The organism is Enterobacter hormaechei ATCC 49162 (assembly GCF_001875655.1).
GTDB classification, from domain to species: domain Bacteria; phylum Pseudomonadota; class Gammaproteobacteria; order Enterobacterales; family Enterobacteriaceae; genus Enterobacter; species Enterobacter hormaechei.
The window spans coordinates 740,801-797,918 of record NZ_MKEQ01000002.1; the positions used below are offsets into that span (position 1 = coordinate 740,801).

The following is a 57,118-nucleotide window of genomic DNA, read 5'->3' on the forward strand; positions in this document are numbered from 1 at the left end:
CGGTCGGCCATTCGGATTCTGAGGTAATGGCGTTATGACCACCCAGCACGTTAGCAATAAAGCCGGAGGCGCTGTTTTTGCCGCCGACATAGGCATCAGCCGACGGCGAGGAGCTTGAGAACCAGAACACAAAGGAGAGGTCTTTTTTGTTTTTGCCAAATTCCTGGCGCAGGTCGGCTTCACGTTTTTTGAAATCGGCGATAACGGCCTGACCGCGCGCTTCCACGTTGAAAATCTTCGCGAAATCTTCAATCTCTTTATAAAGGTAGGTCATGTCCCACAGCGCCTGGCGGCTGCCGTACATGTCCCCTGCGGCTTTTTTGGTGGCGCACATGCCCGGGGATAAATAGCTGTTTACGCCAACGGTGGCCAGGTCTTCGCGTTTTGCGACCTTACTTTCCGGTCCGAGCAGCAGCGGCAGCTGTGCAGGAACAAAATCAGGGTTTTGCGCAAGGATGGATTCAAGCGTCGGAATTTCGACGGTCAGGGTTTTGATTTTTGCATTCTGCTCAGCCAGCTGCGGCAATACTTTGGTCGGCCAGAAGGCGCTGGCTTTCACCTTATCTTCCAGACCCAGCAGAAGCAGGATCTCGACGGTATTCTGACCCAGGGCCACGACGCGTTCCGGCGCTTTGGTGAACGTCTCTTTATATCCGCAGTTTTCTATCGTGAGCGGATACGTGGTAGCCAGAGCTGTACTCATTGATGCCACCGCCAGGCCTAACGCGCAGAGAACCTTTTTCATTAAACGCTACCCTTCATTAAAATTATTTTGATGCAAATGAAACGCATTATTAAGGCGGAATTTTATACAGAGGAAAATATATTGTGTCAATGTGGGACAATTACGCAGGGTGATGAAAGGCGGCGCCATAAGCGGCGCCGGAATGACGGGTTAAAGCAGGCTCTCTTTATCGATTCCCAGACGCTTCATGCGCGAGAGCAAGGTGGTGCGTTTCAGCCCCAGCCGCTGGGCTGCGCCCTTAGGCCCGGCGACCACGCCGTTGGTCTCCTTCAGCACGCGCATAATGCGCTGATATTCATCTTCTCCCTCTTTCGCAAGCGCGGTTGCGGCCACGGGTGTTTCAGGGAGAGCAACCTCTGGCAGGGAGAGCTGGAGCACGTTCCCGCGCGTCAGCAGAACCGCGCGCTCAATGACGTTTTCCAGCTCGCGTACGTTCCCCGGCCACTCCATCGCCGAGAGGGTGCGTAGCGTTTCGGCAGGAATACTGTCGATATTCCGCCCCATCCGGCGGGCAATCTTCGCGGTAAAAGCTTTCACCAGCAGCGGAATATCTTCCGGGCGCTCGCGCAGCGGCGGCAGGCAGATCGGGAAGACGTTCAGGCGATAGTAAAGATCGCTGCGAAACTCGCGGTCGGCGACCATTTTTTTCAGATCGCGGTTGGTGGCGGCAATCAGACGCACGTCAGTCTGGATCAGCTTGTTGCTGCCGAGGCGCTCAAATTCCTGCTCCTGCAAAACGCGCAGCAGTTTAGGCTGTAGCTCCAGCGGCATATCGCCCACTTCGTCGAGGAACAACGAGCTTTTATCCGCCAGTTCAAAACGGCCCAGCCGCTGGCTACTGGCGCCGGTAAAGGCGCCGCGCTCGTGGCCGAACAGGTCGCTTTCCAGCAGTCCCGCAGGCATCGCCGCGCAGTTCATCTTCACCATCCGGCGGCTGTTGCGGTTGCTCAGGTTGTGAATGGCGCGGGCAATCAGCTCTTTTCCGGTGCCGGTTTCACCGAGGATCAGCACCGTGCTGTCGCTCTGCGCCACCATTTCCACCTGCTTGAGGACGCTGTACATGGCATCGCTGCGTCCGATGATTTCGCCAAACTCGCTGTCCACGTTGTTGAGCTGTTCGGTCAGGGCCAGGTTTTCGTCCACCAGCCGCTCCTTCAGGCGATGGATCTCCTGATAGGCGAGGGCGTTATCCAGCGCAATGGAGATACGCTCGGCGATCTGGCGCAGCAGCTTCAGGTTGGCGGTGGTAAATACGGCTTCATCGCACTGCGCCAGTTTAAGCACGCCCAGCATGGTGTTTCCGGACATCAGCGGCAGCAGGCACAGGGTCTGGATCTTGTTGCCCCAGGTGTTGAACAGCATGCGTTCGTAGGGGGCTACCGGATCCTGTTCGCTGAGATTCAGCAGCAAGATCTCTTTGCTTTTGAATACCCGCTCGGACAGCGTTCCGGCCTCGTCCACTTCACTCTGCTCGTGCGCCGGGTTAGCTTCATCGAGGTAGTGGGTGGAGTAGATGTTCAGCTTGCCTTTCCGGTTGCCGCGTAGCGCAATGCTGATGGCGTCGATTTTAAAATAGTGGTGGATCTCTTTTGACACTTCGCTGACCAGCTCATCCATATCGAGGCGGGAGAGCACGGCGTTGGTGATGGCGACCAGAATGCGGAAGTTATCGCGCTCGCGGCTCAGCAGGTCGTAATCCACGTTATTGGTGACGCGGCTTTGGATCTGCTCCGCGACAACGGCCACAATCTGGGTAAAGGTGTGCAGGCGTTCGTACTCCGCCTCGCTCCAGGGCTGGTCGGTATTGCGGATAAACTCGCAGCCGCCAAAAATTTGCCCTTCCACCGCCAGCGGTAGCATGCTGTAGTGGCCGAACGGGCGGTAAAGGTTGCTCTCTGCCAGCTTCGGCCAGGCCTGGCGAAACTGGTCATAATTGCAGTGCAGCGCTTCCGGGCGGGAGAGAATACGCCGCACCGGCCCGTGGGCCAGAAACGTTTCATCCTCATATTCGAAGATTTTGCCGTTATCACGCGTTGAGAAATAGCTCGCGCGGTGGGTTGCGCTATGCCAGAGCACAATGGCGGCGCTGTCCGCCAGCGCTGATTGCCTGACCAGCCGCGTCAGGGTATCGCTTAGCGCACCCAGGTCGGGCTGTTGTAAAAGTGTGCGCGTGATGTCAAACAGGCCCTGCTGTCCAAGATCGCTCATCGGTGTATACGGCATTATTGCTTTCCAATAGAAACTGGCAAAAAGAGAAATTCAGCGCTGACCGCTTTTGGCGCGGCCTAGCAAATTCGGGGTAACGGTTCAGCGTGCGGCAGATCCAGCGTGCGCTTCACGCCGTAAAGCCCGGTCAGGCGCACCCCTTTGCGCTCAACCACGTCGCCGATGATGGCCGCGTCTTTCCCTAAGGGATGCGCTCTTAACTGTGCAAGTACGGCTTCCGCCGCCGACCGTTCCACGCCGATCACCAGCTTGCCCTCGTTGGCAAAGTTAAGCGGGTCTAGCCCTAAGAGTTCGCACAGCCCGCGTACGGCAGGCTTAACGGGCAGGCCGCGCTCGGTCAGCTCAATCCCGCAGCCGCTGCTTGCGGCAAATTCGTGTACCACGGCATTCACGCCGCCTCGCGTGGCATCGCGCAGGGCTTTTACGCCCGGCATGTCGCGCAGCGCCTGGATCAGCGGCGTGAGTACTGCGCAGTCGCTGCGAAGCTCGCCATCCAGCCCTAAGCCTTCGCGCAGGTTAAGAATAGTCGCTCCGTGGCAGCCCAGCGTGCCGCTGACAATCAGCACGTCGCCTGCGCAAAGCTGCTGCGCGCCCCAGTGAATGCCGGCGGGGATCGCCCCCATGCCAGCGGTGTTGATGAAAAGCTTATCCGCCGCGCCGCGCTGTACCACCTTGGTATCCCCGGTCACGATGGCGATACCCGCCTCGCGGGCGGTGCGCGCCATGCTGTTGACCACCGCCGTGAGGGTCTCCATCGGTAGACCTTCTTCAAGGATAAACCCGCAGGAGAGGTAGCGCGGAAGGGCACCGCTGACGGCGACGTCGTTTGCCGTGCCGCAGACGGCGAGCTTGCCGATATCGCCGCCCGGGAAGAACAGCGGGTCAATCACATAGCTGTCGGTGGAGAAGGCCAGCCTGTCGCCGTGTGCGGTGAGCGTTGAGAGCGCGATGCGCGCCTGATCCTCCTGCTCGGCGAGCCAGGGGTTATCAAAGGCGTCCATGAACAGCCGGTTAATCAGCTGCTGCATCGCCTGTCCACCGCTTCCGTGCGCCATTTCCACCGTGTTCATGCTTCACACTCCTGGTTGCGATATTGATACCACGCGGCGCATGCCCCTTCGGAAGAGACCATCAGCGCGCCAAACGCGGTTTGCGGGTTACAGGCGTTGCCAAATAACGGGCAGTGATGAGGTTTACATTTGCCGGTGAGTACGTCGCCACAGCGGGCGCGGGGATCGTCGCACACCTGTTGCGGCTGCGGGCGGAAATGCGCTTCGGCGTCGAACGCGCGATACGCGGGCGTCAGGTGTACGCCGGATCCGGTAATCAGCCCCAGTCCGCGCCACTCGCTGTCGCCTTCGACGCTAAACACGTCGGCGATTGCCTGCTGTGCCCGTCTGTTTCCTGCATCGGGCACCACGCGACGATACTGATTTTCCACCGTACTCAGGGCCGCTATTTTCTGCTCAACCAGCATGGCCACGCCTTGCAGTAGATCAAGTGGCTCGAAACCAGCCACCACTAACGGACGATTGTACTGTTCAGCGATAAAACCGTAGGCTTCTGTGCCAATCACCATGCTGACGTGGCCTGGCGCCAGAAACGCATCGATACCGTTATCCGGCGCTTCAAGCAGGCTGCGCAGCGTGGGAATAAGCGTGATGTGCTGGCAGAAAAAGTAAAAGTTAGTGACGTTGCGGGCTTTCGCCTGCTGGATCGTGATGGCGGTGGCGGGCATGGTGGTCTCAAAACCCAGCCCGAAAAAGACGACCTTGCGCTCAGGGTTATCCATTGCCAGCGTCAGGGCATCCATCGGCGAGTAGACGATCCGCACGTCCGCGCCGCGCGCCTTCGCCTGGAGCAGCGAGCCATTTTTCCCCGGTACGCGCATGGCGTCGCCAAAGGTGCAAAAAATCACACCGGGGCGGCTGGCGATGTCGAGACAGCTGTCGATACGCCCCATCGGCAGCACGCACACCGGGCAGCCGGGGCCGTGGATAAACTCGATGTTCTCCGGCAGCAGCTGGTCGAGGCCAAATTTAAAGATGGCGTGGGTGTGTCCGCCGCACACCTCCATGATCCGCAACGGTTTTTCTTGCGTGTAGTCCAGCAGCGACGCGCGGGTTTTCAGGCGTTCGATAAGCTGTAACACCTGCTCAGGTGCGCGATATTCATCAACGTAACGCATGGGTTATCGCTCCTCGCCGTACAGGAGCGCACCCACGTCCGGCTCGACGTCAAACATATTCTGTAGCGCGTCCAGCGTGTCGCGGGCTTCCTCCTCATTAATTACGCTCATGGCAAACCCCACGTGGACCAGCACCCACTGGCCGAGTCGCGAGGCACCCGTTTCATCGGTGCTGCCCACCAGCGTCAGATCGACGTCGCGCAGGATGCCACAGACCTCCACTTTGGCCTGATTACCGTCGATGGAATGAATTTGTCCGGGGACGCCTATGCACATCGTTCGCTCTCCAGCCAGTTCAGCCAGCCGTCCATCCCGTCGCCGCGCGTGGCGGATACCAGCAGGATCTCAATATCCGGGTTCACTTCCCGGGCGTAAGCCAGGCACTTATCCACGTCGAAATTCAGGTACGGCAGCAGGTCGACCTTGTTCAGCAGCATAAGGGAGGCGGCGGCAAACATATGCGGGTACTTCAGCGGCTTGTCTTCCCCTTCGGTGACGGAGAGCACCGCCACTTTATGCCGCTCGCCGAGGTCGAAGCTTGCCGGACACACCAGGTTGCCGACGTTTTCAATAAACAGGATGCCGTTATCCGCCAGCGGCAGACGCGGAGCGGCGTCGGCGATCATCTGCGCGTCCAGGTGGCAGCCTTTTCCGGTGTTGACCTGAATCGCGGGCGTACCGGTTTCGCGGATGCGCGCCGCGTCGTTAACGGTTTGCTGGTCCCCTTCGATAACGGCGCAGGAGACGCGTTTATTCAGCCGTTTGAGCGTTTCGGTCAGCAGGGTGGTTTTGCCGGAGCCGGGGCTGGAAACCAGGTTCAGCACCAGCTGTTTGCGCGCGGCAAAGCGGGCGCGGTTGCGGGCGGCGAGCTGGTTATTTTTGTCCAGCACGTTGATCTCCACCTCCAGCATCTGGCGCTGGCTGATGCCCGGCGCGTGGGTACCCGCTTCGCCGTAACCGTAATGCAGGTCGCCCGCGTCGGAACGCTGCGGCGCAAAGGTGATGCCGGTCAGGGCCGCCGCGGGACGCGGGGCAGGGGAAAAGGGCGCGGAACGAAACGCGGAGTGGGGACGGTGTTCATCCCCTTCTATATACAGGTTGCCTTCGGCGCAACCGCAGGTACTACACATACTTTACTCCTTCTCGATTTCGAGGCGTTGGATCTGCATACCGTCATCTGCCACGATGCGTAGCCCGCTGCTCTGGCACTGCGGACAGCGCTGCACCTTCGATGACAGCAGCGTGACGTACTCCTGACACTGCTCGCACCAGCACTCTGCCTGCTGCTCTTCAATATGCAGCTCGCAGCCTTCCGCCAGCGTGCCGCGGCACACCAGCTCAAAACAGAAGGTGAGGGCGCTGGTCTCGACGCAGGAAAACGCCCCGACCTTCAGCCAGACGCCGGTCACGCGCTTCGCATGATTTTGCACTGCCTGCTGTTCGATAAGTTCCAGTGCCCGCTGGCAGAGGGTGATTTCGTGCATGACGCCTCCTCAATGATTTGCGCCAGTAAATGCAATAACGGTGCCAGCTTGATTTGTGTTACGGCGTGACGATGTCAATGCTGTCGAAATGACACGTCGACACCGCGGCGGTGACAGTGCCAGTCTCGATAAAAATCATTTAAATCAACGTATTAAAAACTGGCACGAAATCTGCTTAACAGCCGCTAACTCCATTAACCGGATACCTTTTATGACTATTTGGGAAATTAGCGAAAAAGCGGATTACATCGCGCAACGTCATCAGCAGCTTCAGGAGCAATGGCACCTGTACTGCAACTCACTGATTCAGGGGATCACGCTGTCGAAGGCCCATCTGCACCACGCCATGAGCTGTGCGGCACAGGGGGATATGCGTTTTGTTCTGTTTGGTCACTTTACGATTTACGTCACCCTGGCGGAGACCTTCAACAGCCACACGATTGAGTACTACGTCGAGACGAAAGAGGGCGACAGGTACTGTATCGCCCGGGCGCAGCTGATGGCGGACGGCATGGTGGACGGTCACGTCAGCAACCGCGATCGCCAGCAGGTGCTGGAGCACTATCTGGAGAAAATCGCGCCGGTTTACCACGGCCTCTACGCTGCCGTTGAGCACGATCGGCCAGTCAACCTGAAACAGCTGATCGACGGAAAATCCTCCGCGAACGTGGCCTGAAAAGCGAGTGTCGAGAAGTGTCGATAAGACAGTTTTTTTCGTCAAAAATGACCATCACCAGAGGATGACCCGGTGAACCGTTTTGTAATTGCTGACTCGACGGTCTGTATTGGCTGTCGAACCTGTGAGGCGGCGTGCTCGGAAACGCATCGCCTGCACGGGCTACAGTCCATGCCGCGCCTGCGCGTCATGCGTAATGAGAAAGAGTCTGCTCCGCAGCTCTGCCACCACTGTGAAGATGCCCCGTGCGCGGGCGTCTGTCCCGTCAATGCCATCACCCGCGTTGACGGCGCGGTACAGCTGAACGAAAGCCTGTGCGTGAGCTGCAAGCTGTGCGGCATCGCCTGTCCGTTCGGTGCCATTGAGTTTTCCGGTAGCCGTCCGCTGCATATTCCGGCGAATGCCAATACCCCGAAAGCGCCGCCTGCGCCACCGGCTCCGGCACGCGTGAGCACGCTGCTGGACTGGGTGCCCGGCATCCGCGCTATCGCGGTGAAGTGCGACCTGTGCAGCTTCGATGAGCAGGGTCCGGCCTGCGTGCGGACCTGTCCGACCCGGGCGCTGGTGCTGGTCAACATCCGCGACATTGCCCGCACCAGCAAACGCAAGCGCGAGCTGACCATTAATACCGACGTCGGCGATCTTTCGCTGTTGCAGGCGCTTAACGAGGGGGCGAAATGAACGCGATTGTGATGATGACCAGCGGCGTGGCCTGGTTTGCCGCCGCCGCTGTCCTGGCGCCGATGGTCTCCTTTAATAAAACGTTGAGCGGCTGGATCGCCGGTATCGGCGGGGCGGTCGGCAGCCTGATGACGCTGGCAGCGGGCGGCGTTGTCCTGATCGACGGCCAGTCCGTCGACACCATTATCCCGCTGATTCACCACGCCGTTGAGCTTACGCCGCTGAACGCCATCTGGCTGGTCACATTTGGCCTCTGCGGGCTGTTTATCAGCCTGTTTAATATCGACTGGCACCGCCATCCGCACACCAAAGTCAACGGCCTGCTGGTCAATCTGCTGATGGCCGCCGCGGTCTGTACGGTTATCGCCAGCAACCTTGGCGCGCTGGTGGTGATGGCTGAAATCATGGCCCTGTGCGGCGTGTTCCTGACCGGATGCAGCGCTTCCGGCAAGCTGTGGTTTGCGCTTGGACGCCTCGGCACGCTGCTGCTGGCGCTGGCCTGCTGGCTGGTGTGGCAGCGTTTCGGTACGCTGGATTTTGCCGCGCTGAACGGACAAATGCTGGGCAATGACGTCTGGCTGTTGGGCGTAGTCGGTTTTGGCCTGCTGGCCGGGATTATCCCGCTGCACGGCTGGGTCCCGCAGGCGCATGCGAATGCCTCTGCCCCCGCCGCCGCGCTGTTTTCTACGGTGGTGATGAAGGTCGGTCTGTTCGGCATCCTGACGATAACCCTGACGGGCGGCCAGCCACCGCTGTGGTGGGGCGTGGCGCTGCTGATTGCGGGGATGATCACCGCATTTGTCGGCGGTCTGTACGCCCTGATGGAGCACAATATTCAGCGCCTGCTGGCCTACCACACCCTGGAGAACATCGGGATCATCCTGCTCGGTATGGGCGCGGGCGTCACCGGGCTGGCGCTGAATCAACCGGCGCTGATTGCCGCCGGGTTTATCGGCGGTCTGTATCACCTCGTCAACCACAGCCTGTTTAAAAGCACCCTGTTCCTCGGGGCGGGCAGCGTCTGGTTCCGCACCGGTCATCGGGATATCGAAAAGCTTGGCGGCATCGGCAAAAAGATGCCCGTCATTTCGCTGGCGATGCTGGTCGGGCTGATGGCGATGGCCGCACTGCCACCGCTGAACGGCTTTGCCGGAGAGTGGGTGATTTACCAGTCCTTCTTTGCGCTCGGCCAGAGTGAGGCGTTTATCGGACGTTTACTCGGCCCGCTGCTGGCGGTGGGTCTGGCAATCACCGGCGCGCTGGCGGTGATGTGCATGGCGAAAGTCTATGGCGTCACCTTCCTCGGCGCACCGCGCACCCGCGAAGCGGAAAACGCCTGCTGTGCCCCGGTACTGATGTGTGCCAGCGTGGTCGCGCTGGCGCTGTGCTGCATCGCGGGCGGGGTAGCCGCGCCGTGGCTGCTGCCGCTGCTGGGCCATGCCATTCCGCTGCCGCTGGCGACGGCACATACCGTCGTCTCCCAGCCGATGATGGCGCTGCTGCTGATTGCCGCGCCGCTGCTGCCGTTCGTGCTGATGCTGTTCTTCAGACGCGACCGTCTCGCCTCCCGCTCGCGCGGCGCGGCGTGGGCCTGTGGTTACGAACACGAGCAGTCGATGGTCATCACCGCCCACGGTTTCGCCATGCCGGTGAAGGAGAACTTTGCCGCCGTGCTGAAGCTGCGCCACTGGCTGAACCCGGTGGGCTGGGTCCCTGGCTGGCAGGGTGCCGCCGTGCCCGTGCTGTTCCGCCGCCTGGCGCTGATCGAGCTGGCGGTGCTGGTGGTGATTGTCATTTCACGAGGAGCCTGACATGAGTCTGTTACTGGCAATTCTTCAGGCGCTGGTGCTGTTCGCCGCCGCGCCGCTGCTGTCGGGCATCACGCGCGTGGCGCGCGCCCGGCTGCACAACCGTCGCGGGCCTGGCGTGCTTCAGGAGTACCGCGATCTCTTCAAACTGCTCTCCCGTCAGAGCGTCGCGCCGGATGCCGCAGGCTGGGTGTTCCGCCTGACGCCGTTCGTGATGGTGGGCGTGATGCTGACCATCGCCACCGCGCTGCCGGTGGTGACGGTGGGTTCGCCGCTGCCCGTGCTGGGCGATCTGATTACGCTGATCTACCTCTTCGCCATCGCCCGTTTCTTCTTTGCGATTGCGGGCCTGGACACCGGCAGCCCGTTTACGGGTATCGGCGCCAGCCGCGAGGCGATGCTCGGCGTGCTGGTGGAGCCAATTCTGCTGCTGGGGCTGTGGGTGGCGGCGCAGGTAGCAGGTTCGACCCACATCAGTTTTATCACCGACACCGTTTACCACTGGCCGGTTTCACGTTCTCTCCCGCTGTTCCTGGCGCTCTGCGCCTGCGCGTTCGCCACCTTTATCGAGATGGGCAAGCTGCCGTTCGATCTCGCGGAAGCGGAGCAGGAATTACAGGAGGGGCCGCTCACCGAGTACAGCGGCTACGGCTTTGCGGTGCTGAAGTGGGGCATCAGCCTCAAGCAGCTGGTGGTGTTGCAGATGTTCGTCGGCGTTTTCTTCCCGTGGGGGCAGATGTCGCACTTCTCTGCGGGCGGCCTGCTGCTGGCCGTGGTGGTGGCTGCGCTCAAGCTGCTTATCGGCGTGCTGGTGATTGCCCTGTTTGAAAACAGCATGGCGCGCCTGCGTTTTGTCGAAACGTCACGCATCACCTGGGCCGGTTTTGGTTTTGCATTTTTAGCGTTCGTCTCCTTGCTGGTGGCGTGATTAAAGAGAGTGTTTATGTCTGAAGAAAAGAAAGGTCAGCAGTATCTCGCCGCATTGCATCAGGCTTTCCCGGGCGTGGTGCTCGAGGAGTCCTGGCAAACCAAAGACCAGGTAACCGTCACCATTAAGGTGAACTACCTGCCGGAGGTGGTGGAGTTTCTCTACTACCAGCAGGGCGGCTGGCTGTCAGTACTGTTCGGCAACGACGAGCGCCAGCTGTGCGGCAACTATGCGGTGTACTACGTGATGTCGATGGAGCAGGGCGAGAAGTGCTGGATCACCGTGCGCGTCGAAGTCGACCCGAACAAGCCGGAGTACCCGTCCGTTACGCCGCGCGTGCCTGCCGCCGTCTGGGGCGAGCGCGAAGTGCGCGACATGTACGGCCTGGTACCGGTTGGCCTGCCGGACGAGCGTCGTCTGGTGCTGCCGGACGACTGGCCGGATGAACTCTATCCGCTGCGCAAAGACAGCATGGACTACCGCCAGCGTCCGGCGCCGACCACCGACAGCGAAACCTACGAGTTCATCAACGAGCTGGGCAGCAAGAAGAATAACGTGGTGCCGATCGGCCCGCTGCACGTGACCTCCGACGAACCGGGACACTTCCGCCTGTTCGTCGACGGCGAGAACATCATCGACGCCGACTACCGCCTGTTCTACGTCCACCGCGGCATGGAAAAGCTGGCGGAGACCCGCATGGGCTACAACGAAGTCACGTTCCTCTCTGATCGCGTGTGCGGCATCTGCGGCTTCGCCCACAGCACCGCCTACACCACCTCGGTGGAAAACGGCATGGGGATCGTGGTGCCGGAGCGCGCGCAGATGATCCGCGCCATCCTGCTGGAGGTGGAGCGCCTGCACTCGCACCTGCTGAACCTCGGCCTGGCGTGCCACTTCGTCGGCTTTGACTCCGGGTTTATGCAGTTCTTCCGCGTGCGTGAAGCGTCGATGAAAATGGCAGAAATTCTTACCGGGGCGCGTAAAACCTACGGCCTGAACCTGATCGGCGGGATCCGCCGCGACCTGCTGAAGGACGACATGATCCAGACCCGCCAGCTGGCGCAGCAGATGCGCCGGGACGTGCAGGAGCTGGTGGACATGCTGCTCAGCACGCCAAACATCGAGCAGCGCACCGTCGGCATCGGTCGTCTTGACCCTGAAATCGCCCGCGACTTCAGCAACGTCGGCCCGATGGTACGCGCCAGCGGTCACGCCCGCGATACCCGCGCCGATCATCCGTTCGTCGGCTACGGCCTGCTGCCGATGACCGTGCACAGCGAGCAGGGCTGCGACGTCATCTCCCGCCTCAAGGTGCGCATCAACGAGGTGTTCACCGCCCTGAACATGATTGACTTCGGTCTCGATAACCTACCCGGCGGCCCACTGATGGTGGAGGGCTTCACCTACATTCCAAACCGCTTTGCCCTCGGCTTTGCCGAAGCGCCGCGCGGGGATGACATCCACTGGAGCATGACCGGCGACAACCAGAAGCTTTACCGCTGGCGCTGCCGCGCGGCCACTTACGCCAACTGGCCAACCCTGCGCTATATGCTGCGCGGCAACACTGTCTCTGACGCGCCGCTGATCATCGGAAGCCTCGACCCGTGCTACTCCTGCACCGACCGCATGACCGTAGTGGACGTGCGCAAGAAGAAAAGCCAGGTGGTGCCGTACAAAGAGCTTGAGCGCTACAGCATCGAGCGTAAGAACTCGCCGCTGAAATAAGGACTCGCCATGTTTACCTTTATCAAAAAAGTGATCAAAACCGGCGCGCAGACCAGCAGCTATCCGCTGGAGCCGATCCCGGTGGATAAAAACTTTCGCGGCAAGCCGGAGCACAACCCGCAGCAGTGCATCGGCTGCGCGGCCTGCGTCAACGCCTGCCCGTCGAATGCCTTAACGGTGGAAACGGACCTCAAAACCGGCGAGCTGGCCTGGCAGTTTAACCTCGGGCGCTGCATCTTCTGCGGCCGCTGCGAGGAGGTCTGCCCGACGGTCGCCATTCGTCTTTCGCCAGAGTACGAGCTGGCGGTGTGGAAGAAAGAGGATTTTCTCCAGCAGTCGCGCTTTGCGTTGTGCAACTGCCGCGTCTGCAAGCGTCCATTCGCCGTGCAAAAAGAGATCGACTACGCCATCGCGCTGCTGAAGCACAACGGCGACGTGCGCGCGGAGCATCATCGTGAAAGTTTCGAAACCTGCCCGGAGTGCAAGCGTCAGAAGTGCCTGCTGCCGTCTGACCGCATCGATTTAACCCGTCATATGAGAGAGGCCAGCTGATGGAAAACTTACTCGGCCCGCGCGACGCTAACGGCATTCCGGTGCCGCTGACGGTGGAGGAGTCCATCGCCAGTATGAAGGCGTCGCTGCTGAAAAAAATCAAACGCTCGGCCTACGTCTACCGCGTGGACTGCGGCGGCTGCAACGGCTGCGAAATTGAAATCTTCGCTACCCTGTCGCCGCTGTTTGACGCCGAACGTTTTGGCATCAAAGTGGTGCCGTCCCCGCGCCATGCGGACATTCTGCTGTTTACCGGGGCGGTCACCCGCGCCATGCGATCGCCCGCGCTGCGCGCCTGGCAGTCGGCGCCGGACCCGAAAATCTGCATCTCCTACGGCGCCTGCGGCAACAGCGGCGGCATCTTCCACGATCTTTACTGCGTCTGGGGCGGCACCGACAAAATCGTGCCGGTGGACGTCTATATCCCGGGCTGCCCGCCGACGCCCGCCGCGACGCTGTACGGCTTTGCGATGGCGCTCGGCCTGCTGGAGCAGAAAATCCACGCCCGCGAGCCGGGCGAGATCGACAACCAGCCTGCGGCCATTCTGCACCCGGACATGGTGCAGCCCCTGCGGGTGAAGGTCGACCGCACGGCGCGGAAACTGGCAGGCTATCGCTATGGTCGCCAGATTGCCGACGATTACCTGCGCCTGCTGAGCCAGGGCGACCATCAGGTGGCGCGCTGGCTGGAGGCGGAAAACGATCCGCGTCTCAATGAGATCGTGGCGAACCTGAACAGCATTGTGGATGAGGCGCGTATTCGATGAGTGAAACGGTGGTGTTCAGCCAGCTGAGCCGTAAGTTTATTGATGAGAACGACGCCACGCCGGATGCGGCGCAGCAGGTGGTCTATTACAGCCTGGCGATTGGGCACCACCTTGGGGTGATCGACTGCCTTGAAACGGCGCTAAGCTGCCCGTGGCCCGAGTATCTGGCGTGGATCGCCACGCTGGAAGAGGGCAGCACGGCGCGGCGCAAAATGGAGGGCGTGCCGAAGTACGGCGAGATCGTTATCGACGCCAACCACATCACGATGCTCGCCAACGCCTTTGACGCGGCGCTGAGCAGGCAAACCCCGGCGCAGCAGGCGTGGAGCAAAACGCTGCTCGGCATGCTGCACGATATTCATCAGGAGAGCGCCATCTACCTGATGGTGAGGAGATTACGTGACTGACGTTTTACTGTGTGTCGGCAACAGCATGATGGGCGACGACGGCGCGGGCCCGCTGCTGGCAGAGATGTGTGACGCAAACCCACCGGGCAACTGGGTGGTGATTGACGGCGGCAGCGCCCCGGAAAATGACGTGGTCGCCATTCGAGAACTGCATCCGGACAGGCTGTTAATCGTCGATGCCACCGATATGGGGCTGAACCCCGGTGAGATCCGCCTGATTGACCCCGACGACATCGCCGAGATGTTTATGATGACCACCCACAATATGCCGCTGAACTATCTGGTGGATCAGATTAAAGACGACGTGGGCGAAGTGCTGTTTCTGGGGATCCAGCCGGACATTGTCGGGTTTTATTATCCGATGACGCCGCCAGTGAAAGCGGCGGTGGAGGTGGTGTATTCCCGGCTTGACGGGTGGATTGGAAATGGTGGGTTTGAACCCCTCACCCCGGCCCTCTCCCCATAGGGGAGAGGGTGAAAACCGCACCGAGTAGTTTGTAGGCCGGGTAAGGCGAAGCCGCCACCCGGCAAAACAGGCTACTCCAGATCCTCTCCGTTACTCGCAATCACCTTCTTATACCACCAGAACGATTTCTTGCGCTTGCGGTCCAGCGTGCCGTTGCCGGCGTTGTCCCGGTCAACGTACACAAACCCGTAGCGCTTGCTCATCTCCCCCGTTGAGGCCGACACCAGATCAATGCAGCCCCAGGTGGTGTAGCCCAGCAGCGGCACGCCGTCCTCAATCGCGTCGCCCATTGCGCGGATATGCTCGCGCAGGTAGCTGATGCGGTAGTCGTCGTTGATCTCGCCGTTTTCATCAATAACATCCTTCGCCCCGAGGCCGTTTTCCACCAGGAACAGCGGCTTCTGGTAGCGGTCGTACATCATGTTCATGGTGATGCGCAGGCCGAGCGGGTCGATGCCCCAGCCCCACTCGCTCACCTGAATGTGCGGGTTACGCAGGGACTTCACGATGTTCGCCGCGCTGGTGTTGCCCGCGTTCATGTCCGCCGACGCGCAGCGCGAGGCGTAATAGCTGAACGAGACAAAGTCGACGGTGTTTTTTAGCAGTTCATCGTCGCCGGGGTCTTTCACAATCACCACGCCTTTTTCGCGGAACACGCGGGCGGAGTAGGCCGGATAGCTGCCGCGCGCCTGCACGTCGATAAAGAACAGGTTCTCGCGGTCTTTCTCCAGCGCCATCCACACGTCTTCCGGCTTGCAGGAGTAAGGGTAGAAGTTACCGCCTGCCAGCATACAGCCGACCTGGTTTTCCGGGTTGACCTCGTGGGCGATTTTGGTCGCCAGCGCGCTCGCCACCAGCTCGTGATGCGCGGCCTGGTATTTCACCTGATCTTCGTTTTCCCCTTCCTCAAACACCAGCCCCGCGCCGGAGAACGGGCTGTGCAGCATGATGTTGATTTCGTTGAAGGTCAGCCAGTATTTCACCAGCCCGTTAAATTCTTCAAAGCAGGTGCGGGCGTAGCGGGCAAAGAAATCGACCATCTTACGGTTGCGCCAGGAGCCGTACTCCGTCACCAGGTGCATCGGCACGTCGAAATGGCAGAGCGTGACCAGCGGCTCGATGTTGTACTTTTTGCACTCCTCGAACACCGCGCGGTAGAAGGCAATGCCTTCCTGATTCGGCAGCGGTTCGTCGCCGTTCGGGTAGAGGCGGCTCCAGGCAATCGAGGTGCGGAACACCGTAAAGCCCATCTCCGCCATCAGGGCGATGTCTTCTTTGTAGCGATGGTAAAAATCAATCGCCTCGTGGCTCGGGTAGAATTCGTCGTCCCGCAACGAAAACCGTTTTTCCTTACCGACCTTTACCGCCAGACGATTCGCGCCGTGGGGGATCATGTCGACCGTCGTCAGTCCTTTGCCGCCTTCACGGTAAGCACCTTCACTCTGGTTGGCGGCAAGCGCGCCGCCCCATAAAAATCCTTGTGGAAAAACAGACATTCTTACCTCGCTTTCAGTTTATGCTTCTGCTGCTTTGTTCTGAACCGGTGCGGTTTGCAGGGCACGCGCTTTTTCGGCTTCGTCTTCGACCGGGATATCCTCAAACCCTAACAGCAGGGTCAGTACAAACGACAGCACCACCGCCAGCCCCATCACGCCAAACACCCAGACGATGGTCATCGGGTTGGCCGGGTCGAAGAACTGCACGCTGGTGAACAGCCCCGGCGCCGCCATCGAGTGGCTGGCAAGACCGGCCATGCCAGCCACCGCACCGCAGATAAAGCCGCTGATCAGGCTCGCAATCAGCGGACGTTTCAGGCGTACCGCCACGCCGTACAGGGCCGGTTCAGAGATCCCCGCCATGATGGCGGAGGCCGCCGCGGCCAGCGCCGTCTGGCGCAGCTCCGGGTTTTTGGTTTTCCACGCCACCGCCAGCGATGAACCGCCGAGTGACAGATTGGCGCCGATTTCCGACGGCATCACCATCCCTTCTTTGCCCGTTTCGGCAATGGTCTGGATGATGGTCGGGGTAAAGACGCGGTGCATCCCGGTCATCACCAGCAGCGGCCACAGCGCGCCCATAATGGCGACGGAGAGCCAGCCCAGATAGCCGTGGATGGTGTAGACCAGCGCGGAGATGGCGCTACCGATCCAGATCCCCAGCGGGCCTATCAGCACGATGGCGAGCGGGGCGGCAATCAGCACGATCAGCATCGGTTTCAGGAAGTTTTTCGTCACCGCCGGGGTGATGCGATCCACCCAGCGCTCGATATAGGACAGGCACCATGTCATGACCAGAGCCGGGATAACGGTATAGGTGTATTTCACCGCCGTGACCGGAATGAGGGCAAATTCTACGTGCTCGCCCTGCGCCGCTTTCGCCATCAGCTCGATAAAGCTCGGGTGCACCAGCACGCCCGCAATGGCAATCGCCAGCGACATGTTGGTTTTGAACTTCACCGCTGCGGAAGCCGCCACCATCAGCGGCAGGAAGAAGAACGCGCCGTCGCCAATAACGGTGAGGATCGTCAGCGTCGGGTCGCCTTTGCCCAGTACGCCGGTCATCTCAAGGATCATCGCCAGCAGCTTAACCATCGACCCGCCGATGATCGCCGGGATCAGCGGCGACATGGTGCCGATCAGCGCGTCGAGGATCCCGGCGCCAATCCGGCGCAGCGTGATCTTCTGTGGACCTTCCGGTACGGCAGGTTGCAGGTTAGCGGGCAGCAGGCTCACCACTTCACGGTATGCCTGGGACACGGTGTTGCCGATGATCACCTGGCACTGGTTGTCGTTGCGCACCACGCCGAGCACGCCGCTGATGCTTTTCAGGCGCGCGGCGTCGGTAAGGCTTTCGTCTTTCAGAACGAAGCGCAGGCGCGTCATGCAGTGGGTGACGGCGACGATGTTCTCTTTGCCGCCCAGCGCGCTAACGACGTCGGTCGCCAGCGCAGCGTAATTTTTTGCCATCGGATGTGATCCTGTTATCGTTGTGAGAAGTGTAGGAAACCGGTTTCACATAATCATTATGAGTTTCTATGAATGAAACAAGATCGCTTTGTGTACATTTTTTCGTTTCGTGATGCAGATCGCGGTGGGGTGGTAAAAGCGTGATAACGCCGCTGGGACAATTTTTTTGCGGTGCAGTACACTGCGCCCATCAGGTTCACACGGAATAAGAATATGACCACGATGTTGGAAGTGGCGAAGCGGGCAGGCGTGTCGAAAGCGACGGTCTCACGGGTGCTGTCGGGGAACGGTTACGTCAGTCAGGAGACCAAAGACCGGGTGTTTCAGGCCATTGAAGAGAGCGGGTATCGCCCCAATCTGCTGGCGCGAAACCTGGCGACCAAACGCACCCAGACCCTGGGGCTGGTGGTGACGAACACCCTGTACCACGGCGTCTACTTCAGCGAACTGCTGTTTAACGCCGCGCGGATGACGGAAGAGAAGGGGCGGCAGCTGATCCTCGCGGATGGTAAACACAGCGCCGAAGAGGAGCGCGAGGCGATCCAGTACCTGCTCGACATGCGCTGCGACGCGGTGATTATCTACCCGCGTTTTCTGAACGTGGAAGAACTGGACGCGCTCGTCGAGAAATGCGAGCAGCCGATTATGGTGCTCAACCGCCGTTTGCGGAAAAACAGCAGCCACAGCGTCTGGTCCGATCATAAAGCGTCGTGTCAGGAGGCGGTGTCGCAGCTGATTGCGAAAGGCCACCGGGAGATTGCGTTTATCACCGGTTCACTGGATTCCCCCACCGGGGTGGAGCGTCTTTCCGGCTACAGGGACGCGCTGGCGCAGCACGGCATTGCGGTGCGTGACGCGCTTATCGTCGAAGGGAAGTGGAACCCGGCCAGCGGCGCGGCGGCGGTCACTCAGTTGCTTGCCCGCGGCGAACCGTTTACCGCGCTGGTGGCGAGTAACGACGATATGGCGATTGGCGCCATCAAGCAGCTGCACGAGAGCGGCGTTGCCACGCCGGGCGCGGTGTCGGTCATCGGCTTCGACGACGTGGCGATCGCGCCCTATATCGTGCCCTCCCTCTCCAGCGTGCGTATTCCGGTGACGGCGATGATCCAGGAGACCATCAGCCGCCTGATCTTCATGCTCGACGGCGGTGAGTTTAAATATCAGCAAACCTTCTCCGGCGAGCTTATCCTGCGCGACTCCGTCATTGACGGCCCGCATCGCTGACGTCGACATCTGTCATCGTCACTAATGACGATGACAGATCCTTCTCTTTTTTATTTGGCTTTAAAATCAATGCGTTAAATATTGGCACGGTTTATGAATAGCTTCGCGCATAACAGTTATGCCGGAGAAGCAGATGAACCGTTTTATTATGGCCGATGCCAGCAAATGCATTGGTTGCCGTACCTGTGAAGTGGCGTGCGTGGTGTCCCACCAGGCGGAGCAGGATTGCGCCTCTCTCACCCCTGACACCTTCCTGCCGCGCATCCACGTCATTAAAGGCGTGAATATTTCCACCGCTGCTATCTGTCGCCAGTGTGAAGACGCGCCGTGCGCCAACGTCTGCCCGAACGGGGCGATTAAGCGTGAAAAAGGCTTCGTACACGTGATGCAGGAGCGCTGCATCGGGTGCAAAACCTGCGTGGTGGCGTGTCCGTATGGCGCGATGGAGGTGGTGGTTCGCCCGGTGGTGCGTAACAGCGGTATCGGGCTGAGCGTACGCGCGGAGAAAGCCGAAGCCAACAAATGTGACCTCTGCTACCACCGCGATGCCGGTCCGGCGTGTATGGAAGCCTGTCCGACGCATGCGCTGGTCTGCGTCGATCGCGACAAGCTCGAACAGATGAGTGCCGAAAAACGCCGTCGCGCGGCGTTCGACACCTCGTCATCGCTGCTGTTTTAAGCGGCAATGCGCGTTAACGGCGTACAGTTGCGGGTGCGCGGCAAAGTGCAGGGCGTCGGGTTTCGTCCCTTCGTCTGGCAGCTTGCGCACCAGCTGGGGCTGGCGGGCGACGTGTGCAACGACGGAGAGGGTGTCCTGGTGCATCTCGCGGGCAGTGGGGGTGACTTTACCGCGAGACTGCGCCAGGACTGCCCACCGCTGGCGCGTATCGATCACATTGAAACGCAGCCGTTCAGCTGGACGACGCTGCCGGACGCGTTTGCCATTCGCCACAGTGAGAGCGGGGCGATGGACACGCAAATCGTCCCGGATGCTGCCACCTGTCCCGCATGCCTGGCGGAAATGCGCGATCCCCGCGAACGTCGCTACCGCTACCCGTTTATCAACTGTACCCACTGCGGGCCGCGTTTCACCATCATTCGCGCCATGCCGTATGACCGCCCGGCCACGTCAATGGCGTCATTCCCGCTCTGTATGCCCTGCGAAACGGAGTACCGCAATCCCGCCGATCGACGTTTTCACGCCCAGCCGGTGGCCTGCCCGGACTGTGGACCCCAGCTGGAGTGGCGCGCCGGGGAGGCTGCTGCCACCCGCGAATCGGCGTTAAGCGCGGCGGTGGAGAGGCTGAAAAACGGCGGGATTGTCGCGGTCAAAGGGCTGGGCGGTTTTCACCTGGTCTGCGACGCGCTTAACCCGCAGGCGATACTGACATTGCGGACACGCAAGCAGCGCCCGACGAAGCCGCTGGCGGTGATGATCCCCGATGCGGATGAGCTGCCGGAGACCATCCAGACGCGGTTACGCTCCTCCGCGGCACCGATAGTGTTGACGCCAAAAGCTTGTCTTCCTGCGTTTCCTGAGGAGATTGCGCCGGGGCTGAATACGGTCGGCGTAATGTTACCCGCGAACCCGCTCCAGCATTTGCTGATGATGGCGTGCCAGCGTCCGCTGGTGATGACCTCCGGGAACCTCAGCGGCAGACCGCCCGCCATCACCAACCCGCAGGCGATGGAGGAACTGGGCGATATTGCTGACGGTTTTCTGCTGCACAACCGGGACATCCTGCAACGCATGGATGATTCGGTGATGGATCGGGATGGCGCCATCCTGCGTCGCGCACGCGGTTTTGTGCCGGATGCCATCATCTTACCCGCCGGATTCCGCGATATCCCTCCCATGTTGTGCACCGGCGCGGAGATGAAAAACACTTTCTGCCTGGTGCGTGGGAACCAGGCGGTGCTGAGCCAGCATTTTGGCGATCTGAGCGATGAGGGCGTAGAGGCGCAGTGGCGCAGCGCGCTCACGACGATGCAGGACATCTACGCCTTCCAGCCTGAGCGCGTGGTGTGCGATGCGCATCCGGGGTATCGTGCCCGCCAGTGGGCGCTTGAGCAGACGCTGCCCGTTGAGACCGTGCTGCATCATCACGCGCATGCGGCAGCGTGTCTGGCGGAGAACGGCTGGCCGCTCGACGGCGGAGACGTTATCGCCCTGACGCTGGACGGCATCGGCATGGGCGAGAACGGTGCGCTGTGGGGCGGGGAGTGTCTGCGGGTCAACTATCTCGACTGCGAGCGGCTGGGCGGTCTGCCAGCCGTTGCGCTGCCGGGGGGCGATCTGGCAGCGAAACAGCCGTGGCGCAATTTGCTCGCCCACTGTCTGGCGTTCGTACCTGACTGGCAGCAGTACCCGGAAACAGAGGCGGTACAGCGTCAAAACTGGCCGCTGCTGGCCACGGCGGTGTCACGCGGTATCAACGCGCCGCGGGCGTCGTCCTGTGGTCGTCTGTTTGACGCCGTGGCCTGTGCGCTGGGCATTGAAACGCAACGCTATGAGGGCGAAGCCGCATGCAGGCTGGAGGCGCTGGCCGAACGCGGTGCAGGGGGTGATCATCCGGTGACGCTACAGGCGGATAACCTTGCGCTGTTCTGGCAACAGTGGCTTACCTGGCGGGCGGAACCCGGCGAGCGCGCCTGGGCCTTTCACGATGCGCTGGCAAAAGGGCTAAGTGAACTGGCGGCATCGCATGCCCGCCGACTGTCGCTCACGACGGTGTGTTTCAGCGGCGGCGTCCTGCACAACCGCCTGCTGCGCGCGCGCCTTCGTCACTACCTTTCTGATTTTACGCTTCTTTTTCCTTCGCGCCTGCCCGCAGGCGACGGAGCGATCTCCTTCGGGCAGGCGGTGGTTGCTGCCGCCCGATCATGTTCACAAAGGATTTAAAATGTTACGACTTTTACGCAATGAACCTCGTGCAGCATGTCTGCTGCTGGCTCTGGTGATGGCGAACCTGCTGGCCTGGGGGCTGGCATGGCAAACCTTTAGCGGCAGCACGGCGCTGATGGCCGCCAGCCTGCTGGCATGGTGCTATGGACTGCGTCATGCGGTGGACGCTGACCACATTGCCGCGATTGATACCGTGACGCGTAAGATGATGCAGCAGGGCAAGCGTCCGTCCGGCGTGGGCGCATGGTTTTCCCTCGGACACTCCACCATCGTGGTGCTGGCCTCCATTGCCATCGCCGCGACCGCCACGGCGTTCCAGAAAAACATGGCGTGGTTTCACGAGACCGGCAGCCTGATCGGTACGGCGGTGTCGGCAACCTTCCTGCTGGCGATGGCGCTGGTGAATATGGTGATCCTGCGCGGCGTCTGGCGCAGTTTTCAGGCACTGAAACACGGCAGGCCCGTGCAGGGTGATATCACGCTGCCTGCGCAGGGTGGCGTCATGCACTGGCTGTTCGGCAAAACCTTCCGCCTCGTCAATAAAAGCTGGCAGATGTATCTGGTGGGCTTCCTGTTTGGCCTCGGCTTTGACACGGCCACCGAGATTGGCGTGCTGGGGATCTCCGCCGCCAGCGCCTCCAGCGGGATGTCAGTGTGGTCGATCATGATCTTCCCGGCGCTCTTTGCCAGCGGCATGGCGCTGGTGGATACGCTTGATAACCTGCTGATGGTGGGGGCCTACGGCTGGGCATTTAACAAGCCGCAGCGCAAGCTGTACTACAACATGACCATCACCGGCACCTCGGTAGTGGTGGCGCTGTTTATCGGCGGGCTGGAAGCGCTGGGTCTGCTGATGGACAAGTTCTCCCTCAGCGGCGGCGTGTGGGATCTGATTGGCGCAGTGAACGATAACCTGGGCGATGCCGGATTTGTGGTGGTCGGGCTGTTTGTCGCCTGCTGGCTGATCTCGATGGCGAACTACCGCTGGCGCGGTTATGACGCGCTGGTGGTGCGGTCCTGAACTACCCAGCCCTGTTTTTGCCCGGCGGCGCTACGCTTGCGCGGGCCTACAAGGTTTACCGTTTTGGGGTTGAGTAGGCCGGGTAAGCGAAGCGCCACCCGGCATTGCGAGGGTTAAGCAGGTAGCGATTTCAGCAGCGTGAACGCCTCCTTCATCCGGTCTTCACTGACGACAAAGGCGCGCATCTGACCGTCGGTATCGGTGCCGCGCGCCACCATGCCCTGAGGCGAAAGGACAATCTCCCAGTCCAGATCCTGACGCTGCGTTTCACCTGCGAGATGCAGCGGTAGTTCCGGCGTTTTTACTTTCACCAGCATGGCGGGTAATTTCACCGGGGCGTTGCCGCCGAGCAGGTTTTTCGCCAGGAACATGGCGCTTAACTGTATCGGTTGCAGGAACGGCAGCACCTGGCCGTTAATTTCCGCGCAGTCGCCCAGGGCATAAATGTCCGGCTGGGTGGTTTGCAGGTAGCTGTCCACCTTCACGCCGCGATTGATCTCGGCGCCCGCGCGGTGCGCCAGCGCGGTTTCCGGGCGCAACCCCGTCGCCGCGATAACCGCATCCACTTCCACGCTGCGGTTGCGATCGAGCGTCGCACGAATGCCGGTGTCGGTTTTGCTCAGACTCTGCAACTGCGATTTCAGCAGCAGATGCACGCCCATGTCGGTCAGACGATGCTGTAAGCGACTGCTTACTTCTGCTGGCATCAGCGCTGACAGAATACTGGCCGCGTGGTCAACCAGGGTGACGGATTTCCCCGCCCGGCAGAAATCCATCGCCAGCTCGGTGCCAATCAGTCCGCCGCCGACAATCATCACCCGTTGCGCGTCGCGTAACAGGGTTTCGCTGGCCTGATACTCCTGCTGACTGTTAAGGGTGACCATCAGTTCGCGGCCCTCAACCGGCGGCACAAACGCCGATGCCCCCGTCGCCAGCACCAGCTTGTCGTACTGCCAGGTTTTATCTTTCGCTTTCACCACGTGGGCATCGGCGTCGATATCAGTGATCCAGGTATACGGAAACAGACGCAGGTTAAACTGTTCTGCGAACTCCCCCGCCGTCTGGCGGGTGAGATCGTCGGCGCGCTGATTCTGGCTAATGACGTGGCTTAAATCAGGCTTGTTGTACTCGTCCATGCTGTCGGCGGCGATCACCGTCAACGGCACGTTAGCATCCTGTTTGCGGATATTTTTCACCAGCTGGCGGGCGGCAAAGCCCGAGCCGATAATGACGATGCCGTGGCTCATTTTGCCTCCGTTGCCAGTTCATCAAAGACGTCTTTCCCGAGGGAACATTCCGGGCAGAGGAAGTTGTCCGGCACCTCGCTCCACGGCGTACCTGGCGCGACATCCTGCAACGGTTCGCCCAGTTCAGGATCGTAAATCCACTGGCAGACGCTGCACTGCATGCAAGGGCCGAGGTCGGCAGTGGCAGGGGCGGCTTCTGCTACGGATCCCGGCGCAACAGCCGGAGCGGGGGCGTTTTCCGGCAGCGGCGCAAGCGCCCACTGACGGGCAATGTCGCGACCGTGCTGGCGACAGATTTCCAGCGCGTCGAGATCCGGACGCCATTTCGCCTTCAGGCTCAGGGACATCTCAAAACCGGCATCCTGCAAACGGCTGGAAAGACGGTCTACCGCGCCGCCGCTCCAGCCGTGTGAACCAAAGGCGCTGGCGCGCTTGTTACGGAAGCGCAGGCCGGTCATCTCTTCCACCAGTCCGGCAATCTTCGGCATCATCACGTTATTCATGGTGGAGGTGCCCACCAGCACGCCCTTGGAGCGGAAGACGTTGGTCAATACCTCATTCTTGTCGCTGCGCGCCACGTTGAAGATTTTCACCGCCACGTTCGGGTCAACTTCGTTGATGCCCTGGGCAATCGCGTCCGCCATCATGCGGGTGTTGTTGGACATGGTGTCGTAGAAAATCGTGATGCGATCTTCCTGATAATCCGCCGCCCACTTCAGGTACAGCTCGACGATCTGGGTAGGGTTTTCACGCCATACCACGCCGTGGGAGGTGGCGATCATATCCACCGGCAGGTTGAAGCCGAGGATCTCGGTGATTTTTGGCGTGACCAGGCGGCTGAACGGGGTCAGGATGTTGGCGTAGTAGCGCTGGCACTGTTCGAACAGCTCGGTCTGATCCACTTCGTCGTTGAACAGACGTTCGTCGCAGTAGTGCTGACCGAAGGCGTCGTTACTGAACAGCACCGCGTCACCGGTCATGTAGGTCATCATGCTGTCCGGCCAGTGCAGCATCGGCGTTTCCACGAAGATCAGCTGTTTGCCGTTGCCGATATCCAGCGTGTCGCCGGTTTTCACGGTGTGGAAGTTCCACTCCGGATGGTGGTGGTGACCGTTGATGGAGTCAATGGCGTTGGTGGTGCAGTAGATCGGGGTATCCGGAATGTAAGACATCAGCTCGGTCAGCGCCCCGGCGTGATCCTCTTCCGCATGGTTGATGATGATGTAGTCGATGTCGTTCAGATCGATTTCGCTGCGCAGGTTCTGCACGAACTCGCGGCTGAATTTGTGATCGACGGTATCGATCAGGACGTTTTTACCTTCGCGGATGAGATAGCTGTTGTAGCTGCTGCCGCGCAGCGTTTTATATTCCGTCCCGTGGAAATCGCGCACTTCCCAGTCACGTTGACCCACCCAATGAATGTTATTTTTAACCAGAATAGACATAGCAACCTCAACGTAATACAGCGTTTTCAAATAAGATGGTTTGCTTATATCAAGTTGCGTGCCAACTTTTTAATTTATTGAAAGGTAAGGGATTGTGTTTTCATGATCCCAAATAGGTAGTCATTTTGACTATCTTAAAAATTGTCAATATGACACTATGCATTGTCAAAATGACAGTGAGGCAAAGATGAGCTTTTCCGTAGACGTGCTGGCGAAGATCGCCATAGAACTGCAAACCGGTATTGGTCATCAGGACCGTTTTCAACGGCTGATCTCCACGTTGCGTCACGTGCTGGGTTGCGATGCGTCAGCGCTGCTGCGTTACGAAGGGCGGCAGTTTATTCCGCTGGCCATCGACGGGCTGGCGAAGGACGTACTCGGGCGGCGTTTTACGCTGGAGGGCCATCCGCGTCTGGAAACTATCGCCCGCGCGGGGGACGTGGTGCGTTTCCCGGCGGACAGCGATCTGCCCGACCCGTACGACGGGCTTATTCCAGGCCAGGAGAGCCTGAAGGTGCACGCCTGTATTGGCCTGCCGCTGTTTGCCGGGCAGAACCTGATTGGCGCATTAACCCTCGATGGCATGTCGCCGGATCAGTTCGATACCTTCAGCGACGAAGCGCTACGGCTGATTGCTGCGCTGGCGGCCGGGGCGCTGAACAACGCCCTGCTGATAGAACAGCTGGAGAGCCAGAATATCCTTCCGGGTAGCCCGACGGTGTTTGAGCAGGTAGCGCACACCGAAATGATTGGCCTTTCGCCGGGCATGGAACAGCTCAAAAAAGAGATTGAGATTGTCGCCGCGTCTGATTTGAACGTGCTGATCTTCGGTGAAACCGGCACCGGTAAAGAGCTGGTGGCGAAAGCGATCCATGAAGCCTCGCCCCGTGCGGTGAACCCGCTGGTGTACCTCAACTGCGCGGCGCTGCCGGAAAGCGTGGCGGAAAGTGAGCTGTTCGGACACGTCAAAGGGGCGTTTACCGGGGCGATCAGCAACCGCAGCGGCAAGTTCGAAATGGCCGATAACGGCACGCTGTTCCTGGATGAAATTGGTGAGCTTTCCCTTTCGCTCCAGGCCAAACTGCTGCGGGTGTTGCAGTACGGCGATATTCAACGCGTGGGTGACGATCGCAGCTTACGCGTGGATGTGCGCGTGCTGGCGGCGACGAACCGCGATCTGCGCGAAGAGGTGCTGGCAGGTAATTTCCGCGCCGATCTGTTCCACCGTCTGAGCGTGTTCCCGCTCACGGTGCCGCCGCTGCGCGAGCGGGGGGATGACGTGGTGCTGCTGGCGGGCTTTTTCTGCGAACAGTGTCGGCTCAAAATGGGGCTTTCCCGCGTGGTGTTAAGCCCCGGTGCGAGGACGCACCTTCTGAGCTACGGCTGGCCGGGTAACGTGCGTGAACTGGAGCATGCAATCCACCGTGCGGTCGTGCTGGCGCGGGCAACGCGTTCGGGGGATGAAGTGGTTATTCATGCGCACCATTTTGCGCTGCATGAGGAAACGATGTCGTCCGTGAAGCCGGTGATGCCTGAGAGCGTGAACGAGAACCTGCGCGAGGCGACGGATGCGTTCCAGCGCCAGATGATCACCCGCGCGCTGGAGCAGAATAACCGCAGCTGGGCGGCATGCGCGCGGACGCTGGAGATGGACGTCGCCAACCTCCACAGGCTGGCGAAACGTCTGGGGCTTAAGGGTTAAATTATCCCCGCCTGGTAGAAGTCTTGCAGGTTGATCGCGCCGCACAGCCTGCCGTGCTCGTCCACCACCGGTGCGGCGGTGATTTTACGCTTCATCAGTACCTCTTTGGCTTCAATGGCGCGGCTGTCGGCGTTCAACGTCAGCCCGCCTTTGGTCATGGCGTCAGACACTTGAGTCTCCAGCCTGCCACCGCCCACCAGCCAGCGACGCAGATCGCCGTCGGTGAACACGCCTTTGACGTTTCCGCCGTCATCGCATACCGCCACCAGACCCAGACCGGTGCGGCTCAGCTCCAGCATGGCGTCCATCACGCTGGTGTCGAGCTTAACCTGCGGAATGGCATCGTCGGTGCGCATCAGGTGGTGAACCTTGTTGAGCAGCCGTGCGCCGAGCGCCCCCGCGGGGTGGGAGCGGGCAAAATCTTCCTCATTAAAGCCGCGCGCCTGCATCACCGCCATCGCCAGCGCATCGCCCATCATCAGCGTGTTGACGGTACTGGAGGTCGGTGCCAGGTGCATCGGGCAGGCTTCGCGCTCAACGGAAATATCCAGCGTGGCTTTCGCGGCCAGCGCCAGCGGCGAACGGGATTTGCCGGTCATCGCTAACAGGGCTACCGATTTTTCTTGCAGACGAGGGATGATGAGATCCAGCTCTTTGGCGGAACCGGAGTAGGAGATAAACAGCATCACGTCGCGGCTTTCGATCATCCCCAGATCGCCGTGCAGCGCTTCGGCAGGATGCACGAAGAACGCCGGGGTGCCGGTGCTGGCAAGCGTCGCGGCAATCTTCTTGCCGATATGACCGGATTTACCGATACCCGCCACGATCACTTTGCCCTCACAGTGGATGATGGTGTTGGCTGCACGAACAAAATCCTCGCCCAGACGCTCCGGCAGGCGGCTGGCTTCCTGTAGCTCCAGCAGCAGGGTCTGACGGCCTGCGTTTAACAGAAAATCACTCATTTTACTCTCCGGTTACGATCGTTCCGATCCCCCGCTCCAACAGAAGGGGCGCTCATCATAATGCATTCTCCCTGCGCCGACCGTGGTCAATGATAAAGATTTTGCTTACGGCCACATAACCGCTTCCTTGAGGTGTTGCGGATGCTTTACCATACTGGGTTCTTACCGAACTCGTTAAATGGATGCCACATGTTCAAGCGTCGTTATGCAGCGCTGTTACCTGCGCTTATTCTCCTGTCCGCCTGTAGCAGCAAACCTAAGACCGAAGCCGTTCAGCAAACGGCGGGCGCGCCTTCCGGCGGGTTCCTGCTTGAGCCGCAGCACAATATGATGCAGATGGGTGGCGACTTCGCGAACAACCCTGCGGCCGAACAGTTCATCGATAAAATGGTGAGCAAACACGGTTTTGACCGCCAGCAACTGCATGCCATTTTGTCCCAGGCGAAGCGTCTGGACTACGTGCTGCGCCTGATGGACAGGCAGGCACCGACGGCCCAGGTGCCGACCGGGCCAAACGGCGCATGGCTGCGCTATCGCAAACAGTTTATTACCCCGGACAACGTGCAGAATGGCGTGGTGTTCTGGAATCAGTATGAAGACGCCCTGAACCGTGCGTGGCAGGTCTACGGCGTGCCGCCGGAAATTATCGTCGGTATTATTGGGGTGGAAACCCGCTGGGGACGCATTATGGGTAAAACCCGCATCCTCGATGCACTGGCGACACTCTCCTTTAACTACCCGCGCCGCGCCGAGTATTTCTCTTCCGAGCTGGAAACCTTCCTGCTGATGGCGCGAGACGAACAGGACGATCCGTTGGATCTGAAAGGGTCGTTTGCCGGTGCGATGGGCTACGGCCAGTTTATGCCGTCCTCCTATAAGCAGTACGCGGTAGATTTTAACGGGGATGGTCACATCAACCTGTGGGATCCTGAAGACGCCATCGGCAGCGTGGCGAACTACTTCAAAGCGCACGGCTGGACCCCGGGCGGCCAGGTGGCGGTGCAGGCGAACGGCGAAGCGTTTGGTCTGGAAAACGGATTTAAAACCAAATACAGCGTGGCGCAGCTGGCAGCGGCAGGCTTAACGCCATCGCAGCCGCTGGGTAATGTTGACCAGGTGAGTTTGCTGCGTCTGGATGTCGGAACCGGTTATCAATACTGGTTCGGGCTGCCGAACTTCTACACCATTACCCGCTACAACCACAGCACGCACTATGCGATGGCGGTATGGCAGCTGGGCCTGGCGGTGTCGCAGGCGCGCGTGCCAGCAGCGTCACCGTTTAGTCAGTAAGTCGTTCCAGCGGGTAGGCCGGGTAAGGCAACGCCGCCACCCGGCATGGCTGTACGCACGGTGCGGCCTGATGCCCTTATTCTGCCTCTCTCCCACCGGAGAGGGGCGTTTGCAGAAACATTTCGCCACACTCCCATTTCACTCCCGCCGTTTACATCATCATCGCCTTTCGATATTGTTATGTTATAACATAATTTTGAATTGAGATATCCATGTCCCTGTTTTCTCTCTCATCCCCGGTCCGACTGCTGCTGGCGCTGGTGCTCATTCTGTTTCTCGGCCTGGCCGTGCGCTGGGCGGTGGCGTTGCCATGATCGTGATGAACGACCTGGTGGCGGGGTACGATCGCCAGCCCGTTACGCGCGCGCTGTCCGGCGTGATTGAACGCGGGAGCATGACCGCCATCGTCGGGGCCAACGGCTGCGGCAAATCCACGCTGCTGAAAACGCTCGCCGGATTTATTCCGCCCGTCAGCGGTACCTTTCGCTGGCAGGGGAGACGTCCGGTGGTGGGCTGGCTGGCGCAGCGTCACGCGCTGGAGGCGCAATTTCCCCTGACCGTGCAGGACGTGGTGAGTATGGGCTGCTGGCCTGAAATCTCACTTTTTGCCGGTTTTCGTCGGGATACCCGGATGCGTATTGCCGACGCGCTGGAGCGCGTGGGGCTGGCATCGATGGCGTTTTCCACTATTGATGAACTTTCCGGCGGCCAGTTCCAGCGCATGCTGTTTGCCCGCGTTTTCGTGCAGCAGGCGCCGCTGATCATGCTGGATGAGCCTTTCACCGGCGTCGATGAAGCGACCTGCAACGTGCTGATGGATCTGATGATGGAGATGTATATGCAGGGCCAGACTCTGCTGGCGGTTCTGCATGACAGCGAACGCGTGGCGCGCCACTTCCCGCACACGTTACGCCTGGATGCTGATATTCCCCAGTGGAAAACCGGGCGGGTGAGGGTGGCATGATCTGGCATCTCTTCTTCCAGCCGTTTATTGAGTACGGCTTTATGCGGCGCGCGCTGGTGGTTTGTCTGGCGCTCTCGGTCAGCACCACTGCGCTGGGCGTATTCCTTCAGCTGCGGCGGATGAGCCTGATGGGGGATGCCCTTTCTCACGCCATTTTGCCGGGCGTCGCGGTGGGCTATCTGCTCAGCGGGATGTCGCTGCTGGCAATGACTGTTGGCGGGTTTATTGCCGGGATCGCCGTGGCGCTGGTGGCCGGGCTGGTCAGCCGTCGCACGCCCCTTAAAGAGGATGCCAGCTTTGCCGGGTTTTATCTTGGCTCGCTGGCGTTGGGCGTCACGCTGGTGTCGCTGCGCGGTTCAAATGTCGACCTGCTTCACCTTCTGTTTGGCTCCATTCTCGCCGTGGATAGCGCGTCAGCCCTGTTTGTGACGGGCGTTTGCATGTTCACGCTCCTCACGCTGGCGATTTTTTATCGGGGACTGGTCAGCGAAGCGTTTGATACCGCGTGGTTGCAGGTGAACGCGCGCTGGCTGCCCGGGATGTTACACGGTCTGTTTCTGGCGCTGCTGGTGCTCAACCTGGTGGCCGGTTTTCAGGTGCTCGGCACATTGATGGCCGTCGGGCTGATGATGTTACCCGCCGTGGCGGCACGCTGCTGGGTGCGCACCCTGCCAGGGTTACTTCTGATGGCGGGTATCAGCGGTATTTTTTGCGCGTGGCTGGGCTTAAGCCTTTCCTGGGCAGTGAGTCTGCCTGCCGGACCCTCGATTGTGCTGACCGCCAGCGCGTTGTTCTTTATTTCAGTGTTGTTTGGCACGCGCAGCAGGCTGGCGGATAGCCTGCGGACGCTTTTTTAACGCAAGGGGAAACGATGAAACGTACAGGGTTAGCCGTCGCGCTCGCGCTCGGCATGATGACGCACGGCGTAATAGCGAAAACGCTGAATGTGGTGACCAGCTTTTCCATACTGGGAGACATCACGCAGCAGGTTGGCGGGGATCGTGTGAAGGTGACGACGCTGGTGGGGCCGGACGGTGATCCCCATACCTTCGAACCTTCGCCCAAAGACAGCGCGGCGCTGAGTAAAGCTGACGTGGTGGTGGTCAATGGGCTGGGGCTGGAGGGCTGGCTCGACCGTCTGGTGAAAGCCTCCGGATTCAAAGGGCAACTGGTGGTCGCCTCGGACGGCGTGAAAACGCACACGCTGGAAGAGGACGGTAAAACCGTGACCGATCCGCACGCGTGGAACAGCGCGGCGAACGGCGCGCTGTATGCGCAAAATATTCTCTCAGGGCTGGTGAAGGCCGATCCTGAAGATAAAGCCGCGCTTGAGGCTTCCGGCAAACCCTATATTGCGCAGCTCTCTCAGCTGGACGGCTGGGCTAAAAAGCGTTTCAGCGACATCCCACAGGCAAAGCGTAAAGTGCTGACCAGCCACGACGCCTTCGGCTATTTCAGCCGCGCCTACGGCGTGACGTTTATGGCGCCGCAGGGGCTGTCGTCTGAAAGCGAAGCCAGCGCGGCGCAGGTAGCCGAAATCATCAATCAGATTAAAGCTGACGGCGTGCACACCTGGTTTATGGAAAACCAGCTCGATCCGCGCCTGGTCAAGCAGATTGCGACCGCCACGGGTGCCCAGCCGGGCGGTGAACTCTACCCGGAAGCATTGTCTGCGAAGGGCGGCGTGGCGGACACCTACGTTAAGGCGTTTCGCCACAATGTGAAGACTCTTGCTAACAGCATGAAATAAGCCTCGCTACAGCCGGTGCGCCCGCATCGGCTTTTTTCTGAAGCCCCCTCGTAAAACCCGACGCGCATCCCCATATCTGACGAGAAAGTGCTATCTTGTGCTGCATGTTTTTCTAAGGCCTGGAGCGAGAATGACTGACCATGAATTGATGCAGCTTAGCGAAGTGGTGGGGCTGGCGCTTAAGCAACGCGGCGCGACTATCACGACCGCAGAATCCTGTACCGGCGGCTGGGTGGCGAAAGCAATTACCGATATTGCTGGCAGTTCCGCCTGGTTTGAACGCGGCTTTGTGACCTACAGTAACGAAGCTAAAGCGCAGATGATTGGCGTGCGTGAAGCCACGCTTGAGCAGCATGGCGCGGTCAGCGAGCCGGTGGTGATCGAGATGGCGATTGGCGCGCTGAAAGAGGCGCGCGCAGATTATGCTATCTCCATCAGCGGCATCGCGGGGCCGGACGGCGGCAGCGACGTGAAGCCTGTCGGCACCGTCTGGTTTGGCTTTGCCACCTCAAAAGGGGAAGGGATCACCCGCCGGGAATGCTTCAGCGGCGATCGCGAAAGCGTACGTCGTCAGGCAACGGAATACGCGTTAAAAACGCTCTGGCAACAATTTCTACAAAACACTTGATACTGTATGACTATACAGTATAATTGCCTCAACAGAACAGAAGTCCATGGTGAAGCGCAGTTGCTTCTCCCGGCATGACAGGAGTAATAATGGCTATCGACGAAAACAAACAGAAAGCGTTGGCGGCAGCACTGGGCCAGATCGAAAAGCAATTCGGTAAAGGCTCCATCATGCGCCTGGGTGAAGACCGTTCCATGGATGTGGAAACTATCTCCACGGGTTCGCTTTCTCTTGATATCGCACTGGGCGCTGGCGGTTTGCCGATGGGTCGTATCGTAGAAATCTACGGTCCGGAATCCTCGGGTAAAACCACCCTGACGTTGCAGGTTGTTGCGGCGGCACAGCGCGAAGGTAAAACCTGTGCGTTTATCGATGCCGAGCACGCGCTGGATCCGGTCTATGCCCGTAAGCTGGGCGTTGATATCGACAACCTGCTGTGCTCCCAGCCGGACACCGGCGAGCAGGCACTGGAAATTTGTGACGCGCTGGCGCGTTCAGGTGCGGTTGACGTGATCATCGTCGACTCCGTTGCGGCGCTGACGCCTAAAGCGGAAATCGAAGGTGAAATCGGTGACTCTCACATGGGCCTCGCGGCACGTATGATGAGCCAGGCGATGCGTAAGCTGGCGGGTAACCTGAAGCAGTCCAACACGCTGCTGATCTTCATCAACCAGATCCGTATGAAAATTGGTGTCATGTTCGGTAACCCGGAAACCACCACCGGCGGTAACGCTCTGAAATTCTACGCTTCTGTCCGTCTGGATATCCGCCGTATCGGCGCGGTGAAAGAGGGAGATAACGTGGTCGGTAGCGAAACCCGCGTGAAGGTGGTGAAGAACAAAATCGCAGCACCGTTCAAACAGGCTGAGTTCCAGATCCTCTACGGCGAAGGTATCAACTTCCTCGGCGAGCTGGTTGACCTGGGCGTGAAAGAGAAGCTGATTGAAAAAGCGGGCGCATGGTACAGCTACAACGGTGACAAAATTGGTCAGGGTAAAGCGAATGCTATCTCCTGGCTGAAAGAGAACCCGGCGGCGGCGAAAGAGATTGAGAAGAAGGTGCGTGAACTCCTGCTGAACAACCAGGACTCTAAACCTGATTTCGTGGTCGACGGCGCGGATGCTGAAGAAACCAACGAAGACTTTTAATCCTCTCGGATAAAAATGAAGGGCTGCTGATGCGGCCCTTTTTGCATTTCTGAATCGACAGGTTTTTTTATGAGTGAACCGACATCGCGCCGACCAGCCTACTCACGCTTGCTGGATCGGGCCGTGCGTATTCTTGCCGTGCGTGACCATAGCGAACAGGAGCTGCGGCGGAAACTGTCAGCGCCTGTCATTAGTAAAAACGGTCCGGAAGACATTGATGCCACTGCGGAAGATTATGACCGCGTGGTTGCCTGGTGCTATGAACATCACTATCTGGATGATGGCCGTTTTGCCGCTCGCTTTCTCGCCAGCCGTGGTCGTAAAGGCTATGGGCCAGCGCGTATCCGCCAGGAGCTGAACCAGAAAGGCGTAGCCCGTGAATCAATTGAAAAAGCCATGCGCGAAAGTGAAATTGACTGGTGCGAACTGGCGCGTGAGCAGGCGGTACGAAAGTATGGTGAGCCGCTGCCGCGTGAATTTTCAGAAAAAGTCAAAATCCAGCGCTTTTTGCTCTACCGCGGCTTCCTGATGGAAGATATTCAGGATATCTGGCGTAATTTTACCGATTGAACGCATGCGGGATTTTACTTCCCACTAAAGAAAACTTATCTTATTCCCACTTTTTCCAGTAGCTGGTCCGTCCAACTGTTTACAGATACAGATCTGCTGCGACATTTCGTTAGCTTGATTTCAGGATAATTATGAGCAAGAGCACCGCTGAGATCCGTCAGGCGTTTCTCGATTTTTTCCATAGTAAGGGACACCAGGTTGTTGCCAGCAGCTCCCTGGTACCGAACAATGACCCGACTCTGCTGTTTACCAACGCCGGGATGAACCAGTTCAAGGATGTGTTCCTTGGTCTCGACAAGCGTAATTATTCCCGCGCCACAACCTCACAGCGTTGCGTGCGTGCGGGCGGTAAACACAACGATCTGGAAAACGTCGGTTACACCGCGCGCCACCACACCTTCTTCGAAATGCTGGGTAACTTCAGCTTCGGCGACTATTTCAAACACGACGCCATTCAGTACGCGTGGGAACTGCTGACCGGTGAAAACTGGTTTAATCTGCCGAAAGAGCGTCTGTGGGTGACCGTGTACGAGACCGATGACGAAGCGTTCGACATCTGGGAAAAAGAAGTGGGTATCCCTCGCGAACGTATCATTCGTATCGGTGACAACAAAGGCGCACCTTACGCGTCTGATAACTTCTGGCAGATGGGCGACACCGGGCCGTGCGGGCCGTGCACCGAGATCTTCTACGATCATGGCGACCACATCTGGGGCGGCCCTCCGGGAAGCGCGGAAGAAGATGGCGATCGCTACATTGAGATCTGGAACATCGTCTTCATGCAGTTCAACCGTCAGGCTGATGGCACCATGGAGCCGCTGCCAAAACCGTCCGTCGATACCGGTATGGGTCTGGAGCGTATCGCGGCTGTTCTGCAACACGTTAACTCCAACTACGAGATTGACCTGTTCAGCACCCTGATCAAAGCCGTTGCTGACGTAACGGGCGCGACCGATCTGAACAACAAATCACTGCGCGTTATCGCTGACCACATTCGTTCCTGTGCGTTCCTGATTGCTGACGGCGTTATCCCGTCGAATGAAAACCGTGGCTATGTGCTGCGTCGTATCATTCGTCGTGCGATCCGTCATGGCAACATGCTGGGCGCGAAGGACACCTTCTTCTATAAACTCGTTGGGCCACTGATTGGCGTGATGGGTTCTGCTGGCGATGAACTGAAACGCCAGCAGGCGCAGGTTGAGCAGGTTCTGAAAACCGAAGAAGAGCAGTTTGCCCGTACGCTGGAGCGCGGTCTGGCGCTGCTGGACGACGAACTGGCGAAGCTTAAGGGCGACACGCTGGATGGCGAAACCGCTTTCCGCCTGTACGACACCTACGGCTTCCCGGTTGACCTGACCGCGGACGTTTGCCGCGAGCGCAACATCAAAGTTGACGAAGCAGGCTTTGAAGCTGCAATGGAAGAGCAGCGTCGTCGTGCGCGTGAATCCAGCGGTTTTGGCGCGGACTACAACGCGATGATCCGCGTGGATAGCGCGTCTGAATTCAAAGGCTACGAAGAGCTGGCCCTGACCAGCAACGTGACCGCGCTGTTTGTTGACGGTAAAGCCGTAGATAGCATTAGCGCGGGCCAGGAAGCGGTTGTTATCCTGGATAAAACGCCGTTCTATGCGGAATCGGGCGGCCAGGTTGGCGATAAAGGCGAACTGAAAGGCAATGGCTTTAGCTTCACCGTAAGCGATACCCAGAAATACGGTCAGGCAATTGGTCACCAGGGCAAACTGGTTTCAGGCTCTCTGAAAGTGGGCGAGGGCGTTCAGGCCAACGTTGACGAAGCTCGCCGTGCGCGCATTCGTCTGAACCACTCGGCAACCCACCTGATGCACGCTGCTCTGCGCGACGTGCTGGGTACCCACGTTGCCCAGAAAGGTTCTCTGGTTAACGACAAAGTGCTGCGTTTCGACTTCTCTCATTTTGAAGCGATGAAGCCCTCTGAAATCCGTGCGGTGGAAGACCTGGTGAATGCCCAGATCCGTCGTAACCTGCCAATCGAAACCCACGTTATGGATCTCGAGGACGCGAAGAAGAAAGGTGCGATGGCGCTGTTTGGCGAGAAATATGACGACCGCGTTCGCGTGCTGAGCATGGGCGACTTCTCTACCGAACTGTGTGGCGGTACTCACGCATCCCGCACCGGTGACATCGGCTTGTTCCGTATTGTTTCCGAGTCGGGTACGGCGGCAGGCGTACGTCGTATTGAGGCGGTGACCGGGGAAGGCGCAATCGCCAGCCTGCATGCGCAGAGCGACCAGTTGCACGAGATTGCGCAGCTGCTGAAAGGCGATAGCCAGAACCTGGGCGAGAAAGTGCGTGTCGCGCTGGATCGTACCCGTCAGCTGGAAAAAGAACTCCAGCAGCTGAAAGAACAAGCTGCGGCGCAGGAGAGCGCAAACCTCTCCAGCAAAGCGGTAGACATTAAGGGCGTCAAACTGCTGGTCAGCGATCTGGCGGGCGTTGAGCCTAAGATGCTGCGTACGATGGTCGACGATCTGAAGAACCAGCTTGGTTCAACGGTTATCGTGCTGGCAACGGTCGCAGAGGGTAAGGTTTCTCTGATTGCGGGCGTCTCTAAGGATGTGACGGATCGTGTTAAAGCAGGGGAACTGATTGGTATGGTCGCCCAGCAGGTGGGGGGCAAAGGTGGCGGTCGTCCGGACATGGCGCAAGCCGGTGGTACGGATGCGGCGGCACTTCCCGCGGCATTAGCCAGCGTTGAAAGCTGGGTAAGCGCGAAACTGTAATAACTACAAAGCACAAGCAGACGCCATAGCGGTAACGTTATGGCGTCTTGCTCACTGCGCTATCGATAACGATAAAGTCAGGTTGAGTTTGTGTATATCGGCTAAACTTACGTTTAACAGAATGTGATGCCGTGACTGCTTACACTTTACGTGTTTGTCATCGCTTACTTTTTGGCGTTATATGATGGATAATGCCGGGATACAAGAGACCCGACTCTTTTAATCTTTCAAGGAGCAAAGAATGCTGATTCTGACTCGTCGAGTTGGTGAGACCCTCATGATTGGGGATGAGGTCACCGTGACAGTTTTAGGGGTAAAGGGTAACCAGGTACGTATTGGTGTTAACGCTCCTAAAGAAGTATCTGTCCACCGTGAAGAGATCTACCAGCGTATCCAGGCTGAAAAATCCCAGCAGTCCAGTTACTGATATTGTCGCGTCTCGCTGTCGGGCGAGACGCAACCCTCCTGCTATTTTTCCTGCATAAAGTTACCGTTCTATTTCAAACGCTTCGTTTTTGACCACTCTCATAATCTTATCTCATCCAAATGACGCGCTTCTCTTAACAGATTTCTGTGAAGATGCCTGCAAAATCCGCTTATAAAACACTCTCTTTGCGGCTTTTACATGCGAATTGCGTGCGAATTGTGCAAACGAAAAAAGCATGTGGAAAATTGTTTGACTTATAAGTCCCAGAAAGTAATATATGCGCCACGCAGCGACGAGAAGCTCTTAACGAGTTGCTCGAAACACTCGAAAGAGGCGTTGTGTGGTGAGGTGGCCGAGAGGCTGAAGGCGCTCCCCTGCTAAGGGAGTATGCGGTCAAAAGCTGCATCCGGGGTTCGAATCCCCGCCTCACCGCCATTTTGCATCCGTAGCTCAGCTGGATAGAGTACTCGGCTACGAACCGAGCGGTCGGAGGTTCGAATCCTCCCGGATGCACCATCTATTACTTCATATTGCTTTCGAAGTGATATGAATATCGAGCAGTACAGTAGTAAATCCCGATGCATCCGTAGCTCAGCTGGATAGAGTACTCGGCTACGAACCGAGCGGTCGGAGGTTCGAATCCTCCCGGATGCACCATCTATTACTTCATATTGCTTTCGAAGTGATATGAATATCGAGCAGTACAGTAGTAAATCCCGATGCATCCGTAGCTCAGCTGGATAGAGTACTCGGCTACGAACCGAGCGGTCGGAGGTTCGAATCCTCCCGGATGCACCATTTACTATTTCTGAAAGCAGTTCCCTGATGCATCCGTAGCTCAGCTGGATAGAGTACTCGGCTACGAACCGAGCGGTCGGAGGTTCGAATCCTCCCGGATGCACCATATTCTCCTGGATAACAGCGATGCTGTGGTTTCAAGGTCTGCGAGTTAATCGCAAGCACCAGGGAGGATAACGTTGCTTCAGCAACGGCCCGAAGGGCGAGGCGCAGCCGAGTAATCCTCCCGGATGCACCATCTTTTACTTCATATTGCTTTTGAAGTGATATGAATATCGAGCAGTACAGTAGTAAATCCCGATGCATCCGTAGCTCAGCTGGATAGAGTACTCGGCTACGAACCGAGCGGTCGGAGGTTCGAATCCTCCCGGATGCACCATCTTCTCCCCCTTTGTTTATTCCTTCGACGTTTCGTCAGCAATCACACTCTCTGTCAGCGACAAAAATCCCCTTTTACGATAAAGTAATGCTTTGTTAATCGTTTAGCGAGAGCACGATGTACGCACAGTATGACGGTTTGATCTTCGACATGGATGGCACCCTCCTGGATACCGAACCCACGCATCGTCTGGCCTGGACCGACGTCCTGGCCCGTTACGGCATGCGTTTCGATTTGCAGGCGATGATTGCCCTCAACGGATCGCCCACCTGGCGTATCGCACAAGCCGTGATTGAGCTGAATCAGGCCGATCTCGACCCACACCAGCTCGCGCGTGAAAAAACCGATGCGGTAAAAGCCATACTGTTAGACACCGTGCAGCCTTTACCGCTCATTGACGTCGTCAAAGAGTGGCATGGGCGTCGTCCTATGTCTGTCGGCACGGGCAGCGAGAGCGCGATAGCTGAAGCGCTCCTCAACCACCTCGGCCTGCGCCACTATTTTTCTGCCGTCGTTGCCGCCGATCATGTTAAACATCACAAACCCGCACCAGACACCTTCCTGCTCTGCGCAGAATTAATGGGTGTCCAGCCTGCAAAATGCGTTGTCTTTGAAGATGCCGACTTTGGCATCCAGGCTGCGCGTGATGCCGGAATGGCGGCGGTGGATGTTCGCTTACTGTGAGTGACGCGCTGTCACTCGCTTCATTATTCGTCAGCAGTTTTTTAAGCTCCACCCTCTTACCGGGGAATTCGGAAGTGGTGCTGGTGGCGATGCTGTTGTCCGGCGTGAGTCAGCCCTGGTTGCTGGTCTTAATAGCAACAATGGGTAATAGCCTTGGAGGGCTGACTAACGTTATTCTTGGACGTTTCTTTCCGCTACGCGAAAAATCTCGCTGGCAGGAAAAGGCAGTGGGCTGGCTAAAACGCTATGGCGCTGCCACGCTGTTATTAAGCTGGATGCCTGTAATAGGCGATTTACTGTGTCTGCTGGCGGGATGGATGCGCATCTCCTGGGGACCAGTGCTCTTTTTTTTGTGCCTTGGCAAGGCGTTACGCTATGTTTTACTGGCATGGGTAACACTACAGGGTATGACGTGGTGGCACTAATTGGTGGAATGAATTCGCGACCTTCAATCGTCAACCATTACAATTATGCTGAGTGACAATTTTTTGACAGGCGGGAGGTCAAATTGATCCCGGACGTATCACAGGCGCTGGCCTGGCTGGAAAATCACCCTCAGGCACTGAAGGGGATTCAGCGTGGGCTTGAGCGCGAAACGCTGCGCGTAAATGCGGATGGTAGCTTAGCGACAACGGGACACCCGAAGGCGTTAGGCTCGGCGCTGACACATAAATGGATCACAACCGATTTCGCCGAAGCGCTGCTGGAGTTCATCACGCCAGTAGACGGTGATATTGATCATATGCTGACGATCATGCGCGACGTGCATCGCTTCACCGCCCGCAACCTCGGCGACGAGCGCATGTGGCCACTCAGCATGCCGTGCTATATCGAGCAGGGGCAGGATATTGAGCTGGCGCAGTACGGCACCTCGAATATCGGTCGGCTGAAAACGCTGTACCGCGAAGGCCTGAAAAATCGCTACGGCGCACTGATGCAGACGATCTCTGGCGTGCACTACAATTTCTCTCTGCCGATGGCGTTCTGGCAGGCGAAATGCGGTGAAACGGATAAAGAGGCGATCTCCGCGGGCTACTTCCGCCTGATCCGCAACTATTACCGTTTTGGCTGGGTTATTCCATATCTGTTCGGCGCATCGCCAGCCATCTGTTCATCTTTCCTGCAAGGGAAGCCGACCGCACTGCCGTTCGAGAAGACCGAGTGTGGCATGTATTACCTGCCGTACGCGACCTCCCTGCGCCTGAGCGATCTTGGCTATACCAATAAATCGCAAAGCAATCTCGGAATTACGTTTAACGATCTGCACGATTATGTGGCAGGCTTGAAGCGGGCGATCAAAACCCCGTCGGAAGAGTACGAAAAAATCGGCCTCGAAAAATACGGTAAACGCCTGCAAATTAACAGCAACGTGTTGCAGATTGAAAATGAACTGTATGCGCCGATTCGTCCGAAGCGCGTGACGCGCAGCGGTGAAACGCCGTCAGATGCGCTACAGCGCGGCGGCATCGAATACATTGAAGTGCGCTCGCTGGATATCAACCCGTTCTCACCGATTGGCGTTGACGAGCAGCAGGTTCGCTTCCTCGACCTGTTTATGGTCTGGTGCGTACTGGCGGATGCGCCGGAAATGAGTTCCGACGAACTGCTGTGTACCCGTACCAACTGGAATCGCGTGATTCTGGAAGGGCGCAAGCCGGGCCTGACGTTAGGTATTGGCTGTGAAACGGCCCAGTTCCCGCTGGCTAAGGTGGGGAAAGATCTGTTCCACGACCTGAAGCGCGTTGCCCAGACGCTGGATAGCGTGTACGGCGGCGAAGCTTACCAGAAGGTCTGTGATGAACTGGTTGAAAGCTTTAATAACCCGGAACTGACATTCTCAGCTCGCATTCTGCGTTCTATGATTGAGCAGGGAATTGGTGGCACAGGGCGTTCACTCGCAGCGGAGTACCGTGAGATGCTGATGCAGGAGCCGTTAGAGATCCTGAGCGAAGCGGATTTCGTGGCAGAGCGCGATGCGTCCGTTGTGCGTCAGAAAGAGGTCGAAGCGGCGGATACGGAGTCGTTTGAGGCGTTTCTGGCGAAGCAGGCTTAAGCAGAAAAGAAAAAGGCCACATCGCTGTGGCCAAAATATACATCTCTGAATTCAGGGATGATGATAACAAATGCGCGTCTTTCATATACTCAGACGCGCATTCTGTAGAAGAGTTCAGTTTATTTTAAAAAAAATCACTACCGGAGGTGACGTATGCCGTTATTAGATAGCTTTACTGTCGACCATACCCGTATGGAAGCACCAGCAGTCCGCGTGGCGAAGACCATGAACACGCCGCACGGCGACACGATCACCGTTTTCGACCTGCGCTTCTGCGTGCCCAATAAAGAAGTGATGCCAGAGAAAGGTATTCACACGCTGGAACATCTGTTCGCTGGTTTCATGCGCGACCACCTGAACGGCAACGGCGTGGAGATCATCGATATCTCTCCGATGGGCTGCCGCACCGGTTTTTACATGAGCCTGATTGGTCAGCCTGAAGAGAAACGCGTTGCCGATGCGTGGAAAGCGGCCATGGAAGACGTGCTGAAGGTGAAAGAGCAGAACCAGATCCCTGAGCTGAACGTTTACCAGTGCGGCACCTACCAGATGCACTCTCTGGAAGAAGCCCAGGAGATTGCCCGTCATATCATCGAACGTGATGTGCGTGTAAACAGCAACGACGAGCTGGCCCTGCCAAAAGAAAAACTTCAGGAACTGCACATTTAGTATCGTGCCTGTGGATGCCCGGTGCTTCGTTGACCGGGCCTACAATTCTGATGACGACAACCACCACCTTCTCCTTTACCCATCGCCCGCTTGTGCCGTTTTCCCATGATTATGTTCATGGCGACAGCGAGCCGTGGCATCAGCACGACTGCGCGCAGCTTCTGCACAGCCTTACCGGTGTCGTGCGGGTGGATACCGCATCCGGCTGCTGGGTAGTGCCGCCCGGTCGCGGCGTCTGGCTACCTGCGGGTACGCAGCACGCCCTGCGCATCACCGGCAACGTTGCTGCCCGCACGCTGTTTATCGATCCGCTGGCGCGCGCCGATCTCCCGGCGACCTGCCAGATCGTGCAGATCTCGCCCCTGCTGCGCGAGCTGATCCTGACCTCCCTGACGCTTCCTGAATCTTACGCACCCGGAAGCCGCGATGAACGTGTTTATGAGCTGATCCTCGATGAAATTCGCCTTATGCCGGTACTGCCGTTTCACCTGCCCGAGCCGGAAAGCGAAGCGCTGCGCCGTCTTTGCCAGCAGATTCGGGAGGTTCCAGGAGACAGCTGGAGCAGCACGCAGGCCGCAGGTATTGTGGGGATGAGCGAACGCACGCTGAACCGCCATTTCCAGCAGCAGACGGGCGTGAGCTATGGCGAGTGGGTGAGAAGGGCGCGACTGCTTGAGGCCTTAGTGCGGCTGGCACAGGGCCAGCCGGTATTGCGCGTGGCGCTGGATCTGGGTTATGGCAGCCACAGTGCTTTCACGGCAATGTTTCGCCGGGTGATGGGCCTCTCACCCAGCGATTACTTCAGGAACGACTGACCGCGTTGAAAAGCGCCTGAATCGACGCGCGCGCCACGTCGCTGTCGATGCCCACGCCCCAGCGGCTGGTGCCATCCTGGAACAGGCAGCGGATATAGGCCACCGAGCGGCTGTCGCTGCGTTCGCCTAACGTATGCTCGTGATAATCCTTAATCACAAACGGCGCGTTAACCCAGCGGCTTAAACCGTGTGCGGCGGCGGAGAGCAGACCGTTACCCTGACCCTCCAGCTGGCGGGTGCCCCCTTGCGTGGCGACGCTTGCCGTCAGCCGCAGCTGGCCGTCCTGCTGGCTGTCGCTGCGGTAGGATTGCAGCGCAAACTGCGGTGCAGTTACCAGACCGTAGCGGGTACGGAACAGCTGCCAGAGCGCATTCTGCGTCATCTCTTTTCCATGGCTATCCGTTTCCTGCTGCACGTGCTGGCTAAAATCCTGTTGCAGGGCGCGAGGCAATTTCAGGCCGTGGTTTTGCTCAATAAGCCAGGCGCTTCCGCTTTTTCCTGACTGGCTGTTCACGCGGATCACCGCTTCATAGGTACAGCCAATATCCTGCGGGTCGACGGGCAGATAGGGCATCTCCCATCGCTCGTCAGGCTTACGGGCATCGAAACCTTTCTTGATGGCATCCTGGTGCGAGCCGGAGAAGGCGGTGTAGGCCAACCGACCGGCCCACGGATGGCGCGGATGTACCGGCAGCTGGTTGCAGGTCTCTACCGTTTCAACCACCCGATTCATATCGCTGAAATCCAGATTCGGGCTAATGCCCTGGCTGTAGAGATTCATTGCCAGCGTCACCAGGCAGACGTTGCCCGTGCGCTCACCGTTACCAAACAGGCAGCCCTCCACGCGGTCAGCCCCGGCCATGACGGCCAGCTCCGCGCTGGCAACGCCGGTACCGCGATCGTTATGCGGATGCACGCTGATACAGACGTCACTGCGGCGGCTGAAGTGGCGGCAGAAATATTCGATCTGGTCTGCATAGACGTTCGGCGTGCTCACTTCGACGGTAGCCGGTAGATTGATGATCATTGGACGCGCCGCACATGGCTGCCAGATCTCCGCCACGGCTTCACAAATCTCCAGCGCGAACTCAGGCTCGGTAAAACAGAAGGTTTCCGGGGAGTATTCGTACTGCCAGCGGGTTTCTGGGTTCTCTTCGCACAGCTGGCGAATCAGGCGGGTGGCGCGCGTCGCCAGCTCGACGATTTGCGCTTTCTCCATGCCAAACACCAGACGGCGGAACAGCGGGGCGGTGGCGTTATACAGGTGAACGGTGGCCTGCTTCGCGCCGCGCAGGGAGTCGAAAGTGCGATGGATAAGATCGTCCCGCGCCTGCGTTAACACCTGAATGGTGACGTCATCCGGGATGCGGTTCTCCTCAATCAGCTGACGCACAAAATTAAAGTCCGTCTGCGAGGCGGACGGGAAAGCGACTTCTATTTCTTTAAACCCGCAGTTCAGGAGCAGATCCCAGAATTGCAGCTTGCGCGCGCTGTCCATCGGCTCGGCCAGCGCCTGGTTACCGTCGCGTAAATCGGTTGAGAGCCAGCGCGGGGCGCGGGTGATCGTCTGCTCCGGCCAGCGGCGGTCGGGCAACGAAAGGGTGGGGTAAGGCTGGTATTTGTCGGCGGGGGTGTTCAGCATGATGCGCTCCTGTTGTCTTTTCACTATCGTGAATCGATTTCAGGCGCGCTGCTTTATCGGAACTGACAATCGCTGTCGCGTTTTGGACAAGGGGGCGATTGTTGCCCGGTGGCGGCTACGCCTTACCGGGCCTACGGATGTGCCGGTTATGGTAGGCCGGGTAAGGCGTAGCCGCCACCCGGCAACCCGTGCACAGGGCTAGTGCGCCCCACCCCCCCCGCTACCGGCCCCAAACGGTGGTTTGGCAAACCACACCAGCCCCAGCAGGACGATAAAGATCCCCGCCGATATCCAGAAAATCTCGTTTGCCGAGATAATCAGCCCCTGGTTGGTGATCTGCTGGGCGAGCCAGCCGGACGCCTGCTGCTCCGTCATCCCCATCCCCTCAAGCTGGCTATACATCTGCTGAGCGTTAGGGTTGAACGGGTTCACCGCTTCGGTCAGCTGGGCATGGTGCATCGATTCCCGGTTGGTCCACAGCGTGGTGGTAATCGACGTCCCGATGGAACCCGCCAGCGTACGGGTAAAGTTCGACAGGCTTGATGCCGCCGCCATCCGCTCTGGCGGCAAGCCGGAGAGCGTAATGGTGGTCAGCGGCATAAAGAAGCACGCCACGGCAAAGCCCTGAATAAACTGCGGCCACGCGGAGGCGCCAAAGTCCATTCCCGGCTCGAACGTATACGCGCGCCAGTAGAAGCACACGGCGTACATGATGAAGCTGAACGTCACCAGCCTGCGCATATCGAGCTTATGGGCGAAACGACCAATAATCGGCGACAGCAGAACCGGAATTAACCCCACTGGCGCGGAGGCCAGCCCCGCCCAGGTTGCGGTATAGCCATACACCTCCTGCAACAGCTGCGGCAGCAGAACAATCGCGCCGAAGTAGAGCATATAGGCGAGGCTGATACACAGACAGCCGATGGTGAAGTTTCGCGATTTAAACAGCGAGAGATCGACTATCGGGTTATCGTCCGTCAGCTCCCAGACAATCAGGAAGCTAATGGCAACCACGGCGACCACCGTCAGCACAATGATTTCCGTTGAGGCGAACCAGTCCAGCTCTTTACCGCGGTCGAGCATGATTTGCAGGCTGCCGATGCCGACAACCAGCAGCGCCAGCCCGATACCATCGATCCGCCGCTGTTCGGTCCGCGTTTCGCGACCACGCAGAGACTGTAACGTCATCAGCACCACCAGCGCACCGATGGGCACGTTGATGAAGAAGATCCAGCCCCAGTGATAGTTATCGCTGATATAGCCGCCGAGGATTGGCCCGCAAATCGGGGCGACAATCACCGTCATCGACCACAGCGCAAGCGCGATGGAGCGTTTGGCGGGCGGATAGTTGTTCAGCAGTAAACTCTGCGACAGCGGAATCAACGGCCCGGCGACAATCCCCTGGATGACGCGGAAGAAAATCAGCATCGTCAGGCTGCTGGACATGCCGCAGGCCCAGGAGGCCAGCACGAACAGGATCGTCGACCAGAGGAACAGCTTCACTTCACCGACGCGCTTTGCCAGCCAGCCGGTGATGGGAATGGAGATGGCGTTCGCCACCCCGAACGAGGTAATGACCCAGGTCCCCTGGCTCAGCGATGAGCCAAGGTTCCCGGCGATCGTGGGGATCGCCACGTTTGCGATGGTGGAGTCCAGCACCTGCATGAATGTCGCCAGCGACAGCGCAATGGTCATAATGACCAGCTGCGCCCCCTCCAGCGGTTTTTGCGGCTTTTGCTGTTGCATAACGCTCACCTTCGGCTTAACCGGCGTTTGCCTTCACGATGTCATCGATCAGCTTATTGACCGGATCGAGGCTAATTTCACGGGCGTTACTTTCATAAGCTGGCGTACTGCGCACCTGGCTTGCGAGGATCTGACCGTCGCGGTTGGCGGTATCGACCGTCACCAGCGTGGAAAGGCCAATTCGCAGCGGATGGTCTGCCAGCTGCTGAGGATCCAGCTCGATACGCACGGGCAAGCGCTGTACCACTTTGATCCAGTTGCCGGTGGCGTTCTGTGCAGGCAGCAGGCTGAACGCGCTGCCGGTCCCCATATCCAGACCGACCACTTTCCCGGTGTACTTGACGTCATCGCCGTAAATATCGCTGACCACGGTCGCGGTCTGGCCGATACGCATATGCGCCAGCTGGGTCTCTTTGAAGTTCGCATCGACCCACAGATTGTTCGCCGGAACGACCGCCATCAGCGGCGTAGTGGTGCTAATCTGCGCCCCAGGCTGTACGGAACGACGGGAAACATAGCCGGTCATCGGGCTGACGATTTTGGTACGTTGCAGGGCAAGCCATGCGTTACGCACTTCGGTCGCCGCCTGTTTCACCGCTGGCTGGTTTTCCAGAGACGTGCCCAGCACCATCGCCTGGTTGGCGTTGTACTGTTGGATCGCCACGTCCAGCTGTGCCTGTGCGCTGGCCACCGCATCGCGGGCGTGCTGCAACTCTTCACGGCCAATCAGGTTGGCGGTGCCGAGAGGAACACGACGATTGAGGTCGCTCTGCGCCTGAGCCAGGGCCGTTTTCTGCACGTCGATATTGGCCTGAAGCTGTTTACTGTTGATCATCAGCTGGCGGGTCTGGCGAACGCTGGAGGCCAGCGCCGTCTGTGCTTTTTCAAAGGCCTGCTGGGCGTCGGTCGGGTCGAGCGTGACCAGCACATCCCCTTTTTTCACAAAGTCGGTGTTGTCAGCCCAGACTTTCGTCACGCTGCCTGACACCTGCGCCATGATTTGAACCTGATTCCCTGCCACGTATGCATCGTCTGTCTCTTCAACATGACGCAAGACTAAAAACCAATAGATCCCATATGCCACGGCAATAATAATAAAGAGCAAGGTCAGCAGAATAAGGGCGCTCTTACGTTTGCCCTTCTTGTTGACCGGTTGCTGCGGGGGGGTGTTCTCCGCATTTGCGCTCATTGTTGTTCTCCACGATCTTTTTATTTTCACATCGGCTGAGCCGACCTGTTGTCAGAAAGGCCAGCAGTTTCACGTGCTGGCCTGTCAGTTTTTCTTTTAGCAATCTGGAATGTTGAGCGGATCGTCGCGTTAGCGCAGCGCCTCAAGAATGACGCCATCTTCATCCATCTGGTCCAGACGGGTGAGCAGCTTGCGAGTAATGTGCTCAAGCTGGTCGCGCTCGGCGGTGCTGAGGGCAGACCAGAGCTGGTGCAGGCAGTTGTGCTGCGGTGGCAGCACTTCGCGCAGGAATTCGTGACCTTTCTCGGTCAGTTGCAGATGCAGGCAGCGGCGATCGTTATCGCTTTCACGGCGTTCGATCCAGCCGCGCTTTTCCAGCTCATCTGCAATACGGGTCGCATTGGTACGGGATGAACCCAGCGCGCAGCTCAGTTCAGACGGCTGAATGCTGTGATTTTCCTGAGACTCCAGCGTAATCAACGCCATAAACAACGTCTCGTTAATCCCTTGTGCTTTCAGCATCTTGTTACGATTTTCCAGCAGCTTACCCTGCATGTGCATGCACAGGCGGGTCAGCAGGATTTCCTGATACGGGAAGTCCTCATGACGACTGGCGCGGAACTTAAGCATTTGTTCAATGGGCGTAAACGAACTATCCATTTTGGGCATAACCTCATTAATTACAGCTGATATAGTAACGATAGTGACAAATAATGTAAATGAATTATTTGTGCGGTTATATCCGCCAAACGTATATCACCATCAGAAAGCGCCGGGTAAATCCGTGACCCGGTGAGCACAGAGAGCGTGGGGTGTGTACCCGTGAAAGAGGGGATGTGAGGACAGGGGTCTGAACTATTCATGCCGGTAGTAAATATGTCACCCACAGTAAAATTTCTGGGATAAATGATTACCGTTACATTAACAGATGCAGGCCCCCTTTACACCCCAGGGGGCCCAAAGCAATGTAAAACTTAGTGAATTGCTTCCTGACGGTGATAGCCGCGCCACCACACCAGCAGATTGATCGCCGCCACAATGGCGCCGATAGCGCACACGCCCGTCCAGCCCGCATGTTGCCAGGCGGAGGCTGAAATCAGCGAGCCTGCCGCGCCGCCGATAAAGTAGCTGGTCATGTACCCGGCCGTCAGACGGTTACGGGCCTCCGGCTTCACGCGGTAAATCACGGTCTGGTTGGTGATGTGCACACCCTGCACGGTGAGGTCGAGCACCAGAATACCGACAATCAGCGCCAGCACTGAGACATGTCCGTACCAGATTGCCGCCCAGGAGAGCAGGAGTAACACCAGCCCGGCGGAGGTGGTCATATGCGATTTACCTTTGTCGGCCAGCCCACCGGCCGGGCGCGCGCCCAGTGCACCAGCGGCGCCTGCCAGCCCGAACAGACCAATCACCCCTTCTGAATAGTTAAACGGCGGTGCGGCAAGCAGAAACGCCATCGACGTCCATAAGATACTGAAGTTGGCGAAGGTGAGACATCCCAGAATGGCGCGCGTGCGCAGGAGTTTGTCCCGGGTGAAGAGGCTGAAAACGGAGGCAAGAAGCTGCGGATAGTTCAGGTGATTCTCCTGCTTCACCTTTGGCAGGCCGCGCCACAGGGCCAGCGCCATGATAACCATCAGCACGCTCGCCACCCAGTAAACGGTGCGCCATCCGCCGAGGCTCGCCAGCAGCCCGGCAACGGTTCGCGCCAGCAGGATGCCCAGCAGCAGGCCGCTCATGATGGTGCCGACCACTTTGCCGCGTTTTTCCGGGGAAGCCAGCGTCGCGGCGAGGGGAACCAGAATTTGCGCCACCACCGAGAACAGCCCCGTCAGCGCGGTGCCAATAATCATCATCGTTAACGACTGGCTGCTGGCGGTGATCAACATCCCGCCTGCCGCCAGCAGGGTCATGGAGACGATAAGCATCCGGCGCTCAAACATATCGCCTAATGGCACCAGGAACAGCAGCCCGGCCGCATAGCCGAGCTGGGCGGCAGTGACAATAAATCCGGCGGAGCTGGCTGAAAGATCGAAGGCGCGTGCGATGGTGTCGAGCAGAGGTTGTGCGTAATAGTTGCTGGCGACGGCCAGACCCGTTGCCACGGACATTAAAAGGATGAGTGCGGGGCTAAGCCCTTGAGTTGTTTTTGTCATTAGTTTCAGGAATCGTGAGTTAAGTGATTATTTTTCCGGAAACATAATAACCAATGATTGTGAATGTTGGGGAATTGTTATGTGTGTGTTTGTGCGGTTATCACCCTCACCCTAACCCTCTCCCCAAAGGGGAGAGGGGACTTTATACACCCTCTCCCCTTTGGGGAGAGGGCAGGGTGAGGGGTGTTGTTTTTACTTCTGCGCCGCAAGCGCCTCTTTCACCCAGCCATCAAACTGCTGCTGGTGGGCTTTGATCCAGCCATCCACGTGGTTTTTAATATCTGCTTCGGAGGATTTACCCGCGTGCATCATCGCGTTCTGGGCGTTGATGTCTGCCAGCGGCAGTTTCATTACCGAGAACAGCTTCGCCGCCGCCGGGTTTTTCTCGGCCCAGGCTTTGTTCGCCACGATATGCATGGTGTTCACCGGGAAGCCATAGTTCATGCCGTTCGGCAGTTTGGTGTCGATATCTTTCTGCTCGCCAGGCAGGGAGGAGAAGGGCACCTGTAACCACACCACGTCTTTGCCCGGCTTCAGCACGTCGCTCACCCAGTACGGCGTCCAGGTGTAGTAGATCACCGGCTTGCCTTCTTTAAAGCGGGCGATGGTGTCGGCCATCATTGCAGAGTAGTTGCCGTGGCTCACGTCGACGGTCTTCGCCAGATCGAACGCTTTGTTCTGGTGGTTAATCACCGCTTCGCAGCCCCAGCCCGGCGAGCAGCCCATCATGTCCGCTTTACCGTCACCGTTGGTATCGAACAATTTGGCGATCTTCGGATCTTTCAGCTGTTCAATATTGGTGATGTGGTACTTATCGGCGGTTTTCTTGTCGATCAAATAACCCTGCGCTGCGCCGGTCACAAAGGTGCCTTCGCGGTAGAATTTCTTGTCACCCCCTGCGGCGGCATACATGTCGTCGTGCAGCGGCTGCCAGTTTACGGCGGTAAAGGTGGCGTCACCGGAGGCAATCGAGGTATAGCCCACGTTGTAGTCCACTTCGCTGGCGGTATTCACCGTATAGCCCAGTTTCTCCAGCGCACGGCTGACAATCTGGGTCTGGAAGGACTCTTCCGAAATGGTGCTCTGCACCGGCTGCACGGTAATGCCTTTGCCCGGCAGGTCAGCGGCAACTGCGCTGGTGGAGACAAGGGTCGCAAACGCTGTGGCAAAAAGTACGTTATGTCGCATCGTTGTTCCTTATTTTGTAAATGGGCGGGTGAGTAACCCGACAGGGCCGGTGGTGTACCAGCGACGGTTGCCGCGACTGCGTGAATCACGACCGACAGCCTGGGTCAGGCGGTCAAGAATGATGGCGAGGATCACAATCCCGACGCCGCCGACGGTCGCCAGTCCCATATCGAGACGGCCAATACCGCGCAGTACCATCTGGCCCAGTCCGCCTACGGCGATCATCGAGGCGATGACCACCATCGACAGGGCCAGCATCAGCGTCTGGTTAACGCCTGCCATGATGGTCGGCATCGCCAGCGGAAGCTGAACCTTAAACAGCATCTGACGCGGGCTGGCGCCGAACGAGCGCGAGGCCTCAATCAGATCCGCCGGTACCTGGTTAATCCCCAGAATGGTCAGACGGATAATCGGCGGCAGGGCGAAGATAATGGTCACCACCACGCCCGGCACGTTACCGATGCCGAACAGCATCACGATAGGCACCAGGTAAACGAACGCTGGGGTGGTCTGCATCGCATCCAGCAGCGGACGGATAATCTTCGCGGCCCGGGGGCTGCGCGCCAGCCAGATCCCCATCGGCAGGCCGATCACCACGCAGAACAGCAGGGCGGTCAGCACCAGCGCCAGGGTGATCATCGCCTGAGACCATGCGCCAATCGCGCCGATGGCAATCAGGGAGATCAGCGTGGCGACCCCCATACCCGCGCTGCCGAACTGCCACGCGATCAGCGAGAACAGGATAATCGCCACCGGCGCGGGCATGCCCAGCATCAGCTGCTGGAAGCCGTTCAGGATGTAATCCACCGGGATGCGGATCCCCTGAAATACCGGACGGAAGTGGGTAACGACCCAGTCGATCCCCTCCGTGACCCAGCTGTCCAGCGGGATCAGCGTCTTGTGGAACGGATCCATAATATTGAAATGCTCTGGGGCAGGCGCAGGTGCGCTGTTGAGCCAGTCTGCCGCGCCGCCGCCATCGGCAGGTGCAGGCGTGGAACCCCACGCATCGGCAGATTGCGCCGCGCTGTCCGCTGCTTCAGTGGTGCCCCATGGGTTAGATTGATCAGCCATTGTTTGTCCCCTCGCGATCTAAAGCCTGTAGCAGCATCCGTTTTGAGATGATGCCAACGTACTGTTGTTCTTCACCGACGACCGGTACGGCGCACGGCGCCTGGCCCACGTGAGAGAGCAACTCGCTGAGCGGCGTTTCGGCGTCCACGGCAAGCGGAGCGTCAATCAACGCCGCATCGATTCCCTGGTTTTCGCTCAGGGCGGTTTTCAGGGAGTCGATGGAGACAACGCCGACAAATTTATTGCCGCGTTCAACCAGATAACCGTATTCACGGTCTTCGTCCTGCAACAGCTTCAGCGCGGAGCGCGGGCCAAATCCTGGCGTTTTTCGAATAATGCCGTTTGGCGTTCGACGGGCAATATCTTTCGCACTGAATACGTGGCTAATATCCACGCCGCGGAAGAAGGTGCGCACATAATCATTCGCCGGATTATTGAGAATTTCATCCGGTGTGCCGACCTGCACCACTTCACCATTTTGCATAATGGCAATACGGTCGCCAATACGCATGGCTTCATCCAGATCGTGAGAAATAAAAACAATGGTGCGCTGATGTTTGGCCTGTAATTTTACCAGCTCATCCTGCATCTCGGTGCGAATTAACGGATCGAGCGCCGAGAAAGCTTCGTCCATTAATAATATGTCCGGATTAATCGCTAATGCGCGCGCTAATCCCACGCGCTGACGCATGCCGCCGGAAAGTTCATCCGGGTACGCATGCGCATAATTTTCCAGCCCCACCTGACGCAGCGCATCAAGGGCCTTTTCCTGACGTTCCTGCGCGGGCGTGCCGGCTAACTCCATGCCAAAGGCGGTATTATCGAGTACCGTCATGTGCGGCATCAGCGCAAATGACTGAAACACCATCGCAATTTTCTTTCTGCGCACCTCGCGGAGTTCTGCGTCTGATATTCTGGCGATATCAACGCCGTCAATCAGTACCTGTCCGCGGGTGGGTTCAATCAGGCGATTGAGAAGGCGAACCATAGTGGATTTACCCGAACCGGATAATCCCATGATGACAAAAATCTCGCCTTCTTCAATGGCCAGACTGGCGTCTTTAACGCCAAGCGATAGCCCGGTTTTTTCCAGAATTTGCTCTTTCGTAAGGCCTTTCTCAATATATTTGAATGCGCGCTGCGGGTGCTCGCCAAATATTTTATAAAGATTCTTCACTTCTAATTTAATTGCCATGCAATAGAGAGTGTCCTGTTATTTGTTTATGTCGATATGATTACCATGGTAAATAGTTAACTGGCATTACCCTAACATACTCAGAATCTGAGACAACCCTGGACCGGCCAGAGGTCAGAATTTTGCTGCAAGCGAAACGGCTGAATTTCCCATGAATAAAGGGCTGAGGGCAGTTTGAATTTTTCTCAATTTTTTGCTGCGGCATGGGGAAATTTCGCCTGAATCGGTGTGATTCAGGCGAATATGACGTGGCAATTACAGTGTAGTCCGTCGTGGAATATTCGGCTGGAAATAATGAAATGTGGAGTTAATTAATGAACGTTAATTCATTCATTAAAAATCCCAGTCTTCGTCTTGCGTCTCCACCGCTTTACCCATGACGTAGGACGAGCCGGACCCGGAAAAGAAGTCGTGATTTTCATCGGCGTTGGGCGACAGCGCCGCGAGGATCGCCGGGTTCACCTCCGCCATTTCGGGTGGAAACAACGCTTCGTAGCCCAGGTTCATCAGCGCCTTGTTGGCGTTGTAGCAGAGGAAGGCTTTTACGTCCTCTTCCCAGCCCGTTCCGGCGTACAGCTCTTCGGTATAGCTCAGCTCGTTGTCATACAGATCCATCAGTAAATCGAGGGCAAAACCTTTGAGTTCCTCGCGTTTTTCCGGACTGACTTTCTCCAACCTTTCTGATACTTATAGCCGATGTAATACCCGTGTACCGCTTCATCCCGGATGATGAGGCGAATCAAATCGGCGGTGTTGGTGAGCTTGCCCCGGCTCGACCAGTACATGGGCAGCCAGAAGCCGGAATAGAAGAGGAAAGATTCCAGGAACACGCTGGCGATCTTCTTCTTTAGCGGCTCGTCGGCGCGATAATATTCCAGCACCAGGTCGGCCTTGCGCTGTAATGACGTACTTTCTTCGCTCCAGGCGTAGGCGGCATCCACGTCTTTGGTCTGGCACAGGGTAGAGAAAATGGAGCTGTAGGAGCGGGCATGGACCGCCTCCATAAAGCTGATGTTCGACATCACCGCCTCTTCGTGCGGCGTCAGCGCATCACTCATCAGGGCGGGTGCACCCACGGTATTCTGAATGGTGTCCAGCAGCGTCAGGCCGGTAAAGACGCGGATTGTCAGCTGTTGCTCGGCATGACTCAGGGTTTGCCAGGCCGGTATATCGTTGGAAAGCGGCACCTTTTCCGGCAGCCAGAAGTTGCTGGTCAGACGGTTCCAGACCTCCAGGTCTTTATCATCCTGAATCTTGTTCCAGTTAACGGCGCTTACGCGTGATAGTTTCATCCTTTCTCCTTACAGCGCGCAGGACACGCAGCCTTCAATTTCGGTGCCTTCCAGCGCAAGCTGGCGCAGGCGAATGTAGTACAGCGTTTTGATACCTTTTTTCCAGGCGTAGATCTGCGCTTTATTGATATCCCGCGTGGTGGCGGTATCCGGGAAGAAGAGCGTCAGCGACAGTCCCTGGTCCACATGCTTCGTCGCCTCGGCGTAGGTATCAATGATCTTCTCCGGCCCGATCTCGTACGCGTCCTGATATAACGCCAGATTCTCGTTGGTCATAAACGGTGCGGGGTAGTAGACGCGCCCGGTTTTGCCTTCCTTACGGATCTCAATCTTCGACACGATCGGGTGAATGCTCGACGTGGCGTGATTGATATAGGAAATGGAGCCGGTCGGCGGCACCGCCTGAAGGTTCTGGTTATAGAGGCCGTAGCGCATCACATCCTCACGCAGCTGGAGCCACATCTCGCGCGTCGGCAGAGTGATACCGGCGCGGGCAAACAGCGCGCGTACTATTTCGGTTTTCGGCTGCCAGTCGCCTTCCAGATACTGGCTGAAATACTCTCCGCTGGCGTAGCGCGACTGCTCAAAGCCTGCGAACCGCTGGTTGCGCTCGCGCGCCAGCCTCATCGAGGTATGCAGCGCATGCCAGGTGATGGTGTAGAAATAGAGGTTGGTGAAATCCAGCCCTTCCGGGCTGCCGTAGGCGATGCCTTCCCGTGCCAGATAGCCGTGCAGGTTCATCTGCCCAAGGCCGATGGCGTGCGATGCGGCGTTGCCCGCCTCAATGGACGGCACGCTGCGGATGTGGCTCATGTCCGATACCGCCGTCAGCCCGCGAATGGCGGTTTCCACCGTGCGGCCAAAATCGGGCGAATCCATGGTGTGGGCAATATTCAGTGACCCGAGGTTGCAGGAGATATCGTTACCCACGTCCGCGTAGCCGAGGTTCTCGTCGTAGCTGGACGCGCTGTTGACCTGCAAAATCTCCGAGCACAGATTGCTCATGTTGATGCGCCCGGCAATCGGGTTGGCGCGGTTCACCGTGTCCTCATACATGATGTACGGATAGCCAGACTCAAACTGGATCTCCGCAAGCCGCTGGAAGAAATCACGGGCGTTGATGGTGTTCTTGCGGATGCGATCGTCAGCCACCAGCTCGTCGTACAGCTCGCTTATTGCCACGTCGCCAAAGGCTTTGCCGTAAATACGTTCGATGTCATACGGCGAGAAGAGCGCCATCTCGGCATTCTCCTTAGCCAGCTTAAACGTGATATCCGGGATCACCACGCCGAGCGACAGGGTTTTAATGCGGATTTTTTCGTCGGCGTTTTCACGTTTGGTATCCAGAAAACGCAGAATGTCCGGGTGGTGCGCGTGCAGATAAACCGCGCCCGCGCCCTGACGCGCGCCAAGCTGGTTGGCGTATGAGAAGGCATCTTCCAGCATCTTCATCACCGGGATGACGCCGGAAGACTGGTTTTCGATGCGCTTGATCGGCGCGCCCGCTTCCCGCAGGTTCGAGAGCAGAAACGCCACGCCGCCGCCGCGTTTCGAAAGCTGTAGCGCCGAATTCACCGCGCGGCCAATCGACTCCATATTGTCTTCAATACGCAGCAGGAAGCAGGAGACCAGCTCGCCGCGCTGGGCTTTGCCGCAGTTAAGGAAGGTTGGCGTGGCGGGCTGGAAGCGGCCGGAGAGGATCTCCTCCGTCAGTCTTTCGGCCAGGGCTTCATCGCCCTGCGCCAGCGTCAGCGCCACCATCACGGTGCGATCTTCAAAGCTTTCTAAATAGCGTTTGCCGTCGAAGGTTTTCAGGGTGTAGCTGGTGTAATACTTCCATGCGCCGAGAAACGTCTGGAAGCGAAAACCGCTGACGTGCGCCCGTTCAAACAAGGCCACCACGAAGGCGCGATCGTAGCGGGTCAGAACGCGCTCTTCGTAATAACCCTCTTTTACCAGCCAGTCGAGACGTTCCTGCTGGCTGCCAAAGACGACGCTGTTCGGGCGTACGTGAGCGGCAAAAAAGGCATCCACCGCCTCACGATCTTTATCAAACTGAATGCGCCCCTCCCGGTCATAGAGGTTTAGCATGGCGTTTAATGCGTGGTAATCCGGCGTCGCCTGAATCACACGTTCTGCGGTTGTCGTTGCCAAAATTCGTTCACTCCTTTACGCACGTTCTCTACGTCCTGCTGTGTCCCCATCAGTTCAAAACGATAGAGATACGGCACGCCGCATTTTTGAGAGATGACATCCCCGGCGCGGGCAAAGGCCTCGCCGAAGTTGCGATTGCCTGCCGCGATCACGCCCCGAATCAGTTGCCGGTTATGGGGATCGTTCAGAAAGCGGATCACCTGACGGGGCACAGCCCCCGCCGTGCCGCCACCGCCGTAGCTGGGCACCACCAGAATGTAGGGTTCGTCTACCTGAATCCGCTCCCGCTCATTTAGCGGAATGCGTATCGCGGGCAGCCCGAGGCGCTCCATAAACCGAAGCGTGTTTTCCGAACTGCTGGAAAAGTAGACCAGCCTGGTCATGCACTGACGCCCTGCGCGGCAAGACGATTGATCA

Annotated in this window: 51 protein-coding genes, 6 tRNA genes and 1 pseudogene (2 of these 58 cut by a window edge); 34 read left to right on the forward strand and 24 right to left on the reverse strand. The window is 58.3% G+C overall.

The annotated features are described in order from the left end of the window. From eitA to hypA, 7 genes are all read right to left on the reverse strand, one after another. Positions 1–745: the 5' portion of a siderophore ABC transporter substrate-binding protein EitA gene (gene eitA, locus BH712_RS22645; RefSeq protein WP_006811748.1), read on the reverse strand. 254 nt of this gene lie to the left of the window's left edge; only the first 745 of its 999 coding nucleotides appear in the window; it begins with the start codon at positions 743–745; its stop codon lies beyond the left edge, outside the window. A gap of 150 nt (positions 746–895) precedes the next feature. Then, on the reverse strand, positions 896–2,968 hold the full coding sequence (flhA, locus tag BH712_RS22650) for a formate hydrogenlyase transcriptional activator FlhA (RefSeq protein WP_006811747.1): 2,073 nt from the start codon (positions 2,966–2,968) through the stop codon (positions 896–898). A gap of 62 nt (positions 2,969–3,030) precedes the next feature. Next, positions 3,031–4,041, reverse strand: a complete 1,011-nt coding sequence (gene hypE, locus BH712_RS22655; protein WP_006811746.1) for a hydrogenase expression/formation protein HypE — start codon at positions 4,039–4,041, stop codon at positions 3,031–3,033. Further along, entirely contained in the window at positions 4,038–5,159 is a 1,122-nt protein-coding gene (hypD, locus tag BH712_RS22660; protein WP_006811745.1) for a hydrogenase formation protein HypD, read from the reverse strand. Before hypD ends, hypE begins: the two co-directional genes overlap by 4 nt. Positions 5,160–5,162: 3 nt before the next feature. After that, positions 5,163–5,435: a HypC/HybG/HupF family hydrogenase formation chaperone gene (locus BH712_RS22665; RefSeq protein WP_006811744.1), complete on the reverse strand. Its 273-nt coding sequence runs from the start codon at positions 5,433–5,435 to the stop codon at positions 5,163–5,165. Next, complete coding sequence (gene hypB, locus BH712_RS22670) at positions 5,426–6,289, reverse strand: hydrogenase nickel incorporation protein HypB (protein ID WP_006811743.1); 864 nt, start codon at positions 6,287–6,289, stop codon at positions 5,426–5,428. Before hypB ends, BH712_RS22665 begins: the two co-directional genes overlap by 10 nt. Positions 6,290–6,292: 3 nt before the next feature. Beyond that, a complete protein-coding gene (gene hypA / locus BH712_RS22675) occupies positions 6,293–6,643 on the reverse strand; it encodes a hydrogenase maturation nickel metallochaperone HypA (RefSeq protein ID WP_006811742.1) in 351 nt (116 codons plus the stop codon). A 211-nt stretch (positions 6,644–6,854) separates the two neighbouring features. Between hypA and hycA the strand changes: the two genes are divergently transcribed. The 9 genes from hycA to hycI all read left to right on the forward strand — a co-directional run bounded on the left by hycA (position 6,855) and on the right by hycI (position 14,653). Further along, positions 6,855–7,319 carry a formate hydrogenlyase regulator HycA gene (gene hycA, locus BH712_RS22680; protein WP_032674024.1) on the forward strand — a complete coding sequence of 155 codons (465 nt, stop codon included), beginning with the start codon at positions 6,855–6,857 and terminating at the stop codon, positions 7,317–7,319. Between the two features lie 72 nt (positions 7,320–7,391). Next, a complete protein-coding gene (locus BH712_RS22685; RefSeq protein ID WP_006811740.1) occupies positions 7,392–8,000 on the forward strand; it encodes a 4Fe-4S dicluster domain-containing protein in 609 nt (202 codons plus the stop codon). Beyond that, positions 7,997–9,811: a formate hydrogenlyase subunit 3 gene (gene hycC / locus BH712_RS22690; protein ID WP_006811739.1), complete on the forward strand. Its 1,815-nt coding sequence runs from the start codon at positions 7,997–7,999 to the stop codon at positions 9,809–9,811. Before BH712_RS22685 ends, hycC begins: the two co-directional genes overlap by 4 nt. Before the next feature lies 1 nt (position 9,812). Next, the gene (locus BH712_RS22695) at positions 9,813–10,736 is read left to right on the forward strand and encodes a respiratory chain complex I subunit 1 family protein (protein WP_006811738.1); all 924 of its coding nucleotides are present in this window, start codon (positions 9,813–9,815) and stop codon (positions 10,734–10,736) included. A gap of 15 nt (positions 10,737–10,751) precedes the next feature. Continuing rightward, a complete protein-coding gene (gene hycE, locus BH712_RS22700; RefSeq protein ID WP_006811737.1) occupies positions 10,752–12,461 on the forward strand; it encodes a formate hydrogenlyase subunit HycE in 1,710 nt (569 codons plus the stop codon). A 9-nt stretch (positions 12,462–12,470) separates the two neighbouring features. Next, positions 12,471–13,013, forward strand: a complete 543-nt coding sequence (locus BH712_RS22705; RefSeq protein ID WP_006811736.1) for a formate hydrogenlyase complex iron-sulfur subunit — start codon at positions 12,471–12,473, stop codon at positions 13,011–13,013. Then, positions 13,013–13,780, forward strand: coding sequence for an NADH-quinone oxidoreductase subunit B family protein (locus tag BH712_RS22710; RefSeq protein WP_006811735.1), 768 nt, complete (start codon positions 13,013–13,015; stop codon positions 13,778–13,780). Before BH712_RS22705 ends, BH712_RS22710 begins: the two co-directional genes overlap by 1 nt. Continuing rightward, positions 13,777–14,187 (forward strand): formate hydrogenlyase maturation HycH family protein, encoded by a 411-nt coding sequence (locus BH712_RS22715; protein WP_006811734.1) that lies wholly within the window; start codon positions 13,777–13,779, stop codon positions 14,185–14,187. The genes BH712_RS22710 and BH712_RS22715 overlap by 4 nt, the downstream gene beginning before the upstream one ends. Continuing rightward, a complete protein-coding gene (gene hycI / locus BH712_RS22720) occupies positions 14,180–14,653 on the forward strand; it encodes a hydrogenase maturation peptidase HycI (protein WP_006811733.1) in 474 nt (157 codons plus the stop codon). Before BH712_RS22715 ends, hycI begins: the two co-directional genes overlap by 8 nt. Positions 14,654–14,724: 71 nt before the next feature. Here the strand turns inward: hycI and BH712_RS22725 are convergent, their stop codons facing one another. Together BH712_RS22725 and ascF are read right to left on the reverse strand one after the other, a co-directional pair. Further along, positions 14,725–16,149: a 6-phospho-beta-glucosidase gene (locus tag BH712_RS22725; protein ID WP_006811732.1), complete on the reverse strand. Its 1,425-nt coding sequence runs from the start codon at positions 16,147–16,149 to the stop codon at positions 14,725–14,727. A gap of 18 nt (positions 16,150–16,167) precedes the next feature. Next, positions 16,168–17,619: a PTS cellobiose/arbutin/salicin transporter subunit IIBC gene (ascF, locus tag BH712_RS22730; protein ID WP_006811731.1), complete on the reverse strand. Its 1,452-nt coding sequence runs from the start codon at positions 17,617–17,619 to the stop codon at positions 16,168–16,170. Positions 17,620–17,808: 189 nt separating this feature from the next. On the opposite strand from ascF, the gene BH712_RS22735 reads away from it, so the two are divergent. From BH712_RS22735 to BH712_RS22750, 4 genes are all read left to right on the forward strand, one after another. Further along, positions 17,809–18,846, forward strand: coding sequence for a LacI family DNA-binding transcriptional regulator (locus tag BH712_RS22735; protein WP_323372148.1), 1,038 nt, complete (start codon positions 17,809–17,811; stop codon positions 18,844–18,846). A 133-nt stretch (positions 18,847–18,979) separates the two neighbouring features. Beyond that, positions 18,980–19,525, forward strand: coding sequence for an electron transport protein HydN (hydN, locus tag BH712_RS22740; RefSeq protein ID WP_017382793.1), 546 nt, complete (start codon positions 18,980–18,982; stop codon positions 19,523–19,525). A gap of 6 nt (positions 19,526–19,531) precedes the next feature. Further along, complete coding sequence (hypF, locus tag BH712_RS22745) at positions 19,532–21,748, forward strand: carbamoyltransferase HypF (protein ID WP_006811728.1); 2,217 nt, start codon at positions 19,532–19,534, stop codon at positions 21,746–21,748. A gap of 1 nt (position 21,749) precedes the next feature. After that, complete coding sequence (locus BH712_RS22750) at positions 21,750–22,772, forward strand: HoxN/HupN/NixA family nickel/cobalt transporter (protein ID WP_006811727.1); 1,023 nt, start codon at positions 21,750–21,752, stop codon at positions 22,770–22,772. Positions 22,773–22,885: 113 nt separating this feature from the next. Here the strand turns inward: BH712_RS22750 and norW are convergent, their stop codons facing one another. Both norW and norV read right to left on the reverse strand, forming a co-directional pair. After that, positions 22,886–24,019 carry an NADH:flavorubredoxin reductase NorW gene (gene norW / locus BH712_RS22755; protein ID WP_006811726.1) on the reverse strand — a complete coding sequence of 378 codons (1,134 nt, stop codon included), beginning with the start codon at positions 24,017–24,019 and terminating at the stop codon, positions 22,886–22,888. Then, on the reverse strand, positions 24,016–25,464 hold the full coding sequence (gene norV, locus BH712_RS22760; RefSeq protein WP_006811725.1) for an anaerobic nitric oxide reductase flavorubredoxin: 1,449 nt from the start codon (positions 25,462–25,464) through the stop codon (positions 24,016–24,018). Before norV ends, norW begins: the two co-directional genes overlap by 4 nt. A gap of 187 nt (positions 25,465–25,651) precedes the next feature. On the opposite strand from norV, the gene norR reads away from it, so the two are divergent. Then, positions 25,652–27,166, forward strand: a complete 1,515-nt coding sequence (gene norR / locus BH712_RS22765; protein WP_032674023.1) for a nitric oxide reductase transcriptional regulator NorR — start codon at positions 25,652–25,654, stop codon at positions 27,164–27,166. Here norR and gutQ read toward each other — a convergent pair. After that, on the reverse strand, positions 27,163–28,128 hold the full coding sequence (gene gutQ / locus BH712_RS22770) for an arabinose-5-phosphate isomerase GutQ (protein WP_006811723.1): 966 nt from the start codon (positions 28,126–28,128) through the stop codon (positions 27,163–27,165). The two genes, norR and gutQ, sit on opposite strands and share 4 nt — an antisense overlap. Before the next feature lie 189 nt (positions 28,129–28,317). On the opposite strand from gutQ, the gene mltB reads away from it, so the two are divergent. From mltB to BH712_RS22870, 20 genes are all read left to right on the forward strand, one after another. Next, positions 28,318–29,418, forward strand: a complete 1,101-nt coding sequence (mltB, locus tag BH712_RS22775) for a lytic murein transglycosylase B (protein ID WP_006811722.1) — start codon at positions 28,318–28,320, stop codon at positions 29,416–29,418. Positions 29,419–29,728: 310 nt separating this feature from the next. Next, positions 29,729–30,382, forward strand: coding sequence for a metal ABC transporter ATP-binding protein (locus tag BH712_RS22780; protein ID WP_006811721.1), 654 nt, complete (start codon positions 29,729–29,731; stop codon positions 30,380–30,382). Next, complete coding sequence (locus BH712_RS22785) at positions 30,379–31,239, forward strand: metal ABC transporter permease (RefSeq protein ID WP_006811720.1); 861 nt, start codon at positions 30,379–30,381, stop codon at positions 31,237–31,239. Before BH712_RS22780 ends, BH712_RS22785 begins: the two co-directional genes overlap by 4 nt. Positions 31,240–31,253: 14 nt before the next feature. After that, the gene (locus BH712_RS22790) at positions 31,254–32,132 is read left to right on the forward strand and encodes a metal ABC transporter substrate-binding protein (RefSeq protein ID WP_006811719.1); all 879 of its coding nucleotides are present in this window, start codon (positions 31,254–31,256) and stop codon (positions 32,130–32,132) included. Between the two features lie 130 nt (positions 32,133–32,262). After that, the gene (pncC, locus tag BH712_RS22795; RefSeq protein ID WP_006811718.1) at positions 32,263–32,760 is read left to right on the forward strand and encodes a nicotinamide-nucleotide amidase; all 498 of its coding nucleotides are present in this window, start codon (positions 32,263–32,265) and stop codon (positions 32,758–32,760) included. Between the two features lie 89 nt (positions 32,761–32,849). Continuing rightward, complete coding sequence (gene recA, locus BH712_RS22800) at positions 32,850–33,908, forward strand: recombinase RecA (RefSeq protein ID WP_015571667.1); 1,059 nt, start codon at positions 32,850–32,852, stop codon at positions 33,906–33,908. 69 nt (positions 33,909–33,977) lie between these two features. Next, positions 33,978–34,478, forward strand: coding sequence for a recombination regulator RecX (gene recX / locus BH712_RS22805; RefSeq protein ID WP_032674021.1), 501 nt, complete (start codon positions 33,978–33,980; stop codon positions 34,476–34,478). Between the two features lie 131 nt (positions 34,479–34,609). Further along, entirely contained in the window at positions 34,610–37,237 is a 2,628-nt protein-coding gene (alaS, locus tag BH712_RS22810; protein ID WP_006811715.1) for an alanine--tRNA ligase, read from the forward strand. A gap of 241 nt (positions 37,238–37,478) precedes the next feature. After that, a complete protein-coding gene (gene csrA, locus BH712_RS22815; RefSeq protein WP_000906486.1) occupies positions 37,479–37,664 on the forward strand; it encodes a carbon storage regulator CsrA in 186 nt (61 codons plus the stop codon). 342 nt (positions 37,665–38,006) lie between these two features. Further along, a tRNA-Ser gene (locus BH712_RS22820) sits at positions 38,007–38,099 on the forward strand. 4 nt (positions 38,100–38,103) lie between these two features. Next, positions 38,104–38,180, forward strand: a tRNA-Arg gene (locus BH712_RS22825). Positions 38,181–38,244: 64 nt separating this feature from the next. Beyond that, positions 38,245–38,321 (forward strand) — tRNA-Arg (locus tag BH712_RS22830). A gap of 64 nt (positions 38,322–38,385) precedes the next feature. Continuing rightward, a tRNA-Arg gene (locus BH712_RS22835) sits at positions 38,386–38,462 on the forward strand. 29 nt (positions 38,463–38,491) lie between these two features. Then, positions 38,492–38,568: transfer RNA gene (locus BH712_RS22840), tRNA-Arg, on the forward strand. A 196-nt stretch (positions 38,569–38,764) separates the two neighbouring features. Continuing rightward, a tRNA-Arg gene (locus BH712_RS22845) sits at positions 38,765–38,841 on the forward strand. 117 nt (positions 38,842–38,958) lie between these two features. Further along, a complete protein-coding gene (yqaB, locus tag BH712_RS22850) occupies positions 38,959–39,525 on the forward strand; it encodes a fructose-1-phosphate/6-phosphogluconate phosphatase (protein WP_006811714.1) in 567 nt (188 codons plus the stop codon). Beyond that, positions 39,522–39,950: a YqaA family protein gene (locus tag BH712_RS22855; RefSeq protein ID WP_006811713.1), complete on the forward strand. Its 429-nt coding sequence runs from the start codon at positions 39,522–39,524 to the stop codon at positions 39,948–39,950. The genes yqaB and BH712_RS22855 overlap by 4 nt, the downstream gene beginning before the upstream one ends. An 83-nt stretch (positions 39,951–40,033) precedes the next feature. Beyond that, on the forward strand, positions 40,034–41,578 hold the full coding sequence (gshA, locus tag BH712_RS22860) for a glutamate--cysteine ligase (RefSeq protein WP_006811712.1): 1,545 nt from the start codon (positions 40,034–40,036) through the stop codon (positions 41,576–41,578). A gap of 153 nt (positions 41,579–41,731) precedes the next feature. Continuing rightward, the gene (luxS, locus tag BH712_RS22865) at positions 41,732–42,247 is read left to right on the forward strand and encodes an S-ribosylhomocysteine lyase (RefSeq protein ID WP_003862180.1); all 516 of its coding nucleotides are present in this window, start codon (positions 41,732–41,734) and stop codon (positions 42,245–42,247) included. 50 nt (positions 42,248–42,297) lie between these two features. Further along, a complete protein-coding gene (locus BH712_RS22870) occupies positions 42,298–43,062 on the forward strand; it encodes an AraC family transcriptional regulator (RefSeq protein WP_032674139.1) in 765 nt (254 codons plus the stop codon). Here the strand turns inward: BH712_RS22870 and leuA are convergent. From leuA to nrdH, 12 genes and pseudogenes are all read right to left on the reverse strand, one after another. Then, on the reverse strand, positions 43,049–44,704 hold the full coding sequence (leuA, locus tag BH712_RS22875) for a 2-isopropylmalate synthase (protein ID WP_006811710.1): 1,656 nt from the start codon (positions 44,702–44,704) through the stop codon (positions 43,049–43,051). The two genes, BH712_RS22870 and leuA, sit on opposite strands and share 14 nt — an antisense overlap. 198 nt (positions 44,705–44,902) lie before the next feature. Then, positions 44,903–46,450: a multidrug efflux MFS transporter permease subunit EmrB gene (gene emrB / locus BH712_RS22880; protein WP_006811709.1), complete on the reverse strand. Its 1,548-nt coding sequence runs from the start codon at positions 46,448–46,450 to the stop codon at positions 44,903–44,905. Positions 46,451–46,466: 16 nt separating this feature from the next. Continuing rightward, a complete protein-coding gene (gene emrA, locus BH712_RS22885) occupies positions 46,467–47,639 on the reverse strand; it encodes a multidrug efflux MFS transporter periplasmic adaptor subunit EmrA (protein ID WP_006811708.1) in 1,173 nt (390 codons plus the stop codon). A gap of 129 nt (positions 47,640–47,768) precedes the next feature. Continuing rightward, entirely contained in the window at positions 47,769–48,299 is a 531-nt protein-coding gene (gene emrR, locus BH712_RS22890; protein ID WP_017694792.1) for a multidrug efflux transporter EmrAB transcriptional repressor EmrR, read from the reverse strand. 314 nt (positions 48,300–48,613) lie between these two features. After that, the gene (locus BH712_RS22895) at positions 48,614–49,798 is read right to left on the reverse strand and encodes an MFS transporter (protein ID WP_006811704.1); all 1,185 of its coding nucleotides are present in this window, start codon (positions 49,796–49,798) and stop codon (positions 48,614–48,616) included. Between the two features lie 192 nt (positions 49,799–49,990). After that, entirely contained in the window at positions 49,991–50,986 is a 996-nt protein-coding gene (gene proX, locus BH712_RS24790; RefSeq protein ID WP_006811703.1) for a glycine betaine/L-proline ABC transporter substrate-binding protein ProX, read from the reverse strand. Between the two features lie 9 nt (positions 50,987–50,995). Next, entirely contained in the window at positions 50,996–52,060 is a 1,065-nt protein-coding gene (gene proW / locus BH712_RS24795; RefSeq protein ID WP_006811702.1) for a glycine betaine/L-proline ABC transporter permease ProW, read from the reverse strand. Then, entirely contained in the window at positions 52,053–53,255 is a 1,203-nt protein-coding gene (gene proV, locus BH712_RS22905) for a glycine betaine/L-proline ABC transporter ATP-binding protein ProV (protein WP_006811701.1), read from the reverse strand. The genes proW and proV overlap by 8 nt, the downstream gene beginning before the upstream one ends. Before the next feature lie 333 nt (positions 53,256–53,588). After that, a pseudogene (gene nrdF / locus BH712_RS22910) lies at positions 53,589–54,547 on the reverse strand (class 1b ribonucleoside-diphosphate reductase subunit beta). Positions 54,548–54,556: 9 nt separating this feature from the next. Beyond that, positions 54,557–56,701, reverse strand: coding sequence for a class 1b ribonucleoside-diphosphate reductase subunit alpha (nrdE, locus tag BH712_RS22915; RefSeq protein WP_006811698.1), 2,145 nt, complete (start codon positions 56,699–56,701; stop codon positions 54,557–54,559). Beyond that, positions 56,674–57,084: a class Ib ribonucleoside-diphosphate reductase assembly flavoprotein NrdI gene (gene nrdI, locus BH712_RS22920; protein ID WP_006811697.1), complete on the reverse strand. Its 411-nt coding sequence runs from the start codon at positions 57,082–57,084 to the stop codon at positions 56,674–56,676. Before nrdI ends, nrdE begins: the two co-directional genes overlap by 28 nt. Then, a protein-coding gene (gene nrdH, locus BH712_RS22925; protein WP_032674020.1) for a glutaredoxin-like protein NrdH crosses the window boundary here: on the reverse strand, positions 57,081–57,118 show its 3' end. 202 nt of this gene lie beyond the right edge of the window; 38 of the gene's 240 nt are visible here — the last part of the coding sequence; its start codon lies beyond the right edge, outside the window; its stop codon occupies positions 57,081–57,083. Before nrdH ends, nrdI begins: the two co-directional genes overlap by 4 nt.

Excerpts from the sequence above, each read along its gene's own strand:
- flhA (WP_006811747.1), bottom strand. The coding sequence starts at position 2,968 with ATGCCGTATACACCGATGAGCGATCTTGGACAGCAGGGCCTGTTTGAC.
- hypE (WP_006811746.1), bottom strand. The coding sequence starts at position 4,041 with ATGAACACGGTGGAAATGGCGCACGGAAGCGGTGGACAGGCGATGCAG.
- hypD (WP_006811745.1), bottom strand. The coding sequence starts at position 5,159 with ATGCGTTACGTTGATGAATATCGCGCACCTGAGCAGGTGTTACAGCTT.
- BH712_RS22665 (WP_006811744.1), bottom strand. The coding sequence starts at position 5,435 with ATGTGCATAGGCGTCCCCGGACAAATTCATTCCATCGACGGTAATCAG.
- hypB (WP_006811743.1), bottom strand. The coding sequence starts at position 6,289 with ATGTGTAGTACCTGCGGTTGCGCCGAAGGCAACCTGTATATAGAAGGG.
- hypA (WP_006811742.1), bottom strand. The coding sequence starts at position 6,643 with ATGCACGAAATCACCCTCTGCCAGCGGGCACTGGAACTTATCGAACAG.
- hycA (WP_032674024.1), top strand. The coding sequence starts at position 6,855 with ATGACTATTTGGGAAATTAGCGAAAAAGCGGATTACATCGCGCAACGT.
- hycC (WP_006811739.1), top strand. The coding sequence starts at position 7,997 with ATGAACGCGATTGTGATGATGACCAGCGGCGTGGCCTGGTTTGCCGCC.
- BH712_RS22695 (WP_006811738.1), top strand. The coding sequence starts at position 9,813 with ATGAGTCTGTTACTGGCAATTCTTCAGGCGCTGGTGCTGTTCGCCGCC.
- hycE (WP_006811737.1), top strand. The coding sequence starts at position 10,752 with ATGTCTGAAGAAAAGAAAGGTCAGCAGTATCTCGCCGCATTGCATCAG.
- BH712_RS22705 (WP_006811736.1), top strand. The coding sequence starts at position 12,471 with ATGTTTACCTTTATCAAAAAAGTGATCAAAACCGGCGCGCAGACCAGC.
- BH712_RS22710 (WP_006811735.1), top strand. The coding sequence starts at position 13,013 with ATGGAAAACTTACTCGGCCCGCGCGACGCTAACGGCATTCCGGTGCCG.
- BH712_RS22715 (WP_006811734.1), top strand. The coding sequence starts at position 13,777 with ATGAGTGAAACGGTGGTGTTCAGCCAGCTGAGCCGTAAGTTTATTGAT.
- BH712_RS22725 (WP_006811732.1), bottom strand. The coding sequence starts at position 16,149 with ATGTCTGTTTTTCCACAAGGATTTTTATGGGGCGGCGCGCTTGCCGCC.
- ascF (WP_006811731.1), bottom strand. The coding sequence starts at position 17,619 with ATGGCAAAAAATTACGCTGCGCTGGCGACCGACGTCGTTAGCGCGCTG.
- hydN (WP_017382793.1), top strand. The coding sequence starts at position 18,980 with ATGAACCGTTTTATTATGGCCGATGCCAGCAAATGCATTGGTTGCCGT.
- hypF (WP_006811728.1), top strand. The coding sequence starts at position 19,532 with ATGCGCGTTAACGGCGTACAGTTGCGGGTGCGCGGCAAAGTGCAGGGC.
- BH712_RS22750 (WP_006811727.1), top strand. The coding sequence starts at position 21,750 with ATGTTACGACTTTTACGCAATGAACCTCGTGCAGCATGTCTGCTGCTG.
- norW (WP_006811726.1), bottom strand. The coding sequence starts at position 24,019 with ATGAGCCACGGCATCGTCATTATCGGCTCGGGCTTTGCCGCCCGCCAG.
- norV (WP_006811725.1), bottom strand. The coding sequence starts at position 25,464 with ATGTCTATTCTGGTTAAAAATAACATTCATTGGGTGGGTCAACGTGAC.
- norR (WP_032674023.1), top strand. The coding sequence starts at position 25,652 with ATGAGCTTTTCCGTAGACGTGCTGGCGAAGATCGCCATAGAACTGCAA.
- gutQ (WP_006811723.1), bottom strand. The coding sequence starts at position 28,128 with ATGAGTGATTTTCTGTTAAACGCAGGCCGTCAGACCCTGCTGCTGGAG.
- mltB (WP_006811722.1), top strand. The coding sequence starts at position 28,318 with ATGTTCAAGCGTCGTTATGCAGCGCTGTTACCTGCGCTTATTCTCCTG.
- BH712_RS22780 (WP_006811721.1), top strand. The coding sequence starts at position 29,729 with ATGATCGTGATGAACGACCTGGTGGCGGGGTACGATCGCCAGCCCGTT.
- BH712_RS22785 (WP_006811720.1), top strand. The coding sequence starts at position 30,379 with ATGATCTGGCATCTCTTCTTCCAGCCGTTTATTGAGTACGGCTTTATG.
- BH712_RS22790 (WP_006811719.1), top strand. The coding sequence starts at position 31,254 with ATGAAACGTACAGGGTTAGCCGTCGCGCTCGCGCTCGGCATGATGACG.
- pncC (WP_006811718.1), top strand. The coding sequence starts at position 32,263 with ATGACTGACCATGAATTGATGCAGCTTAGCGAAGTGGTGGGGCTGGCG.
- recA (WP_015571667.1), top strand. The coding sequence starts at position 32,850 with ATGGCTATCGACGAAAACAAACAGAAAGCGTTGGCGGCAGCACTGGGC.
- recX (WP_032674021.1), top strand. The coding sequence starts at position 33,978 with ATGAGTGAACCGACATCGCGCCGACCAGCCTACTCACGCTTGCTGGAT.
- alaS (WP_006811715.1), top strand. The coding sequence starts at position 34,610 with ATGAGCAAGAGCACCGCTGAGATCCGTCAGGCGTTTCTCGATTTTTTC.
- csrA (WP_000906486.1), top strand. The coding sequence starts at position 37,479 with ATGCTGATTCTGACTCGTCGAGTTGGTGAGACCCTCATGATTGGGGAT.
- yqaB (WP_006811714.1), top strand. The coding sequence starts at position 38,959 with ATGTACGCACAGTATGACGGTTTGATCTTCGACATGGATGGCACCCTC.
- luxS (WP_003862180.1), top strand. The coding sequence starts at position 41,732 with ATGCCGTTATTAGATAGCTTTACTGTCGACCATACCCGTATGGAAGCA.
- BH712_RS22870 (WP_032674139.1), top strand. The coding sequence starts at position 42,298 with ATGACGACAACCACCACCTTCTCCTTTACCCATCGCCCGCTTGTGCCG.
- leuA (WP_006811710.1), bottom strand. The coding sequence starts at position 44,704 with ATGCTGAACACCCCCGCCGACAAATACCAGCCTTACCCCACCCTTTCG.
- emrB (WP_006811709.1), bottom strand. The coding sequence starts at position 46,450 with ATGCAACAGCAAAAGCCGCAAAAACCGCTGGAGGGGGCGCAGCTGGTC.
- emrA (WP_006811708.1), bottom strand. The coding sequence starts at position 47,639 with ATGAGCGCAAATGCGGAGAACACCCCCCCGCAGCAACCGGTCAACAAG.
- emrR (WP_017694792.1), bottom strand. The coding sequence starts at position 48,299 with ATGGATAGTTCGTTTACGCCCATTGAACAAATGCTTAAGTTCCGCGCC.
- BH712_RS22895 (WP_006811704.1), bottom strand. The coding sequence starts at position 49,798 with ATGACAAAAACAACTCAAGGGCTTAGCCCCGCACTCATCCTTTTAATG.
- proX (WP_006811703.1), bottom strand. The coding sequence starts at position 50,986 with ATGCGACATAACGTACTTTTTGCCACAGCGTTTGCGACCCTTGTCTCC.
- proW (WP_006811702.1), bottom strand. The coding sequence starts at position 52,060 with ATGGCTGATCAATCTAACCCATGGGGCACCACTGAAGCAGCGGACAGC.
- proV (WP_006811701.1), bottom strand. The coding sequence starts at position 53,255 with ATGGCAATTAAATTAGAAGTGAAGAATCTTTATAAAATATTTGGCGAG.
- nrdI (WP_006811697.1), bottom strand. The coding sequence starts at position 57,084 with ATGACCAGGCTGGTCTACTTTTCCAGCAGTTCGGAAAACACGCTTCGG.